Genomic DNA, 57,671 nt, shown 5'->3' with positions numbered 1-57,671 from the left:
CATGCCGATGATCAGCGGGACCGGCAACGTGCCAGAACGCAGGCTGCGCTCCTGCCCGCCGCCTGAAAACAAAGGTAGCAGCCGCACACGGGGCCGCCGCCGGACATACAGCGCTCCCACGCCTTTGGGACCATATATCTTGTGTGCCGAAAATGAAGCGAGATCGACACCCTCCAGCGTGCAGGGCAGCTTGCCGAACATCTGGGCCATGTCCACATGCAGCAGGGCGCCGGCCTGCTTCACCAGCGGCATGAGGCGCCCAAGGTCCTGCACCACACCTGTCTCGTTGTTCGCTGCCATGATGCTGACCAGCAGCGCGGGTGTCTTCAGGGCCTCTGCCAGACGATCCGGTGACAGGCGGCCATCCGGCTCCACCGGCAGGATGACAGGCTCAAACCCCTCACCCTCCAGTGACCGTACAGCTTCCAGCACACATTTATGCTCCGTTGCCACGGTGACAAGGCGCCGTCGCCCATCACCCTGTTCCTTCAGGAAACGGGCGGCTCCCTTGATGGCCAGATTATTGGCCTCCGTTGCCCCGGAGGTCCAGATCAGCTCCTGCGGGCTGACGGCGAGAGCCCCGGCAAGCTCCTCCCGGGCCTGCTCCACGGCCGCATTGGCCTTCTGCCCCGGCAGATGCAGGCTCCCTGCGTTGGCGGGATACTGTGTGAACCATGGCAGCATGGTCTCCAGCACGGCTGGATCACACGGAGTCGTAGCAAGGTAATCCAGATAGATCACATCAGCTTCAGGGTGCACGGCCACCTCCCTGGAGAGAGCTGCGTTTCAGAAGGCCACGTCCGGCAAAACGCTGGGCCATGAGAGCATAAACCTGCCCAAATGCCCTGACAGCTCCAGCTTCGGCATTCCACGGCAGCGAGACACGGATGGCCTGCCCGGCTGCCTCCCCCTGCCCCATGGCCTCCAGCACATGGGATCGGGCCACCTTGCCGGATGAACAGGCCGAACCGGCTGAAACGCAATATCCCTCGATATCCAGCGCCATGAGCTGCATCTGGGCCGCCACACCGGGCAGGACCGCACTGATGGTATTGGACAGCCGGGCCACACCATGCCCCATGATGAGGGCTCCAGCCTGCACCATGACACCCTCCAGCTCATCCCGCAGCGCCTCCAGGAGGGTCCAGTCCTGCTTCCGGCTCTCCTCAAGAGCGGCGGCCATACCCATGTGGGATGCAAGGGCCGGTGTGCCACCCCGCCGTCCCCGTTCCTGCCCGCCACCGGGCAGCAGGGGAGCCAGGGGCCTGTCCTCCGGCAGCAGCAGGGCACCGGCCCCCTTGGGACCACCCATCTTGTGGGCGGACAGGGCCAGACTGGCCCCCGCCAGGGACCCGTCTTTCAGAGCCAGTGAGAACTCGTCCCGCTCCTGCATCCGGCCTGCAGCCTGTACGGCATCGACATGCAGAAAGGCACCATGCTGGCGACAGAGAGAGGCTACATCCCGCAGGGGAGCGTATACCCCCGTCTCATTATTCGCCGCCATGATGCAGACCAGCGGCCCCGGCCGATCACCTGTTCCGGGAGTATGGGCTGCCAGCATCTCCTCCAGCGCCATGCAGTCGATCACCCCCTGCCCGTCAACCGGAATGAGGGACGCCTCCGGGGCAGCTTTGCGGATGGCATCATGCTCGGTGGCACCAATGAGAATGGCACGGCCTTCCGCCCGACCAAAGCCATGCAGGGCAAGCGTATCCGCCTCCGTTCCCCCTGACGTGAACACACAGCAGTCAGCCTCCCTGCCAAAAGCGGAGGCCATCGTCTGGCGGGCTTCTTCCAGCATGATGCGGGCCCTGCGTCCTGCGGCATGGACAGAAGACGGATTCCCTGTCTGCTCCAGCCCGGCCAGCATGGCAGCCCGTGCAGCAGGCCGCAGGGGTTCGGTTGCATTGGCATCGAGATAGACAGGGCCCTGCTGCACAGCTGTATCCTGAACCATGAAAAAAACCTTCTGCTCCGCTCATGCACATCCGGGACAGTGCCTTTCCCGCAAGCCCCATGACAAACCCTGCCCAAACAGGATGATAGATACAATCTTCTTTACCATTTTGAAAAAACCAGCGCAGAAGAGTCGATTTTGGTAGAAATCACGAGGATGGAACCGATATACAACGCCGGTATGTTCTTCCCGGACTGGGGCCGTGCCTTCTGCCCGGGGCGTAAAATCATGCCCGGGCCCGGACAGGGACCCGGGCATTATCGGTTCGCATAACCGCTCTGGGCCTTCAGCAGGCAACGGGGTGGACAAAGAGATGAGAGACACATGCCTGAAGTCATGTTTGCCGGCCCGGATGGGCGGCTCGAAGGCCATTACCATCATTCTGAAGACCCTAACGCCCCTCTCGCCCTGATCATCCATCCACATCCGCTGCATGGCGGGACGATGAACAACCGCATCGCCTACACCATGTACCGCCGTTTCCAGACCATGGGCTTTTCTGTCCTGCGCTACAACTCCCGTGGGGTTGGCCGCTCCCAGGGGCGGTATGATGGTGGAATCGGGGAAATCTCCGATGCCGCCGCTGCGCTGGACTGGATGCAGATGATCAACCCCAACTCCTCGGAGCTGTGGATCGCCGGTTATTCCTTCGGTGCCTTCGTGGGGATGCAGCTGCTCATGCGTCGGCCAGAAATCCGTGGCTGGATCAGCGTCGCTCCTCCGGCTGACGATTACGATTTCAACTTCCTCGCTCCCTGCCCGTGCAGCGGCCTGATGATCGCCGGTGGAAAGGACAGCATGGCCCCCGAGCCCGTCATCCGCAAGCTGGTGGACAAGCTGAACACGCAGAAGAATGTCACGGTGGATTACCGTGTTTTCCCCGAGGCCGATCATATCTTCTCCCAGCAGGCAGAACTGATTGCCGATGCGCTGGAGGACCATGTGACGACCCGCCAGCGGAATCTCTTCGCCCCTGAAGACGCCATGATCCAGCCTGCGGCAGAGGCCGTGGGCTAAGCCCGCTCCGCCCCGACAGGACAGCCATCAGGAAAGATGCCCTTCATGACCGATACATCACTTAAAAGCCCATTCCTGCGGGAAGCCCAGGCCCGTGGGATGATCTTCCAGTGCACCGATTTCGAGGCGCTGGACGAGCTGATGCTGGCAGGTCCCGTTACGGCCTATATCGGTTTTGACCCCACGGCAGACTCCCTGCATGTGGGCAATGCCATGTCGATCATGATGCTGCGGCTGCTCCAGAAGCACGGGCACAACCCCATCGCCCTGATTGGCGGCGGCACGGCAAAGATCGGTGATCCATCCTTCCGTGATGAGGCCCGCTCCCTGATGACGGACGAGACCATCACCCACAATCTTGCCGGGCTGCGGGCCTCTCTGGGACAGTTTCTGGATTTTGAGGATGGGGCGTGCCGTCTCGTCAACAATGCGGACTGGCTGGACAGGCTCTCCTACATCAGCCTGCTTCAGGATGTCGGGGTGCAGTTCTCCGTCAGCCGGATGCTTTCCTTCGAAAGCGTGAAGCAGCGGCTGGACCGGGAACAGGGACTGACTTTCCTTGAATTCAACTATTCCATCCTTCAGGCGTTCGACTTCCGGGAGCTGTACCGCCGCCACGGGGCCATTCTCCAGATGGGCGGGTCCGACCAGTGGGGCAACATCGTCTCCGGCATCGACCTGGCCCGCCGCACGGATGGGGCACGCCTGTTCGGGCTGACAACGCCGCTTGTCACCACCTCCTCCGGGGCCAAGATGGGCAAGTCCGCCAACGGAGCCGTGTGGGTCCGCAAAGAGCGGCGGCCTGTCTTCGATTACTGGCAGTTCTGGCGCAACACCGAGGATGCCGACGTGGGCCGCTTCCTGAAGATGTTCACGGACCTGTCCGTGGAGGAATGTGAACGCCTCGGTACGCTGGAAGGGGCAGAGATCAACGAGGCCAAGAAGATTCTGGCCACCGAGGCCACGGCCATCTGCCACGGCCGTGAAGCCGCCGAGGAAGCTGCCGAAACCGCCCGCAAGGTGTTCGAGCAGGGCAGCGTCCAAGCCGCCCTGCCGGAAGTTGCCGTGCCCGCCAGCCTGTTTGCCGAGGGTGTGCCTGCCTTCAGGCTCTTTGCAGAGGCAGGCCTGGCCGCCAGCGGGGGCGAGGCACGCCGTCTTATCCGTGGCGGTGGTGCCCGGCTGAATGACGTCGTCATCAAGGATGAGAACCAGACCGTCACCCCCGCCGACCTGACGGACGGCACGCTGAAACTGTCCTCCGGCAAGAAGAAGCACATCCTCATCCGGGTGGGGTAACCGCACACCACGCCGTCAGGGAGGGAAAGCAGCGCCCTCTCTGGCAGCGTGACATGCCGCAACACCTCTGGACAAAACTGACGGTATGTGATCCGCTTATCCCTCATTATTAATATAGGGTTAATGCTGTGAATCCGACTGAAATTTACGATGCTCTCTCGGACCTCACCTCTCAGCCCTACGATGCCAGCGCCTTTCCCTACGAGTTTGCCCTTGCTACGGATGCCGCAAAAGCAACCGTGGACAGGCTTCGCAAGGGGGCAACGAACCGTTCCGACCTCTCCGGCGGGGTTCTGCTGAGCCGCCGGTTCCATTTTGCCCCAGCCGGAGAGACGGAACAGGCGACGGTTGATGCCGTTCTGGACCAGCTGAAAGCCTCCACCCGCAACAAACAGGCGAAACCGGCCATCCTCCTCACGACGGACGGTACCATGCTGGCCGCTTTCCATCCTGCCAGCGGGGAGAGCCTCCATTGTCCGCTGAATGAAATGGCCAAACATTTCGGCTTCTTCCTCCCTGCTGCCGGCAAAGAACGTTACCGTGCCGTGGAGGAAAACCCCGTTGACGTGCAGGCAACGGGCAAGCTGGCCAGACTGTATGATGCCCTCATCCGGCATAACCCGGAATGGAAGGACCCCAGCCACACGCACATCATGAACCAGTTCATGATGCGGCTGATCTTCTGCCTGTTCTCCGAGGATGTCGGCATCTTCCCCAAAGACCAGTTCAGCCGCCTCGTACTGGATTATGGCGGGAAAAAAGGTGAGGCCCTGCATACGGTCCTTCAGGCAGGGTTTGAGGCCATGAACCTGCCAAAGGACGAACGCAGCCACCTGCCAGACTGGACGGCCCCGCTGGAATACGTCAATGGCGGGCTGTTTGCTGGGGACATCGCCATACCGACCTTTGATGTCACGGCCTTCCGCTACCTGAAGGATGCCTGTGCGCTGGACTGGAAGGACATCAACCCCGACATTTTCGGTTCCATGATCCAGTCCGTGGCGGATACGGGCATCCGGGCCGAACTGGGGATGCATTACACATCCGTCCCCAATATCCGCAAAGTCATCGACCCCCTTTTTCTGGATGGTCTACGCAGCGATATCCAGAAGGACTGGGACAAACCCGCTGCCCTACAGAAGCTCCTGCACAAGCTCGGTCATATCCATGTTTTTGACCCTGCCTGCGGTTCCGGGAACTTTCTTGTCGTTGCCTATCGCCAGCTGCGGGAACTGGAAATGACCCTCCTGCAACGGCTGGCGGCGCTGAACGGCAATGACACGATGGAGCTGTTTTCTGCCATCCCGATTGCCAATTTTCACGGCATAGAATGTGCCGATTTTGCTGCAGAAACGGCCAAGCTGGCACTGTTCATTGCGGAATATCAGGCCAATGCTCTCTTTGCCGAGCGTTTTGGCCGTGCCATTGCCCCCCTGCCGCTGCGGGAGGCCGCCCATATTGTCTGCGGTAATGCGCTGCGGCTCGACTGGGAGGCCGTCTGCCCGCCACCGGGGGATGGTGAGCTGGTGTACATCATCGGCAATCCGCCTTTTCTGGGAAAACAATACCAGAATGCAGAACAGAAAGAGGATATGGCCATCACCTTCTCCGGCTCCGTGAAAAACTATAAGGGGCTGGATTATGTGGCGGCGTGGTTCTTCAAAACCGCCCGCTATATTCAGGGACGTCAGGCGGAAGCGGCTCTGGTCTCCACCAACTCGCTTTGCCAGGGGCAGGCCGTCAATGCCCTCTGGCCCGACCTGTTGGGGGAAGCTTTGGAGATCAGCTTTGCCCATACCTCCTTCAAATGGCGCAACAATGCCAGCCATAATGCCGCTGTCATCTGCATCATTGTCGGGCTGCGCAACCGCCCGGAACCCAAAACCATCGCAACACCAAAACGGCTCTTCATCGGGGAGACAGAGCATCAGGCGCAGAACATCAATGCCTATCTGCTAGATGCCCCGAACGTATATATTGAAAAGGCCAGCAAAAGCCTCTTTGGCCTACCTGAAATGCTTTTCGGCAACATGCCTATTGATAACGGCCACCTCATCCTCTCATTAGAAGAAAAAGACCAACTTCTGCAACAGGCCCCACATGCTGAACCCTTCATCCGGCGGTTCATGGGCTCAAGAGAGGCCATCAATGATCTTGAGCGATACTGCCTCTGGATTGAGGAAGCCACACTAAAACAGGCAAAGCAGATTCCACCCATTGCCAAACACATAGAAGCCGTCAGCCTATTCCGTCAAAAGAGCAAACGAGCTGAAACGGTTTCCTTATCTAGCCACCCATGGCGTTTTGGATACTTAAACGTTCCCCCTTCCTTCAGCCACGCCTACCTCGTCCCCAGTGTCAGCTCGGAACGCCGTCCCTATCTTCCGGCCATCCGGGTCAAATCTGACACAATTTCCTCCAACCTCAACTTCGTCCTCTATGACGCCCCGGAATGGTGTTTTGCCCTGCTGGTTTCCCGCCTCCATCTGGCGTGGATCGCCGCAGTCTGTGGCAAGCTGAAAACAGACTTCCGCTACTCAAACACACTTGGCTGGCACACCTTCCCCGTGCCTGCCCTCACGGAGGCAGACAAAGAGGCCCTGAAGCAGTCCGGGCGGGCGATCATGCGGGTACGGGCGTACTACTTCGACAAAAATCTGGCCGAACTGTACGACCCGGACAAAATGCCTGCCGATCTCCGGGAGGCCCATCGGGCCAATGATGCCCTGCTGGAGGGGCTGTACAACAAGGGCCAGCCCTTCACCAACGATACGCAACGGCTGGAGCATCTCTTCCGCCGTTATGCTGCCCGTGTGGCACAAAGCCGGAAGAAACAGACCGTCCGCAAAAAACGCTCCACAACAAAAAAGCAGGAGGGCTGACCCGATGGCAAACATGCTCACCATGACCTATGGCCACAGCAAGGCAGGCACCAACGCACAGGGGATGCGCCCCATGCAGGAGCGTGTCTACAATGTCCGGCAGGCCCAGCATATCCTCCTCAAGGCCCCGCCTGCCGCCGGGAAAAGCCGTGCCCTCATGTTCGTTGCGCTGGACAAGATGCACCATCAGCACGTGGAAAAAACCATCATCTGCGTGCCGGAGACCTCCATCGGCGGCTCCTTCCGCAGTACATCCCTCCCCGGTTTTGAATGTGACTGGGTGGTGGAAGACCGCTGGAATCTCTGCCTCGACAGTGACGAAAGCTCCCCCCGCAAGGTGCGGGCTTTTCAGGATTTTCTACAGGATGACAAGGCGCAGGTGCTGGTCTGCACCCATGCTACCTTCCGCTTTGGGTATGATGCCGTCATCGCACAAGATGGTGTGGAGCGTTTCGATTCCTGCTTCATCGCTGTGGATGAGTTTCATCATGTTTCAGCGGGGGATAATAACCGCCTCGGCTTCATCCTGCGGGAATTGCTGAGCCGGGACCGCTGCCACCTCATGGCGATGACGGGCAGTTACTTCCGGGGGGATTCCATCCCCGTTCTCCGCCCGGAAGATGAAAGCCGCTTCACCCCCATTACCTACAGCTATTACGAACAGCTGGAGGGTTATGAGTTCCTCAAGACGCTGGGCATCTCCTACGAGTTCTATAAAGGCACCTACATCAACGGGCTGAAGGATGTTCTGGACCCCACACGCAAGACCATCATCCATATTCCGCATCGTGGATCATCCGAGGCCTTTGGTGACAAATATGATGAGGTCGGGCAGATCATCGACCTCATCGGCACGGTTGAAAGGCGGGACCCGGAAACCGGCTTCGACATCATCCGCCGGCCTGATGGCCAACTCATCAAACTGGCTGACCTTGTGGATGATGGCCCCAACCGGGACCTCATCAAGGCCAGCCTTGCCAGAACCATCACCGGGCCAGATGGCAAACGGGATGACGAAGCCGACCGGGCCAAGGTGGACATCATCATCGCCCTTGGCATGGCCAAGGAAGGGTTCGACTGGGTCTGGTGCGAACATGCCCTGACCATCGGCTACCGTTCCTCCCTCACGGAGATCGTCCAGATCATCGGCCGGGCCACACGGGACGCCCCCGCCAAAACACGGGCTGTCTTCACCAATCTGGTCGCCGAGCCGGGGGTGGAGACGCAAATCGTGCAGGATGCCGTGAATGACATGCTCAAAGCCATTTCCGGCTCCCTGCTGATGGAACAGGTGCTTGCACCGAACTTCAAGTTCTACAGGCGGGAAGACGGCGATATCCGTGCTCCTGTCAGCACGGATGCACAGGGGCATGTCACCATTGGCATCCACAACCTTGATGAACCGCCGACCCAGCGTGCCCGTGACATCTGCGAAAGGGACATGAACGACCTTGTCGCCACCACCCATCAACATATGTCCAGCCGTGCCCTGAACCCCGGCACGGCCCCCGAGGTCCTCAACCAGCCCATGCTGACCGGCATCATCGAGAAACGCTACCCTGATCTGACAGAGGATGAAACGGAATCTGTCCGGCAGCAGCTTTCCGCCCGCATCAATCTTTCCACACTGGCCCGGCAGACCCTTCAGGAAACGGACACACCCCCAGCACCACCCCACGGGAGCGGGTCTTCATCCGGGGCGGGCACCCCTCCCACCACAGAGACCACAGAGGAAGACAAGACGGCCAGCGCCCCCAACACGTTGCTCAGCCTCGTCCAACGACTCATCAACGTAAAAGAACTCGATATTGAGCTGATCGACAGCGTCAACTGCTTCCGGGAACGGTTTGAAATCATCTCCCGCGACATGGACGCCCCCCTGCTGGCACAGATCAAGACCGCCTTCACCGCCCAGCGTTACCCCATGGCGACTGAGGAGGCCATTGCCCTCTGGCCCCGCATCAAGGCTTTTCGTGACCAGGAAGGCCGTATGCCAGACAGCCATTCACCCGATGAGCTGGAGCAGCGTCTGGCCATGGCTCTGGTTCATCTTGCCAGAGAAAAAGCCAGGACTCTCCGCCAGCAGCAACAGGGCTGACCTGATGAAACGTCTCACGCTGAACGATATTTTTACAGAAGATGATGAACTCGGCCTGCTTCCGGTTGATACCTCCTCAGCCCGCACAGGGCAGACCAACCGCAGGACAGGACTGGACCTTCTGAAGGAAGCAGAACGTTTTGTCGAAAACAATGGCAGACTTCCCAGGCACACGGCTGAAAATCACGAAGAAATGTGCCTCTCTGCCGCACTTGATCGTCTGGCCCAGAACCCTTCCCCGGCCATAAAGAAAGCTGACAGGCTGGGGCTGCTTGCCAGACCAAACCTGCCATCATCCCCCCCTCTGCCCGACTGGCGGGATGAGCAGGCCTTCACAGACATCCCCCACACACTGAAAGATATTCTCGATGATGATGATCTGGAGATGGATACCAGCATCTTCAGCCTCCGCCACTCCAGCCCCGCCGCAGAACGGGCCGTGCCGGAGCATCAGGCCACCATCACGCCCTGCGCCAATTTTCAGGATTATGAGGCCCTGTTCGAGACCGTACAGCAGGAGATAACCAACGGCCTCCGTACGGCAAGGCGTGTGAGAAAGAATCAGATTCTTGAACCTGCAGAAGGCGATTTCTTCATTCGCAACGGTTTGATCGCCTATGTCGCCGAGAAGTACGAAAAGACCTATCGCCATGGCGACAGAGAGCATCGCCTGCGCATCATCTTCTCCAATGGGACGGAAAGCGACCCGCTCATGTCGTCCTTCCGTAAATCCCTGACAGAGGACAAAACGGCCCGGTTCATCTCCCGCATCGGCCTTGGGCCCCTCGCCGGGAGCGAGACCGTGGCCAACGCCACCGGTACCATTTACGTTGCCCGCTCCCTCTCCGAAGTTCCATCAATCCGTAAATTGCGGGGAAAACTTTACAAGATCGGCGTCACAAGTGGTGACGTTCGCCGCCGGGTCGCTGATGCCCGCAATGACCCCACCTTTCTCATGGCCCCTGTGGAGATTGTAGCCACCTATACGCTGGTCAATCTTTCCCATCGCAAGGTGGAAGACTGCCTGCACCGCTTTTTTGCCCCCTCACGGGCAATACTTCACGTCCGGGACCGACTGGGAAAACAGATCTACCCGAAGGAATGGTTCCTGCTCCCCGCCGAACTGGTCGGCCAGGCAGCCCACCTCCTCCAGAAGGGCACCCTCCACCTCCATACGTATGATCCCCATCAACAGGCCATCATCCGCAAGGAGGCGTCTTCCTGACACCCTTATAGTGGGACATGCTCCAGCACCCAGTCCACCTTCTGCTGGCGTCTGGACGCTTTGGCGGCCCTGCCCCCGGCTTCAGTTGCCTCTTCCTCAGCAGGCGGCAGGGGACGGCCAGGGCAGGACTGGACGACAATCTGGGCTGTCTGTTCCGGCACGCCCCGTCCCATGTAAAGATCATCCTCCAGCATGATCACCCCACCTGTCTGACGGAAACGCCACAGCTCTGAGGGCGCATGAAGCAGGATATCATCATCCTCCCGCTCCACACGGACATCGGGATGGATGTGGAACCGCAGCATGAAAGACACATCCCGCTCCCCCTCCACCGTTTCACTGCCACGCAGCTCCTCCCCGGATGGTTCCAGAAACAGGGAACGGGACCAGAGGACACCGTAGGACGGGTAGTACCCATTATGCGACAGATGGAGTTCCTGAACACGACCCTGCCGTTTCTGTTCGCAGCGTACCTGTGAGGGACGGCGGGTCACGTGGCCATCATTCCCGAAATCGGACGAGGATTCACCATCCACGACCAGAATCGTATGCGCTGCCGAACTGCGCAGGGCCCGCCGCCAGGGGCCGCCCTCCGCTGCCCCACAATTGACGAACAGACGCTGCCGGTCGTGGGAGAACTCAAAAGACAATGTACCGGCATGGGCCATACCATCCATCCCCTGCGGCGGTGGTGCGGCGGCATCCACCAGCAGCAGGGCCCTTCCGGCTGTCAGGCGGGCAAAACCGCCCCGGCTCAGGCTGGAGGCCACTACCTTGTATCGCTCTGCCTGCTCCAGCAGAGCCTGCACGGCTTTCGCACCACGCTCCTGCGACCCATTGAACAGGGCCAGCCCCCCATCCCCATGGCAGAAGGCCCGCAACACGGCACAGGCCCGCCCCAGCATCACCGGGACACAGTCCGGTGGCATCCACTGCAACGTGGTGAACATGCCCTGAATGGCTGTCAGCTCCTGCACGCAACGATACTGGGCCTCCGGGCTGCGCTCGGCCACAATGCCCTCATCACCCAGCAGGCGCTTCAGCTCCAGCGGCAGCTGCTGCTCAAACCGTTTGAAGAACCCATCATAATACGGCACGGCCATATAGACGGCCAGCAAGCCCCGCAGAACAGCCAGCCCTTCCCACCCCATGGGAGGCAGAGGCAGCATGGCCGAAAGACGACGGGCCTCCTTCACGGCGGCATCCAGCACCAGCTGCTGCGTCCCTTCCGTAGCCGTGGAAAGGCAGAACTCATAATGCCCCAGCCAATTGGCCAGCCGCCGCCCCATCACGCTGCTTTCCCGGGCGACAGGATCAGCCGGGGGGCGGTCTGCCCATGATGCCACCATGGAGCGCGCCAGAAGCCGGGCTCCATTCGTACCAAAGGTCCGCAGGTCCTTCAGCCAGTCAAACCCATAGAACCAGCGCCGGACATCCTCCGGCCAGCTATTGCTCTGCCAGACCCCCCGCAGGGGCAAGCTGTAGGTTTTCTGGGCAAAACGGAACACACCCCCCGTCAGCAGGGCGCCCTGGTCCACATCGCCCTCTTCCCTGTCCTGATAGAGACAGACAGGGCTTGTCCCCTCATGCTGCCGCTGGGGCAGGGAGACGAGCAGCAACCGGAAATACCGCCTGAAGGACCTAAACAACCATCATTCCCCTGATGGGGCCAGTGTGGCAGGCTTGGCCGCCGCACGCAGGCCCCGGATCGCTGCCGCCCGGTCATCCCTGCCGAAAATGGCTGAACCAGCCACCAGCATGGTTGCTCCGGCTTCTGTCACCAGTGGGGTGGTGGTCTCATCAATACCACCATCCACACCCAACACGATGTCACGGCCGCTCTGCCGGATCATCCCGGCAAGGGTCCGTATCTTGGCCAACTGGCCATGCAGGAATTTCTGCCCTCCGAAACCAGGATTGACCGTCATGACCAGAATGATGTCCACCATGTCCATGACCTCGGAGAGAGCCTCCGGCGGCGTGGCAGGGCAGATGGCCACACCTGCCTTGCAACCCAGCGCATGGATGCTCTGGAGAGTACGGTGAAGATGGGCATTCCCCTCCACATGCACGGTGATGTGGTCCACTCCCGCTTCTGCCATGGCAGCCAGATAGGGATCTGCCGGCTCGATCATCAGGTGGGCATCAAAGCGCGCCCTGCTGTGAGGGCGCAGCGCCTTGATGACGGGCATACCAAAGGAAATGTTCGGAACAAAATGCCCATCCATGACATCAAGATGCAGCCATGGTGCCTCCGCCACACTGCCCATTTCATGACGCAGATTGGAGAAATCGGCGGCAAGCAGGCTTGGTGCGATGATGGGCATGTAACCTCTCTCTGAAAACTGAAGATGCATATTTTCATCCGATATTGGCAGAATAAGGCTTTTTTACAAGAGAAGCCCATTTTGCGCCGGTACATGGCCATTCATCTGTACAAAGATGACAGAAAATGGACACGATCTGCCTTCTCTGCTAACAGGGGGCAATGTTCCGAGGGGTGCCTTCACCATACAAGGCTGAGAGGATGGGTCCGGCCCATCCAACCCTTTGAACCTGATCCGGTTCGTACCGGCGAAGGGACAGGAAAACAGCACGGAACGGGATGTCCCCGTCATCTCCCCTGAACTGACGCCTGCACAGCGAACCTTCACCATCGTGCTCCGAAGGCGAAGATTCCATGCGCTTGTTTTTTTCCAGCCACAAAAAGGCCCCTCTCTTTCTGCTCCTGTGCAGCCCCGGCTTGGCACTGGCAGACTCAGGAAAACCGACTCATCCGTCGGCGGCACACCACCACCCGGCCCAACAGCCTTCCCATGCCAGACCGGCCAAAGCCGTACAGGCCAAAAAGGTGGAATACATCACTACCCGGGCGGCCCCGGAAACCGTGCAGCGGGGCGGCGGGCTGATCCAGCCCCAGCATGGCACGCAATCCATCAGCGAGGTGGGCCGGAGCTACATGGACATACAGGCGCCTACGGCCTCGGCCTTCCAGCTCGTGTCCGTCCTGCCGGGTGCCAATGTCATGACATCCGACCCCTTCGGCATCTCGCCCAACACCAACATCAGCGTCCGCGGCCTGAACGGTGATGCCCTGGGCTACGTGCTGGAGGGCATGCCGCTCAACGATGTTGCCTCCTATGGCGGGTACCCCAACCAGTTCGCCGATACGGAGAATTACAGCAAGGTCGGTCTCCAGCAGGGGTCAGCCGATCTGGATAGCCCGGTTCTCAACGCCGCCGGTGGGCTGATGAAGCTCTCTTTCCTCGACCCGTCCCTGAAGCCCGGTGGGCTGGCCTCCTTCTCCTACGGGTCCTTCAATACAAGGCGGGGTTTCATCCGGCTGGAAACGGGTGAGATAGGCCATAGCGGCGTGAGAGGCTTTGTCTCCTACTCCAACACACATGCGGATAACTGGCGCAGTGGCGGCTATGATACCCGCCAGCATATTGATTTCCGGCTGCTCAAAGAATGGGGGCAAGGCAATCAGGCGGGCATTCTGGGGTCATGGAACAGGGCCAATACCAGCTATTATCCCTTCACCTCCCTTGAGGACTGGAAAACCTACGGCACCCATAGCGGCAAACTGACCCAGCATTTCGAGCCCGGCGAGAACAGCACGAACTACTGGCGGCTTTCCCGTGATCCGGAAGAAACGCTCTATGTCGGGGCACCGGTGCACCTGCATTTCAGCCAGCGTCTGTCCTTCGACATCACGCCCTATGCCCAGCGTGCCTATGGCAACTTCCCCTCCGGCTCCACACTCTCCAGCACGGGGAACTATTACGGCACCCAGCCCGTCACCTCCCTGCCCGTGACGGACGGCCAGACCGTACGGGCCGACTACACCCAGCGCAGCTACCGCTCTGGCGTGAACATGGCCCTCCATGCCCGTTATAAGTGGAACGACTTCGTCATGGGCTACTGGTACGACTATTCGGACGACAACGAACCGCAGCCCTTCACGGCTGTCGGAAATGACGGCTCTGCCGCCAGCATCTGGGCCGACAGGAAACGCAGCCGCATCCTCATGCCAGATGGCAACCCCTATCTGGCCGGGGGCTTCCACACCATGTCCCAGACCAACGCCCTCTATGTGGGGGATCACATCTCCCTGATGCAGGACAGGCTGGTCATGGACATCGGCTTCAAGGAGGTCATGATGCACCGCTGGGGAACCAACGACGTACCCGGCCCGCAGCGCAACATCTCCAGCAACAGGCAGGAACCCCTGCCCCGTTTCGGAATGCGCTGGAACGTCACGAGGAAGGACCAGCTCTTCCTCAACGTGAACACCAACTTCCGGGCACCGGCCATCTCCACCTATTACAACAGCTATGCCGGTGTGGATGCCAATGGCGTGCCCAACGGCACCATCAGCCGCACCGGGACCAACCGCCTGAAGAATGAATATTCCGTCTCCGAGGAATTCGGCTACCGCCGCACGGGAGACTGGCTGACGGCCAGCCTGACCTTCTTCAACTACAATTTCCGCAACCGGCAGATAGAGACGGGGGAAGCCACCAACCCCAACATCACCACGACCATCAATGCCGGGAAGCAGACCTCCCGTGGTGTGGATGTGGAACTCGGCACACGCCCCTGGCACCATATCAGCCCCTATGCGTCCTTCGAGTATCTCCATGCCACCATCGACAACAACATCTCCGCCGGGGCCGACACCCTGCCCACAGCAGGCAAGACAGCCGTCCGCAGTCCGCATTTCCAGGCGGGGGCGGGCCTGCGCTATGATGACGGACATTTCTTCAGCATGATCTCCATGCATTACATGAGCCATCAATATTCCACCTTCATGAATGACGAGCGCATCCCTGCCATCATGACAGCCGACCTGACCCTTGGTTACCGCTTCAACAATGTGGGCTTCCTGCATCAACCCACATTGCGGCTGAACCTGAGCAACATCAGCAACCAGCGTTATCTCTCGGGCATCAACTCCACCACCCTGAATGCCCATGACACGACCGGCCTTCATGGCGGACGGGTCAGCGGCTCGGCCCCGGGCTATTATATCGGGGCCCCCTTCGCCGCCCTTGCCAGCCTGACGGCTGGATTCTGAGCATGTCGGCACGCCCTCTTGGTCTGGAAAGCGGTTACAATGGCTGCGTCTGGCCTCCCCTGACAGACGGTGACGTCACGGCCCTTCTGCCGCACTGGGGCGTCCGGCCCGCCCGGAATCCCCTCCTCTGGCACAGCCGCCGCCCCTTCTCCGCCTCGGCCATCGTGGCGCTGGAAGATGGGGGGCGGCTGTTCCTCAAACGCCACGGACGTGCCCTGCGCTCTGTGGAAACACTGACGGAAGAACACCGCTTCGCCAGCCATCTGGCAAAGCGGGGCCTGCCAGCCGCCGCCCCACTGCCCATGCTGGATGGCCGGACCGCCCTGGCCACGCCTGAGCATACCTACGAAGCCTTCCCCCTTTACACGGAGCAGGACGCCTATCGGGGGCTGGACTCATGGCGGCCCTATCACGACACGGCACAGGCGGCTTCCAGCGGAACACTTCTGGCACGGCTGCATCAGGCCAGCGAGGGCCATAAGGCCCCACCACGCCATGACCCACCCCTCATTTCCGCCCGGCATCCCCTGCTGGGCGACAGACTGGCGGACAGCCTGATCCCGTGGATCACCCGACAGGAAGGGCTGACAGACACATATCCCCTCTCATCGCTGCAACGGGATGTCCTGCCCCTTCTGGCCCCGTTCCATGAAGCCCTGCTCCCCCTGCTGCCAGAAGACCGCCCCCTCTGGGGGCATGGGGACTGGCACGGGGCCAACCTCCTCTGGCACAGGGAGAGTAATGGGCTCGTGGCTGCCCGTGCCTTCGATTTCGGCATGTGTGACCTGACCAGTGCCAGCTTCGACCTCGCCGTGGCCATGGAACGCAGCTTCATCAGCTGGCTGGCCCCGGATGGCTGCCCGACCGTGCATGAGGAGCAGCTGAGGGCCTTCCTGCACGCCTATGATGTCCAGCGGCCCCGCAGCCCTGCCGAGAAACGCCTCACCGCCTGCTGGCTACCCCTCTGCCACGTCACCTTTGCCCTTTCAGAGGTTGCCTATTACGGCCATGTCCTCGGCAACAGGAACGCCGCCGACATATCCCGGCGGGATTACCTCATCGGCCATGCACGCTGGTTCCAGACGGAGCGTGGCCGGGCCCTGCTGGCCATGCTGGAAAGAGACTGACCCATGACGGAACTGATCGCCGCACTGCTCAGTGCCTCCGGCGTCTGGCTGACAGCACAACGCCTCATGATGGGCTGGCCCATCTCCCTGCTGGCAACGCTCTTCTATGGCACGGTGTTCTTCCAGGCCCATCTCTATGCAGACACGGTGCTGCAAGGTGTCTTCAGCATCGCCATCCTCTATGGCTGGGCCTTGTGGGCACGAGAAAAGCAGGCCGGAGAGAGCCTCCGCCACGATAGGCCATCCAGCCCGGCAGATGACCTGCCTGCCCGCCCTCTCGCCTTCAACCGGGCCATGTTGGAGACGGGCTTCTTCCTGATTCTCTCCATTCTCTGGATTCTGGCCCTGCAACGCTGGAGTGACGACCCAACTCCTCTTCTGGATGGAGGGCTGAGCGGAGCCAGCCTGCTTGCCCAGCTCTGGACAGCCCGGCGCCACCGTGTGAGCTGGCTGCTCTGGTCCGGCATTGACGTGATCTATACGGGCCTGTTCATCAACCGCTCTCTCACCATCACGGCCCTGCTCTATGCCGGCTATACCGGCCTCGGCCTCTACGGCTACTGGAAGTGGAAACGCTGACCCCCCGAAACAGGCAAGACCGTTCCTACTGGTTCATCCGATCCAGCTCTTCCGGCGTGAGACGCTGGATGCGGACGGGTTTCCCGCTGGAATCATAATAGACGATGGCTGCCCCACGGCGTTCGCCATAGCCATCTGGCTGACCACTTTTCTTGCGGAACAGCAGGCGGTTCCGCTCGGGCTGCACGGTCACCTCATCACCCCGGGGAACAAAATGAAACATGCTATAATCGGCATGTACCCTGGGCAGGGACGAGCCGGGCATCGGCTTTCTGACAACCGAATCAGCCTCATCAGCCTGCGCAGGAGCCAGTCCGGCCACGCCCATCAGCATCATGCCAGTTCCTGCCAGCAGGCCAGCCTGTTTCATAAAACGCATATGCCGTCTCCCCTCGGCCCGACCCCTTACAGATGGCCGGGTGGTGTGTTTGATGTCCCCTGGCTTTTGCGGCTCCAGCCGCCACCCAGGGCACGATACAGCGTTACCATGTTCTGAAACCGTGCCGCCTCGACCATGATGCGGGTCTGCTGGGCCTGATAGAGCTGGCGCTCCTGCACCAGCGTGGTCAGGTAACTGTCGATGCCAGCATGATAGCGCATCCGGGCGAGATCGTAAGCCCGCTGGGCCTGTGTTTCCAGCACGATCATATGACTGTCCTGCCGACGGTATGTCTCCCGTGCTGTCAGCGCATCGGACACTTCCCGGAAGGCCGACTGGATGGCCTTCTGATATTCGGCAATGCCCTGCTTCAGCTTGGCCTTGGCCGTCCGCAGGTTCCCTTCATTGACACCCCATGTCAGCAGCGGGATGCTGATGTTGGGGGAGACGCCCCATGTCTCGGCCAGATGGCTGAACAGGCGGCGGAACTGGAGAGAACTGGTCCCCTCGCTCGCCGTCAGCGTCACACGGGGATAGAAAGCGGCCCGGGCCGCCCCGACAGAGGCATGGGCTCCCAGCAGGCTGTGCTCGGCCGCCATGATGTCGGGCCGCTGCTGCAACAGGTCGGACGGCAGACCGGCTGGCAGGTCGGAAATCATCGTCTGCCGGCCCATCGGGAGGGGCGGCGGCAGGTCTGCAGGCAGGGGCGTGCCGACGAGCAGCTGCAACGCATGTTCATCATCCGCCACAGCCCTTGTTTCCTTCTCCTCGTCAGAACGGGCCTGCTCCAGCTCGGTCGCACTCTGGGCCAAGGTCAGGGCATCCAGCTCGCCATGATCATATTCCAGCTTGTTGAGACGCCATGTATCCGCCCTCGTGCGGGCTGTACGGTGGGCGAGGTCCAGCAGACGCCGATCCGCCAGCCACTGGATGTAGGTGCTTGCCACCTGTGAGACGGTGGTGATCCACAGGTTCCGCAGATTCTCGACCGTGCCCAGCGTCTGTTCCTTCTGGGCCTGGCTCAGATTGCGGATGCGTCCCCAGAGGTCGATCTCATAGGACGAAAATCCGATGGACGTCTGATAGAAACGCAGTGTGGACACCGATGTGCCAGACCCCGGTGCGAAGGCGAACCCGGCCGTATCGGACGGCCCCATATACTGTGCACCACCCCCGACTGAAATGGTCGGGAACAGGGCGGCATTCTGCACCTGATACTGCCCCTGTTCGGCCGCCACGGCGGCCATCTGGGCAGCAAGGTCCCGGTTGTTGGCAAGGGACAGACCAATAAGGGCCTTCAGCCGTGGATCGGTGAAGAAATCTTCCCAACCAAGATCGGACACCTGCTGATGGGCAGACTGGCCCGGCCTGATCTCTGCATCGGCCGGGTAGGTCTGCGAGACGGCCGCATCCGGCCGATGATATTTCGGAGACAGGTTGCAGGAAGTCAGCAGCAGGCTGCCCAGCCCCATCATCCCTGCAAGAACGGCCCTGTTCCTGCCGTGCTGCTTCATGGTCATGCGTGATCTCCTTCCTGCCCTGCATGAGGCTGTTCCGAAAGCCGCCTGACCCTGAAGAGACGCAGCACAACCACAAAGAACAGCGGCACGAAATAGATGGCCAGAATGGTAGCGGTAAGCATACCGCCTACCACACAGGTCCCGATCGCCACACGGGAGGCTGCACCGGCACCCGTGGCAATAGCCAGTGGGAACACACCGCAGACGAAAGCTATGGAGGTCATCAGAATGGGACGCAGACGCTCCTGCCCGGCCTTCATGACAGCATCTTCCAGCGTGTCGCCCTGCTCATAAAAGACCTTGGCGAATTCCACGATCAGGATCGCATTCTTCACGGCCAGCCCCACGGTTGTCAGAAGCCCGACCTGGAAATAGACGTCATTGCTCAGCCCACGCCAGAGTGTCGAACCGATGGCCCCCAGCACGCCCAGCGGCAGCACGAGCAGCACGGCAAACGGGATGGCCCAGCTCTCATACAGGGCAGCCAGACAGAGCAGGATCACAATGGCCGCCAGCGCATAAAGCGGCCCCGTAGCGTTGCCGGACGCCAGCTGCTCAAAGGTCAGGCCCGTCCATTCATGCCCCACTCCCGGCGGCAGGGTCTTGATGATCTTCTCGATTTCCTCCACCGCACGGCCGGAACTGACCCCAACGGCAGGCACACCCTGAATCTCATAGGAATTCAGGCCATTATAGTTTTCCACCTTCTGCGCACCGAGAATCCAGTGGCCCGTGGCAAACGCATTGAAGGGTACCATGTCCCCCAGATTGTTGCGGACATACCAGCGGTTCAGATCCTCTGGCGTCATGCGGGAGAAAGGTTCACCCTGGATATAGACCTGCTTTACACGGTCATTGCGGGTGAACTGGTTGACGTAAATCGAGCCGAAGGCCCCCTGGATCGTCGTGTTGAGCTCCGCATTGCTGATGCCCTGTGCATTGGCCTTCTCACGGTTGAGGTCCAATACAAACTGGGGGGCATCTTCCAGCCCCATCGGGCGCACAGCGGACAGAAGCGGATTTTTGGACGCCGCTGCCAGAAGCTTGTTCCGGGCGGCAAGGAAAGCCTGATGACCGATATGGCCGTTATCTTCCAGCTCCAGATCGAACCCGGTGGCATTACCGAGTTCCATCACCGCAGGGGGGTTCAGGGCGTAAATCTGCGCTGCCGGATCCCCCCAGAAATGCCCCATGATTCTGTTGGCAATGGCCATGCTGGAATGTGCATAACCCGGCCGCTTGTCCCACGGTTTCAGCCTGATGAAGAACGCACCGGCATTCTGCCCCTGCCCGGCGAAGCTGAAGCCATTCATGGTGAAGACGGATTCCACATCCCGGCCATAGGTCTTCAGCACATATTCGGTGATGCGGTGATTGACGGCCCCCATCTGCGCATCGGTTGCCCCGGCAGGCATGCTGACCTGCCCGAAAATGAGGGCCTGATCCTCGTCTGGCAGGAAGCCCGTTGGCACCTTCATGAACAGGAAGCCCACCAGCCCTGTCAGGGCCAGGAAAACGATCATGGCAGGGGTGCGGAAATGCAACATGCGGCGCACGCCACTGACATACCGTTTCGTCAGCCAGTCGAACCGCTCATTGAACCAGACTGCCGGACGGAAATGGACCTCATGTTTCATGGGTTTGAGCATGGTGGCACAAAGAGCCGGCGTCATGACCATGGCCACCAGAACGGACAGCCACATGGCCGCCACCACCGTGATGGAGAACTGACGGTAAATCACCCCGGTGGACCCGCCAAAGGCGGCCATGGGCAGAAACACCGCACTGAGGACCAGAACGATACCCACCAGCGCTCCAGAAATCTCATCCATGGATTCACGGGCGGCGTCCCGTGGGGAAAGGCCCTTTTCGCTCATCACACGTTCGACATTTTCCACCACCACGATGGCATCATCCACCAGCAGCCCCACAGCCAGCACCATGGCCAGCATGGTCAACGTGTTGATGCTATAACCCAGCACCGACAGGATGCCGAACGTTCCCAGCAGCACCACCGGAACAGCGATGGTAGGGATCAGGGTCGCCCGGAAATTCTGGAGGAAGACAAGCATCACGATGAAGACCAGCGCAATGGCCTCCAGCAGTGTCTCGATCACCTCCTCGATGGAGTGGGTAATGAACGGTGCCGTATCCAGCGGGTAGACGACCTTCAACCCCTTGGGAAAGAACTGCGACAGCTGGGCAATCTTCGCCCGGACGGCATCTTCCGTCACAAGCTGGTTGGCACCGGGGGCCAGCTTCAGGGCCATGGCCGTGGCCGGCTTGTTGTTGTAACGGGACGTGAAATTGTAGCTCTGTGCCCCCAGCTCAACGTGCCCGATATCTCTCATGCGGACCTGGCTGCCATCCTGCTGGACCTTCAGCAGCATGTTGCTGAACTGTTCCGGCTCCGTCAGGCGGACAGGGCCGATGATGTTGGCATCAAGCCCGATCCCCTTGCGGGCAGGCAGGCCGCCCAGCTCACCGGATGCCACCTGGATGTTCTGGCTCTGGATGGCACTCTGCACGTCACTCACGGTCAGGCCATATTTGTACAGCTTGTCCGGGTCCATCCAGATGCGCATGGCATATTCGGACCCGAAAAGCGTATGATCCCCCACACCGGAAATGCGGGACAGCGGGTCCATCACGTTGGACGCCACGTAATCCGAAATGTCCTTCCCGTTCATGCTCCCGTCAGTGGAGATGAAGCCGATGACGAGCATGAAGTTCTTGGCTGCCTTGGTGACACTCAGCCCCTGGCTGACCACCTCGGGCGGCAGACGGGGCTGGGCAAGCTGGAGCTTGTTCTGCACCTGCACCTGGGCGATGTCGGGATTCGTCCCCTGCTCGAAGGTCAGGTCGATCTCCATATGGCCGCTGCCATAGGACTGGGCAGACAGATACTCCAGATGGTCCAGACCAGACATCTGCTGGAGGATGGGCCGTACCACCGTGTTGTTGACTGTATCGGCCGAGGCACCGGGATCATCCACACTGACAGCAATCTGCGGCGGAGCAATGGTGGGATATTGGGCGATTGGCATCTGTGTGATGGACACACCACCCACAAGCATGATGATCAGCCCGACCACCCAGGCAAAGATGGGGCGGTCGATAAAGAAACGTGACAGTGACATGGGCCGTTACTCCATCCCCAGATCAGCCAGACTGACCTCATGGGGTCTGACCTCCCCTTCAGGATGAACTTTCTGCAAGCCCTCAACGATCACCCTTTCCCCATCCTTCAAACCTCTGGTAACCATCCAGCGGGCCCCAACTGTCTGCCCCAGCCCGACCATGCGCAGATGGACGTGATTCTGCCCATCCACCACCATGACATAAGGCTCACCCTTGGGCGTCCGCTGCACGCCAACCTGCGGCAGGAGCAGGGCATTCGGGTCGCTGCCCTCCTTGATGTGGGCATGGACGAACATGCCCGGCAGAAGCAGCTTGTCCGGGTTGGGCATGACAGCACGCATCACCAGCGTCCCCGTACCGGGATCGACCGTCACTTCAGAAAGTTTCAGCTGACCTGTCTGACCATAGGTGGAGCCATCTGGCAGTTCCAGCGTCACGGCGGCCTCGCTGCCGTTCCGCTCCAGCTGGCCAGATGCCAGCTCACGCCGCAGGCGGATCATGTCTTCTGCCGCCAGATTGACATCCACATAGATCGGGTCCAGCCGTGTAACCACGGCAATGGGGTTACTCTGATTGGCCGTGACCAGTGTACCTGCCGTGTAAAGCGTCCGGCCGATGCGTCCATCAATTGGTGACTGCACATGAGTGTAGTTGAGATTGACCTGGGCCGTTTCGACGGCGGCCTGTGCCTGCACCACCTCGGCATCCGCCTGACGGGCCGTAGCCAGCGCATTGTCATATTCCTGACGGCTGATGGCCCTGGGCCCGACAAGAGCCTTGTAACGCTTCAGCTGGGCATGGGCACGGATGGCGCTGGCCTGGGCCTCCATCAACCGCCCGCGGGCCTGGTCATACGCCGCCTGAAACGGTGCAATATAAATCTGATAGAGAGGCTGCCCGGCCTGTACGTCCTTGCCCTCCTCAAAGGTGCGGGAAACGAGCACGCCGCTGACCTGCGGGCGAATCTGTGCCTGTTCGTAGGCATCCGTCCGACCCGGGAGTGATGTTTCCAGCGGAACGCTCTGCCTGTGCAGTGTCATGACGGCAACGGACTGGGGCGGCGGTGCTGGGGGCGTTTTCTTCTGACATCCGGCCAGAACCCCAAAACCCAGCAGGGCCGTACTGCCATAAATGACCGTCTGGGACAGACGCACAGCCAGTTTCGGGCGGAACATGAGCATAAACGTGACGGCCTCTCTGAGGAATGGACATGGGGCAACAAAGCTACAGGCAAAAAAGACCGCCTGCACCATATCACGCCATGAAAAAAACGTAGTGAAAGCGGAAACTATCCAGTTTCCTACCCGCCGGTCAATCCCATCCCTGCTCTCTTCTCACAAAAAGATCATGAAAACGGTCTCTTTTCATGCAGGGCTTGACAGACCCATGCCGGAATCGGGCACAAGGCAAAACTTCTTCTTCCATCTCGCAAGGAGCGTGGTGCCATGCAGCCTCATGATGACACGGACCGCCGCAGCACCATTCTCCGGGTCGCCTGCACGCTGCTGCAACAGCAGGGCTACCATCACACCACGATGGACCATATCGCCCACCATGCAGGAATGTCGAAAAAGACGCTCTACCTCTTTTTCCCCTCCAAACGGAACCTGCTGGAACAGCTCCTGCTCTCCGAGCTTTTTGTCCCGCTTACCCCCTCCCCCATCCCGGAAACCGGGATGGAAGACCAGCTCCGTGCCATGGTGTTCCAGATGGCGGAAATTCTCCTCTGCGAAAAACGCCTCGGCCTGATGCGCACCATCATCGGTGAAACAAACCGTTCCCCCTCCATCCAGCAGCTCATGACAGAGCTCTTCCATAACGCCGGCAGCAAGACAAACATCCAGAACTGGCTTGAGGTACAGAAAAAGGCCGGACTGCTGCATTTTGGCAATGCTGCCGATGCCGCAGACCACCTTTTCGGCCTGACCATCGGCGGCCCCATCCTGTCCCGGCTTGCCCATTGCGGGCCGGCACGTGACAGGGAAAACCTGCACCATTATCTGGAAGAAGGACTCCGCATATTCCTGCATGGATGCCGCACCAGAGCCAGCATGACAGGCATGGCAGACCAGTAACCGCAAAATAATAGGTTGTTAAAAGTTTCTTTCCTTCCGCTGCGCATTGGCAAAGCCTTTAGTGTTAGTTATAGAATCTATTCGTAAAACACATGGCAGACCAGACGGAAGCGAAAAGGTATCACCCTGCCGGGCCATGGGCCTTCTAGACCGACCATTGCAGGATCATCGCATGACTACATCTCCCTCCGACCAGACCAGACCCAGACAGGCCAGCGCCACGGATGAAGGTTACCAGAAAGATCTGAGCCGGCGGCATGTGCAGATGATCGCCATCGGTGGAGCCATCGGCACCGGTCTGTTCCTGGGGGCGGGGTCCCGCCTCCAGATTGCTGGGCCGTCGCTGGCCATCACCTATGCCATCTGCGGTATCTGTGCCTTCATGATCCTGCGGGCCATGGGGGAACTGGTGATGTACCGGCCCAGCAGCGGCAGCTTCGTCACCTATGCCCGTGAGTTTCTTGGAGAAGGCGCCGCCTATGCGGCTGGCTGGTTTTTCTTCCTCAACTGGGCCATGACCGGCATCGTCGACATCACGGCCATTGCGCTTTACATCCATTACTGGCCGATGTTCGGCCATATTCCCCAGTGGCTGATTGCCTTGGGAGCTCTGGTTGTGGTCGGAGCGGTGAACCTCACAGGCGTGCGGTACTTTGGTGAGATTGAATTCTGGTTCTCACTGGTAAAGGTCCTCACGCTGGTCATCTTTCTGAGCGTGGGCGGTTATGTCCTGCTGAGCGGCACGCACGTCGGCTCATACACGCCGGGTCTCCATCTCATTACCGAGTCCGGCGGCATCTTCCCGCACGGAGTCGTTGCCTCGCTGATGCTGATCCAGGGTGTCGTCTTTGCCTATGCTGCAACAGAGCTGATCGGCATTGCCGCCGGTGAGTGTGAAAACCCCCGCAAGGTCGTCCCCAATGCCGTCAACAGCGTGATCTGGCGCATTGTGGTTTTCTATGTCGGGTCTGTCGCCCTGCTGGTCTGCCTCATGCCATGGTCGGCCTACCATGCCGGAGAAAGCCCGTTCGTCACCTTCTTCCACAAGCTGGGCCTGCCTGCTGCTGACAGCATCATGAATTTCGTGGTGCTGACGGCCGCCCTCTCCAGCCTCAACTCCGGCCTGTATTCCACAGGGCGTATCCTGCGTGCCCTGGCCCTTGGTGGCTCTGCCCCACAGGCCATGAGCAAGCTGAACCGCAATGCCGTCCCTTATGTGGGGATCGGGGCAACACTCTTCATCTATCTCATTGGCGTACTGATGAATTATCTGTACCCCACGCAGATTTTCGAGATCGTGCTGAGCATCTCCTCTCTGGGGATTCTGGGGACATGGGCCACCATCCTGCTCTGCCAGCTGCGCCTGCACAGAGCCATAAAACAGGGGCGCATCGCCAGGACGGGCTTCGCCATGCCGGGAGCCCCCTATACAGGCTGGCTGACACTGGCCTTCCTGGTGATGGTCCTGATCATGATGGCTTTTGATTATCCATCCGGCACCATCACGGTTGGTTCCATCCCTGTTCTGGCCCTGATCTTCTATGGCGGCTGGCTGCTCCTGAAACGCAATGATGACGAGGCCGAGTCCTGAGGGACCCGGCATCCCGCCATCACACAAAACCCCCGGCAGAGCCTGAGCCTGCCGGGGGTTTTTCATGTCTGCTGGCTGGCCCTCCCGGGAGCCGGTAGGAGGAGCAGATCAGTCCGTGTCTTCACCCTGCCCGAGTGAGCGGGTTGGGCTTCCTCCGCGAGGGCGGGTCGTGGGCAGGTTCTCACCCGTCACGGCGTAGTAGACCCGCTCGGCCACATTGGTGGCATGATCGCCAATACGCTCCAGATTCTTGGCAATGAAGAGAAGCTCCGTACAGGCACGGATGTTCCGGGCATCCTCGATCATGTAAGTGACCAGCTCACGAAACACGGTCACGTAATGTTCGTCCACGCCCCGGTCGGCGTGCCAGACCTCCATCGCCTGGTTGGCATCGTGCGCAATGACGGCATCCACCGTCCGGCCCAGATTCTCCTTCACCAGACGCCCCATACTCCGCAGGCCGGACAGGGAAATCTGCCCGTCACCGGACGCCGCCTTGATGGCCTTGCGGGCAATGGAGGCAGCATAATCGCCGATACGCTCCAGGTCCCCCGTAATCTTCAAGGCCGCAACGATCTCCCGCAGGTCCGCCCCCATCGGGCTGCGCAGGGCCAGCAGACGGATGACCAGACTCTCGACCTCCCGCTCCAGCTCGTCCACCTCCGGGTCCAGCCTCGTGGCCTCTTCAGCGGCGGACTCGTCATGGTCGGAAATGGCACGAAGGGCAAGCCCCACCTGCTCCTCCACGATACGGCCAATCTTCACCATCATGGCCCGGAGCTGTTCCAGCTCCTGCTCAAAACTCGAGACGATATGAGAACGCTCGTGTGGCATGATCTCTCTCCCCTTCCCGCTTATCCGAACCGGCCGGTAATGTAGTCCTGTGTCTGCTTCTCACGAGGGTTGGTGAAGATACGGTCTGCCGTATCCACCTCCACCAGCCTGCCGAGATAAAAGAAAGCGACACGGTCGGCACAACGTGCAGCCTGCTGCATGTTATGCGTCACGATCGCAATGGTGAACTCTTCTTTCAGCTCATCCAGCAACTCTTCAATCCGGGCTGTGGAGATCGGGTCCAGAGCGGAGGTCGGCTCATCCAGCAGAAGAACCTCCGGCCTGGTCGCAATACTGCGGGCAATGCAGAGACGCTGCTGCTGCCCGCCGGAAAGCCCGGTCGCCGGGGCATTCAGCCGGTCCCGGACCTCGTTCCAGAGGGCGACACGGGTCAGCACGTCCTGCACCCGCTCGTCCATCTCCGTACGGTTCAGCTTCTCATGCAGGCGCACGCCAAAAGCGATGTTGTCATAAATGGACATGGGAAACGGCGTCGGCTTCTGGAACACCATCCCGATGCGGGAGCGCAGCATGTCCAGATTGATGGAATCATCAAGGATGTTGCGTCCATCGAACATCACCTCACCCGTGGCCCGCTGGCCGGGGTAAAGGGCGTAAATCTTGTTGAAGACACGCAGCAGGGTGGACTTGCCGCACCCGCTGGGGCCGATCATGGCCGTCACGCAGCGGGCCGGGAAATCCAGCGAAATGCCATGCAGGGCATGGTGCGTCCCGTAATGGAAGTTCAGGTCCCGTACTGAAAGGGCGACATCCTGTACAGGTTCCCTGCCCGACAGGCTGGCAGATGACATCGAGGCAGAAGGCATGAAATTCTCTTCCCTTGATTTCAGTGACGGGATGAAAGCCGCACGGTGATGTTGATGAGCAGTACGCCGAACGTCACCAGCAGGGCACCCGTCCAGGCCAGCTGCACCCAGTCCTCATAAGAGGCACCGGCATACTGGTAGATGGCGATGGGCAGGCTGGCCATGGGCCGGGTCATGTCGGTGGACATGGTCTGATTGCCCAGCGATGTGAACAGCAGCGGAGCCGTCTCCCCCCCCATGCGGGCCAGGGCCAGCAGAATGCCGGTCGTCACGCCCTTGCGGGCCGAACGCAGGCAAAGGGACAGGATGACCCGCCAGCGGGCCGCTCCCAGGGCCGCTCCCGCCTCCCGCATGGCCGTTGGTACCAGGCGGAGCATGTCCTCCGTTGTCCGCACGATGAGAGGCAGGGCCAGCACGGCCAGCGCCACAGCACCGGAGAACCCGGAAAAGTGACCGAATGGCACGACAAGCAGCTGATAGATGAACAGGCCGATCAGAATGGACGGGGCCGACATCAGCATGTCCGCCACAAACCGCACGGCGCTGGCGAAATGATTGCCCTTGCGCCCATATTCGGAGAGATAGATGCCGCACATCAGCCCGACCGGGGCCGCCATCAACAGGGCAAGACCCGTCTGCAAAAGGCTGCCCACGATGGCATTGGCCAACCCGCCACCAGAACCGGGAGGCCCCATCCTGTGCGTCAGTGTTGCCCATGAGAGACCTACCAGCCCACGGCTCAGCAGCGTCCAGAGGATGGAGACCAGAACCAGAAGCAGGACACTCCCCGCCACAATACTGACGCCTGTCGCCACATAATCCAGCATCTGCCGCCGCAGGGCCTTGCGCCCCGGACGCCATCGCCCCGACTCAGAACCGGCCCTGTCGGCCTCGCTGGAAGATGCCGGAGAGATCACAGGTTCCGTCATTGACGTTTCCCTCTGAGACAACGTGCCAGCGCCAGGCTGACACAGGAAAGGAGCATGAGGATGAAGCCCAGCGCCATGAGAGACGAGAGACGCAGGGAGCCTTCCGGGCTTTCCGGGAACTGGAGAGCAATCAGCGAGGCCACGGTGCTGCGTGGCGCAAACAGGGACCAGCCCACGGTCGTCACGTTACCGATGATGAAAGTCACGGCCATGGTCTCACCCAGTGCACGCCCCATGCCCAGCACGATCGCCCCGATCATGCCATTGCGGGACCAGGGCACGACAATCTTGCGCATCATCTCCCAGCGTGTTGCCCCCAGCCCGTAGGCACTTTCCCGCAGCATGGGGGGAACCGCCCCGAACACATCCACCATCACCGCCGTGATGAATGGAGCGATCATCACCGCCAATATGATACCGGCCGTCACAAGCCCCGTACCAACCGGAGGACCGGAAAGCACGGACCCCAGAACAGGCACATGCCGGAAATGATGGTTCAGGAAAGGCTGTACATCACGGGCAATGAACGGGACGATGGTCTGGAACCCCCACATGCCGAAAATGATGGAGGGCACGGCCGCCAGAAGCTGGATGGTCGTCCCGACGATGGAGGCAAACCGCCCCGAGGCGATGTAGGTCAGCCAGAAGGCCGTACCAAACGCCATGGGGACGGCAATCAGCATGGCAATGAGCGTGCTGACGAGTGTCCCCAGCAGAGGGGCCAGAACCCCATATGTATCCTTGACGGGATTCCACGAGACTGTCGTGAAAAAGGAAAGGCCAAACCTTGTGAAAGCCTGCCAGCCGCCTGTGGCCATCAGCAGGATCAGCCCGCCAAGCATGGCCAGCACCAGCAGTGAGCAGAGCAGGAGCAACCCATGGAAAACGGCGTCGAACCCCGCTCTACGGTGTGATGAACGCAATACGGGCGTCATGCGCATGTATCCGAAGCCTTGACCGTTTCACCTTCAGAGGCCTGCCCTCATGATGAAGGATGCCTCGCCTTCGTGCATTACCGTCCCTGCCCGCAAAGAACAACCGTCAGAAAAAGCGATTGTCCCACTTTGATGGTGGAAGAACCCGCTTTTTTCTGTATTCCTCATTTCGGAATGAAAAATGCCATGTGTCTGGCACGGAAATATTTCACAATTATGAAACAGACATCTTTCACCAGACCTTGATTTCAGGAGAGGACAATGCCTGCACATCAGTTCCAGGGTTTTGTTGATACGGTGGACAGCCAGAACGGCATCATTGCAGGCTGGGCTGTCAACCTGCACGAGCCGTCCCGTGTTGTCCTGCTGCATGTCCTGGTGGATGGCCAGGAAGTCATGCAGGTTCTCTGCGACCTCAAACGGGAGGATGTCCGCCAGATCCTGCGTATTCCCAGCAACAAGCTGGGCTTCCGCTTCAGGCTCCCCCCGGAAGCCTGTGATGGCGCACAGCACGGCATCTCCATCCGCTTTGATGACCGCACCGCCCTTCTCTTCCCCGATGAGGACCAGCCCGACAGGGCGCATGAGACCCTCACCTTCTCACGCCCGCCCCAGACCGAATATCAGAGCTGCGTTGATGGCATGTTCGAAGGGCTGCTGCGGGGCTGGGTCGTTTCCCGCAATCATCCGGGGGCTGACTGGTCCGGCCATGTTGTCGTGTCTGTCAGGGTGGATGGTGTGCCGGTCGGGACTGTCCGGGCCGACTGCTACCGGGGCGATGTTGTCGAGTTCCTGAAAAGCGCCCCCAACTGCGGATTCGAGCTGCCCATCCCCCAGCGCTATCATGATGGCCTTCCCCACGAGATCACCATTACCAGCCTGCCTGACGAAATCCCGCTTGTCGGCAGCCCGCTGGTCACGGCCCTGGCCGATGACCAGCTGACGGCAAAACTCGTACAGATTGAAAACAGCATCGCCGCCCTGCACCAGCAGCTGACAGCCCTGCGCAACACCACACGCTCGCTGATTCCCCGCAAGCCGCTCAGCCTCCAGCATTATGACCGCTGGGCAAAAAGCTATTACCCCCTCCTGCGGGAACAGACAGCCCTGCTGCGCAAGGCCCGTCCGCTGAAGGAAACACCTCTCGTCTCCGTCCTCTGCCCGACATGGCGGCCAGATGAGGCGGAGTTCCGCGCTGCTGTCGAATCCGTTCTGGACCAGACCTATGAAAACTGGGAGCTCATCCTTGTCGATGATGGCAGCCAGTGTGAACGGACCAGAGCGCTCCTCAGGGAATATGCCCGGAAAGACAGAAGAATCCGCACATTCTCACTGAAAGTGAACCGGGGCATTGCCGGGGCAACCAACAAGGCCATCAGCCACGCAAAGGGCGCCTACATTGCCTTCTTCGACCATGATGACCTGCTGGTGGATGTCGCCCTGGAGAACATGGTCCGGGCTGCGCTGGAGACCGGCGCCAGGCTGCTCTACTGCGACGAGGACAAGGTGGATGCTGGAGGGCACTTCCTCGAACCAAACCTGAAACCCGACTATGACTACCGCTACCTTCTGGGTTGCAACTATATCTGCCATCTCACCTTCATGGAGGCAGACACTGTCCGCCAGACCGGCCCACTGGACAGCCGCCATGACGGGGCACAGGACCATGATTTCCTCCTCCGTGCCGTGGAGATCATCCCGCGCGAGGCCATCCACCACGTACCGGAAATTCTGTACCACTGGCGCAAGAGCCCCAACTCCACGTCCAGCAGTGTCAGCAACAAGGGCAATGCCATCCGGGCCGGTGAAGCCTGTATCACCGAGCATCTGAAACGCCGTGGCATCAAGGCGACCGTTTCTTCCGTGGAGCATCTCAGCCTCTATTCCATTCGCTGGCCGTTCCGGAAGCAGCCTGCCGTCAGCATCATCATCCCCTTCCGGGACCAGCTGGACATGACACGGCGCTGTGTTGAATCCCTCCTGGACACCCAGACCTACAGTGCCTTCGACATCATCCTTGTGAACAATTTCTCTACACACAGGGAAACGCTGGCATGGCTGGACGGAATACGGAACCATGACAGGATCAGCATCCTGCATGTAGAAGAAGCGTTCAACTACGCCCGGCTCAACAATCTGGCAGCCAGACACAGCAACAGCGACCTGCTGCTTTTCCTCAATAATGACGTCATCGTCACCCAGCCGGATTTCCTCAAATGGATGGTGCAGGAAACACAGGCCGCACCGGATGTTGGCGCCGTCGGGGCCCGGCTCCTCTACCCCAATGGCACCATCCAGCATGCTGGTGTGGCTGTCGGGCCAGACATCATCGGGGTCCATGTCCATCGTCTCCAGCCGGCGAAAGCTTTCGGCTACATCGGGCGCCTGTGTATCAGCCACGAGGTGACGGCCATCACCGGGGCTGCCATGCTGGTCTCCCACCCGCTCTTTGATGCCATGGGGGGATTTGATGAAGTCGGCCTGACCGTTGCCTACAATGATGTCGATCTCTGCCTGAAAATCCGCGACAACGGGTACCGCATCCTCTTCTGCGCCGAGGCGGAAGCCGTCCATCATGAGAGCTTCTCCCGGGGGAGTGACGACCGCCCGGAACATGAGGCCCGTTTTTTCAACGAAAAACAGATCATGCTGGAACGATGGAAAGACAATCCGCTCTTTAAAAATGATCCGGCATACCCACATTATTTCCGGCAGGACCTGAGGACCTTCTTTGACCTCCGCAACCCAGAGGATTTATGGTCCTGAGGGTAACGAGGCCCGGAGGAGTCCCTCCCGGTTTCTGAAAAAGTTTTCTCCCCTCCAGTGAAGGACGGGAGAACACGAAGGAGCACTATGATGAGCAAGATCAATCATTATCACACCAGCAACAACACACCGGACAACACGAAGGCTGTTTCCATCGAGACACTGAATGCTCGTCTGGCTGACCTGATCGACCTGGCACTGGTGACCAAGCAGGCCCACTGGAACCTCAAGGGTGTCAACTTCATCGGCGTACACGAGATGCTGGACGGCTTCCGCAGCGGGCTGGATGGCTTTGTCGATACCGCCGCAGAGCGTGCCGTCCAGCTGGGTGGCGTGGCTCTCGGTACCGTGCAGACAGTGCAGAAGAACACCAACTGCGCTCCGTACCCCACGGACATCTACACCGTGCATGACCACGTAAAGGCTCTGGCAGAGCGTTATGGCGTCGTGGCCAACAAGGTCCGTGAAGCCATCAAGGTGACGGCCGAAGCTGGCGATGAAGATACATCCGACATCTTCACCGAGATCTCCCGCGGGCTGGACAAGAACCTCTGGTTCCTCGAGGCTCACCTCCAGGCTGAAGCAGGCCCCCGCTAAGGGTTTGGGCCACACCGGGGCCTTCGGGCTTCGTGCTGACCGGGAAAAGGCATGTCTCCCACAGGGGCATGCCTTTTTCTTTGCCCGACACCCGCATCCCTTTCAGGCATGAAAAAAGGGTGGCCACAGCCACCCTTTCCCAATCTCCGCACCGTATCTGCCCTCAGAGGGACAGAGCCAGATGAAGCCGTGCGAAATAGAAAGGATCTTCCTTCAAAACATCCTTGACAGCACGACCATCCGGCAGGACGTCGTTTCCGGCCCCCAGATCATCCGGCATGTAATCGGCACGCCAGTCCTTGATGTTGGCATCTGCAGGCAAGGGCTGCAGGACAGGCTGGTCCGGTTCGGACACGGCCTCCGGCTCGGCCTCCACAACAGGTTCAGGCACGGCAGGCGGAACTCTCTCGGGCTTCAGGCTATTCATGATCGCCCTGAAATCCTCTTCCCCCAGAGGCCCCGGTATGCCCCCCCGCTCCCGCTGCACGATCCAGCCCTCGGTCACGCTCTTCAGCATGGCTTTCTCTGCCGGATTCTCCTCAGCCCCAGCCTGCCCGGCCCACCAGCTCCGCCAGGCAGCATCTTCCAGCTGGGCAAAGTCCTCTTCCGTCAGCCGCTGCGGCGCAGAAGACGGGGATTTCTTGACAATCCAGCCAGCCACCAATGCCTGAAAGGCAGCCCTGTCCATCTCCGGCATGTTCATATTCCCTCACGACCTGTCATTCTGCCTATCAAGGCCTCATACTGGGCAAGGTACTGCCTTACATCCAGCACATTTTCTGCATGGCGCCGTACATTATGAGCCAGCGTCTCGGCAAGTGTCCTGTTTTCCAGAAGGTGCAGGACAGCATCACCGATGGCATCCGGTTGCAGGAAAGGAACCAGAAGAGCCGTCTCCCCGTGCGTCAGATATTCCCGCACCGGGGCCGTATCACTGGCCACAAGCGGACAGCCCACGGCCATGGCCTCCCTGAGCGACCATGACAGGACAAAAGGGTAGGTCAGATAGATGTGGGCATCCGAACGCTGCAGAACCCGGACCATCTGCTCCCTCTCCAGCCAGCCGACAAAATGGATGCGGGAAAGATCAAGTTTGCCCTCAAGCTCCCTCAGCATGGTCTGCCGCCAGGTGCCGCCACCCGCCGGGGGAAGACCATAGCTGACATCCTCCTGCCCCATCAGAATGACCCGGCAGTCCGGCCGAGCCTTCATCAGGGCGGGAAGAGAGCGCATGAAACTGTGGAACCCCCGGTATGGTTCCAGATTCCTGGCAGCATAGGTCACCAGCGTCTCATAAGGGGCAACGCTGATGCTTCCCAGCCGGAATGGCTTCTGCCGCAACGAAGGGTCAGGCCGATACTGGGTGAGGTCAACCCCCTCATCCAGCAGGGTGATCTTCTCCTGCGCCCAGGCCGGATACGTTCCCAGCTGGAAACGGGTCGGTGTCTGCCCCTCCCCCGGCCCGGCCAGTGCCTGAAGATTGATGGCATTCTTGCAGCGGATCAGAAGGCCCGCTTCCTGCGGCATGGGGAACTCCGGGTCAAACCCTATGTCCCGGTCTTCCAGCCCATAATAGAACTCGAAATAACCCAGCACGGGCACACCGGGAAAGACTGAATCGATATTCAGCAGCTCCCCCCAGCCATGATGCCCAATGATAATATCTGGCCGGAACCCAAGATCCCGCAACGACCGGGCCACTGTCGCAATGGCCTCAGACCGATGGATGGCGTGGTCCATCTCCCGGACGAACGGATGCGCCCCATCCTGCCTCACCTCCGGCGGACGATAGAGCACCCGGCGGACACCGGGAATATCCGGCCCCTTGCCCGCCGTGATGAACACAACGTCATGCTCCGGCCTGCGGGCCAGATGAGCCACCATATGGGCATATTGCGCTGGGAAGCTCTGATGAACAAAAAGAAAACGCACCACTTCCCCCGGCCTGATCATGCCCCTGACGCCCTGTCAGGGCCGTTGCCTGCAACCCCCTTCTACGGCCTTATTTGCGCTTGCCAGAAGCCGCCGCAGCCTGGTTTTTCCCCTGCCCCTTCACCGGGACAAACTCAAGCTGGAACCCTTCCAGCGGGGCCAGACTCTCAGCCTGAAGAGCCTCCTCTCCCCCCTCGATGGGTCCCACCTTCGTGCCATCCGTAAAGCTGGCCGCCAGCCTGACCGTCCATTTATGGGCAGCCTCACCCTTCAGGCGGACCCGCAGCCCCAGAATCGGCAGGGACATCCCCCGTGAACCACAGAACTGCCCTCCCTCGGACCAGGGAGACAGCCAACCACGCCCCAGAACGGCCTGATATTCAATATCCTTGGCCCGGACAGGCCCCTCGGGACGAACGGCGAAACCCTCGATCCAGCGTTTGCTGTCGACCTGTCCGATCCATTCACCAAGAGCACCGCCCACATCACCACGACGCTGGATATGGGCCACAACATCCCGGGTTGCCCCACCAACAGCACCAGAGACGGAAGCCTTGCTGCCACCAACCCGGTTCCCTTCCGCCATGGCGCCCGCAGCCGGGTCCGCCGGTACCCCACTGATAAGGCTGATCACCTGAAGGCGGGGCGTTTCACTTCCTGCCTGACCATCCTGATAGGTCGTCACCATCACACCGGCAGGACCACGCCTCACCCTTACCAGCGCAGCGCTGTTGGCAGCTCCCATCCAGCCATCGGCAGCAAACGTGACAACCTCGACAGCATCCTCCGGCACACCCGGTGCCCGGGATATCCGCACACCCGGCAGTCCGCTCGGCCCAGCTTCCACCTGGCCCGGGGCGTGAAACACACAAAAAACGCCGGCGTCCAGCGTCATCACGTGGGCTCCCGCCTTCAGGTCCACAACACGATGACGAGGCTGTTCTGTGTCCGTCTCTGGCATGCTATCTCCGATGATCATCTTCCATGCGTCAAGCGCAAGGCGCCCACATTGCACAGAACATCTTAAAATGTCCCTGTAATCATAACTGATTTGATAATATTCTGCAAAATGTCATCGTCATATATGGGCACGGTTCACTCCTGGCGACATTTTTCCCGCAGGAAAACACCAGCCAGCCGTTCCACCGGAAGCCCCAGCGGCAGAACCTGTCCCCAGGCTGGCCCCGCCTGCCTGAGACGTTCCGCAGAAGCACCGATATCAAAGCCCACGACCGGCAGCCGGGCCTTCCACAACCAGCCCAGCGCATAGCACCATGTCTCGGGGGCAATGGATGTCACGAAACCAACATCCGCCTTCACATCCTCTATCAGGGGCAGAACATCCCTGTCCTCATAAGAGCCAGTCACCCTGATGCCCGCCGCAAGGCTGGCCGTGTCATCATGCGTACTTCCAACAACTATGAGTTGCAGAGGAAGCCCTTCCCTCTGGATGTGCTGCCCCAGCGCCAGAAGCACATCATGACCTTTCCAGCGGCTGATTCCCCCCAGAACCAGTATTTTCAGAGGCCGCTCCGGCGTTGGGAGGCGCTCACTGCGCAACAGGGGGCCTGATGCCCTGATCTGCCAGTCATCTTCCAGCGGCTCGATGCTGATATCCCCAAGGCCGGGCATGTGCCGCCTCAACCGAGAGGCCGCATCCATGGACGGGGCCACGATCCTGCGGGCCTGACGCAGCTCCCTGTCCGAGCGGGCCAGAAAAGCAGGCAGTGTCAGCCCATCATCCGCCAACACGCTGCCCCGCCCCAGACATTCCATGCAGCCCGCCATGGAGGGTTCCCCGCAATAGCGGCCATGCCTGTCCAGCAGTGCGATGCGGGGACAGAACCAGACATGGTCATGCACATGGACATCATACGGCACGCCCAACTGCTGCGGCAGGTCACGCAGACCCGGCTCATGGCCCAGCATATGGTGCCACACAACAAGACGGACGCCGAGCTGGCGCAGAAAAGCCAGCAGCACGGGCTGTTCTGCTGGCAGGGTGAACACCAGATTGGGGGCCTCCAGCCCTTCCACGGGGCTGACCACCCGGCAGCCTGTTTCCGTAGGCTCCAGAATGATGGGCAGAAGCCCCGCCTGCCCCAGCAGGGCCGCCTGCTCTCTCACAGCACGGGCCACCCCTCCGCCCCCACGATGCTGGAACAGGGCCACCGCTCCGACAAAACGCTCCCTGTGCTGGCGCAGCCGCCGCCCGTCCAGCAGCCGGCGGTAATCCCGCAACGGATTCACCTTCTTCCACCGCTGTATGGCCGCATCATAGCCGGGATACAGGCGATTCAGTATGTCCAGATTGCGACGCAGGAGAGGCACTGCCTCCTGCCCGAAAGACCCATGCCCATGGTGCAGGACATAGACATCCACAGCGGCCAGATGGCGGAAGCCAGCCTCGCTAGCCCGAAGGCAGAAATCATTCTCCTCAGCATAACCCTGGGCAAAATAAGCCCCTCTCAGTTGCCCCACCTCGGCCAGACAGGCTGCTGCAATCCCCATGCAGAACCCGTTGGCCGTCGGCAGCTCCACCACCGGCCGGACACTTTCCGCCTGTTCCTGCAAAAGCCTGTCCATGGCGGCCAAGGCTGCGGGATCAGGCGCCGGGTTGTCACGCTCATGCGACGGATAGGATGTCAGCCCCCCCGCATTGGAGAAAGGCGTGACCGTCCCTGCCCGCTCAAGACGCAACCAATGGCACAGGCGCTCCACCCAATTGCCAGAAACGAGCGTATCACTGTTGAGCAGAATGACATCCCACCCGGCTGGCACAAGGGCCATTCCAGCATTGATGCTGCTGACAAACCCCTGGTTCGTCATCTGCCGGTGCAGGATGATACGGCCCGCCGCCGCCAGCCTGTCCAGATGATCCCGAATCCCGGCATCCGGGGACGCATCATCCACGATGATGAGGCGACAGGAGTCCGGCATGGTGGCCAGAACGGAGGCCAGACAGGCCCGCACCTCGGCCTCCCCCCGATAGACCGGCACAATGATGGCACAGCCTGTCCCCACAGCGTCTTTCCGCCTGTCGGCCCCGCCGTGCTTCCGGACCATGCGGCACCCCGATTTCGTCCAGCCCTTCCTCCTGTTTCCCCCCTCTTCTGGCGTACGCATCAGCTGTACCAGAGCGGGATCAAGCGGAGCGCCCTTCAGCAGACGGTCATACTGATCCTGAAAACCGGTCGGGCGGTGCAGCAGGCGGGGCCAGTCCGCATAAGGCAGGTAAAAACCCCGGGGCCGTTGCAGCAGGGCCGTACTGCTGAAGGCTTCCGCAGGACGGTCCACCCGTAGCGGATCCTCATGCCCCTCCACCCACAACCATGGCAGAAAGTCCGGCTCACCAGGATACCACAACCAGCCCCGGACACCCTCCGCCTCCGCCATGACCAGCGACTGGCAACGTATCAGGGCCTGTATGTCGATCGGGCTCCCCAATACCGGCCGGTCATGACACAACACGACAAGCTGCTGACCCCGCCACCATGGTCCGGCCTCCTCCGGCACCAGCCGGGCCAGATCATGCACACCGGCTGTCACTGTTCCCAAACGTCGGCCATCCAGCACAAGGTCCACCGGGCCAACTGCACGCAGCCGCAGAGCCCCCGCATTGGACAGCACGGCCCAGCCCGGCACCCCGAGAGGAAAAGACAGGCTGTCCGCCAGGGCATGATGCTCCACCGTCAGACTGTTCCGGGACAGGACCTGCCCCATGATGCGGGCCGCTGGCCCGGTGGCCCCGCATCGCAGATACCCTCCTGCCAGAGCCAGCCCGGCTTCCCGCAGCCCATACCGGGCCCACAGACGTTCCAGCCGCGGCAGGGCCTGCGGAATGGCACCACTCTCCAGCAGAGCCATGGCACAGGTAAAGCTGATATTGTCATCCCGCCCGGACAGCGCTTCGGCCCGCTTCAGCCAGAAGAGACCATCCTCCCGCCTGCCCTGGGTCAGGCAGGCCCGGCCTTCATCAAACGCAGTCTGGATGGCCTGCATATGCCGGGCTGTCCAACGGGCCTCATCCTGTACCCGGAGAAGACGACCATAACCCGGGATGAAGCTGGCCTGCATCTTCACCGGCTGATCCCGGTCTCCACTGCCGCCATGTCCATCAAGGCGGGGTCCTGCGAGGCCTCAGCAGAAGGGTCTGCCAGACTGTCCAGCAGGGTCTGTGCCTGTTCAATTCCCTGCCGTGCAGCCTGCCCCAGCCAATACCGGGCCTGCTCGCCATTCTCAGGCCCACCCAGCCCCCGGAGCAGGTAACGCCCCAGCATCATCTGGGCCAGACCATGCCCCCGTTGTGCGGCCTCCTCGAAACATTCACGGGCCCGCTCCAGATCGACCGGCACATCGTGACCACCCCCATGCATGGCACCAAGGGAGAAATAGGCCTCTGGCAACCCGGCCTCAGCGGCTTTCTGGTACAGCTCCAGCGCCCTTGCATGGTCCCGGCCTCCGCCCACCTGCCCTGTCACGAGCAGCTGCGCCACACTGACACAGGCTTCCGGCATACCCTGGCGGGCGGCCTTGTCCATCCAGAGAAAACCATCTTCCCTGTTCTGCGCCACGCCACGCCCTTCAAACAGCATACGGCCATACCAGTACTGTGCGTTGACGACACCTTCCCGTGCCAGACCCAGCCAGTAGAAGGCCTCCGTCTCATCTGCCGTGCCCCCTACACCCTGCGCAAGACAGACGCCCAGATTGAAGGCACCAAGCAGATTTCCACCTTCCGCCTGCTGCCTGAGACGCTGCTGGAGGCTGCGCTGTTCATCTTCCGGGCGGGTCACACCGGCCAGCACCAGATTGCCAAGGTCTGCATCGGCCATATGGTCCCCCAGCATGGCAGCATGGTTGAACCACTGGGCCGCTTTTCTCTCATCCCGTGGGACGCCGGTTCCTGTCAGATACAGCACGGCCAGCACACGGGCCGCAGGGGTATGATGCTGTTCAGCAGCAAGCTGATACCAGCGGGCGGCCTCCATCGGGCGCCGGAGCAGTTCTTCCCCCCGGATGTACAGGTCTCCCAGCAGGGCCGCTGCCTCGGCATCCCCGCCATAGGCTGCCCGGCGCAGCCAGCTTTCCCCCTGGATGACATTGACCTCTACCCCAACGCCTTTCAGGAGCATCAGCCCGTACCGGGCCTGGGCAGACGGAATGTTCTGCTCGGCGGCTTTCAGATAATGACTGGCAGACTTCCCGGCATCACGGGCCTGACCACTGGCACCATGCTCGTAAATCCACCCCATGGCAGCATTGGCCAGACCGATGCCACCCTCTGCGGCCCGCTGGAGAAGCTCCACAGCCTGCGCCCGCTGACTGTCATCCTCGGCCTCATCCAACAGGATGAGTCCCAACCCGAGCGCCCCCTGCAATGACCCGCCCCGCACAGCTTCGCCATACCAGTGACGTGCAGCCTGCCTGTCCTGCAGGTCATCAGGACCATGATTGAAAATATGCCCCAAAAGGGCCTGGGCCTCGACATGCCCGGCGGCGGCACTTTTTTCCGCCCATATGCGGGCCCGGGCAAAATCCGGCTTGTGGGCATCCATGGCATCCGTATCAAAACGCTCATAGAGGCCACTGCCTGCGGGAACGGTCCTGGCCGGGTCAAATCCGTCCGGCACACCCATGGCGAACAGCGTGGCCAGCGTAAAACTGGCCTCGCCAAGACCAGCCTCCGCCGCAACAAACGTCCAGCGGGCACCTTCCTCCAACGAAGAAGGCGTCCCCTGACCGGACAGATAACACTGCCCAACCCTGTATGCCGCCTCTGGAACGCCCGCATTTGCAAGTTTTGCGAAGAGGGAAAAAGCCTGTGGCGTTTTCCCCTCTTCCAGCAACCGGGTTGCCCGGGCAAGCCTGCGAGCTTTGGTGTCAAAAATGGCAAGCCTGCGTGCCATGGCCATGAGCCAACCTCCGCCTTTAAGAGGGCTCTCTCATACCCTCTGTTGCTGCGGGTACAACGCGACTGAACAGATATTTCAGGATCGTCCGCTTGCCGACATCAATATCGGCCGTCACTGGCATACCCGCACTGGGATGGAAGAAAGAAGGCTGACCATGAAGGGTATATTTGTCAATTCTTAGCCGGACACGATAGAAAATGACAGAATCACCCTGTTTCATCATGGCAGAAGGATCAATCCCGGCCCTGATGTTCCCCTCGACCATTTCAGGTGGCAGGAACGTATCGGCACTGATGATGCTGACCGTTCCCTTCGCCCCGCCATACTGGACATAAGGGAAGCTGGCAAACTTGATGATGGCATGATGGCCCTGCCGTACGTAGGCGCTGTCCTGCGGGCTCATGAGAGCCTCCACCTCCAGCCCGCTGTCGGTCGGCTCCAGCGTCATCACCCGCAGGGTGGGTTCCACCGTCGCTCCGACAGAAATGGGGGCTATGGTCAGCACGACACCATCCTGTGGGGCCCGCAGATCGATTTCCTTCTGCTGGACACGCCCTTTGCGGTAGTCACTCCTCAGCTGGTCCAGCCGCCGCTCGCCAACCACAAGCATTTCATAGATCTTCGTCTTCCATGACTGGATATAGCTTTCCCGCAAGGCCCTGAGGGCGCTCAGACGGTTTTCCGTAGCACCAGCCGTTTGCTGGGCAGAGATCAGCGCCCGCTCCGTATCCATCACGGCGTCCTGTGCCCCGAGGGTGGAAAGACGGGACCCCACGGCTTCTTTCTGCTCCCGTTCCCGCATGTCCAGCACGGCCTGCGTGACCTTCAGCTTGCTGGCATACATGGCCGCACTGGCCCTGGCCGCCTGAAGGTCGTTCTGCATTCCGGCGATGCGACGGTCAAAATCCGCAACGTGGGACTGATAATCCACCTTCATCTGCATGAAGACCTGCGCCTGCTGGATGGAGGCTGGCACGTTCATGTCTGCCTGATAGTCCCCATCGGAGGCCTGCGCCTTGAGCCGGGACACTTCCGCCTGAAGGGACTGCATCTGGGCGGAGAGATTCTCCATGTCCACATTGCTCAGTGTCGGATCCAGACGGGCCAGAACCTGCCCTTTATGGACATATTCGCCAACCCGGGCATTGATCGATCTGACACGCCCCTGGGCCACAGGCTGTACCACCACGATGGGAGCGGTCGAGATGATCCGCCCCGTGACAGTCACGACCTTGTTGAGCGGGAACAGCGCCATGGCCGCCACGCTGGCCAGCACCAGCGACCCCACAAGCCACGTGATGTAGCGTGCCGAGGCCGTCATGGGCAGATTGACCATCCCCAGCGTAGGAGAATGGAACTCCAGCAGGGCTATGGGCATGTCCTCCGGGGCAAACGGATCATCCGCCTTACGTGGCCCCTTGTGGTTGTCCTCATCCATGTTGGGGGCAGCCTGCTGCTCTGTCTCCTGTGCGGGGCCAGACCCGGTATGCCTGCTCTCGCTCATCATTCCTGCCCTCCTGAAGACGGACCATCACCTGCCTGTGCATCCTGCGAAAGATGCCGGTTCTGCTGGAGCCACAAGGTACGGTACACGTCGCAGCGTTCCAGCAGGACCTCATGCGGAGCAATATCAATGGCCCGCCCCTGATCCATCACGGCAATCTGGTCACAATCCACCAGCGAGGACAGACGGTGCGACACGATCACCATGGTCCGCCCCTTGGCCAGATTCTTCAGGTTGGCATTGACGAGGGCCTCGGATTCCGGGTCCAGCGCAGATGTTGCCTCATCAAGAATCATGAGTTTGGGGTCGGAGATCACGGCACGGGCAATGGCCAGACGCTGCCGCTGGCCACCGGAAATGTTGGTCGATCCTTCCTCGATCCACGTCTCATACCCAGCGGGCATACGCTCGATGAATTCCTCCGCACCAGCCAGACGGGCCGCCCGGATCACATCATCCAGTGTCAGACCCGGGCGCCCGGCGGTGATGTTGTCATGAATGGTGCCCCGGAAGAGGAAGTTGTCCTGAAGGACCACACCAAAAGACCGCCGCAGGTAATGGAGGTTGATCTCACGCAGGTCGACACCATCAAGACGCAGGTAACCCTGATATTCCCGGCTGACCCCCTGAAGAAGACGGGTGATGGTTGATTTACCAGACCCGGAACGCCCGACAAGGCCGAGCATGGTCCCGGCAGGAACCTCGAACGTCACGTTCGACAAGGCCCTGGTCGAAGCTCCGGGATAGGTGAAATTGATGTTGCTGAAGCTCAGCGCTCCCTTGATGGGCGGACGCATGCCGTGGGTCAGGGCGTAGGTTTCCGTTGGCTGATTGAGCACCTCGCCAGCTTCCCCCAGAGACACGGTCACTTCATTGAGGGACTCCATGATCTTGGCCAGACCGACCAGCGGCGAAGCCACACGGCCGCCCAGCATCATGAAGGCCATGAGCGCACCGCCCTGCATGGTGTTGGCGTCCGTCAGCACCAGATAGGCACCAACCAGGATGATCCCCCGGTTGATGAACATGTTGAGCGGCTGCACCATCGTGCTGACCCAGTTGGCCAGACGCTGGGACGCCAGACGCCAGTGGATGACAACGGCCGTGCGATTGTCCCACGCTGCCCGCCGGGTATTTTCCAGCGCCAGGGTCTTGACGGTACGGATACCGGCCACGGTCTCATACAGTGTGGCTCCCCGCTGCATCTCCGCCCGGACCATCTTGCCCGCCACACGGCTGACCACAGGCAGCATGATGACCACGATCAGACCGATGGCCCCGGCAGCAACGAGTGTCAGCCAGGCCAGGGTGGAGCTCATGTAGAACAGCACCGGCATGACAACCATCAGCATGAACATGTCGAGCATGGTGTTCAGCACCTGCCCGGTCATGAAGTCACGTACCTTGAAGATGGAATTGAAGCGCCCCAGCACCTCACCAGCCTGCTGGCGCTCATAGAACTCCAGCGGCAGGGCAAGAAGGCGGTTGAAGGCATGGAGGGAGATACGGGCATCCAGCCGGGTACTGACCACCAGTGTCAATTCCTGCCGGGCGTAAGTCAGCAGCACTTCGTACAGGCTTAGAATGACGACAAAACCCGTCAGGGAGACCAGGGTCGCCATGGAGTGATAGTTGATGACCCGGTCCACCACCTGCATGACGATCATGGCCGGGAACAGTCCCAGAACGCTCAGCACCATGGAGGAGAAGACGATGTCCCGCAGGCCCTTCTTCTCCCGCATGACCATTTTGGCGAACCAGTAGAAGTCGAAATTGGCGTCCGCCTCGGATTCATCGCTGCGTTTCTTGATGAGGACGACATCACCCGTCCAGAGCTGCATCAGCCTCAGCTCATCAATCGGAACAGGTGGCTCTCCCTCGCCCTTGAGGGGGTCCCGCAGCCAGACAATACCCTTCTCAGGGTCCGTACGGACCAGCAGGCCAGCAGACCCATCCCTGAACAGAAGCACGACAGGCGGCGTGAAGCCCAGCTTTACGAGATACCGCCACCGCAGGCGCATCCCCTTGGCCACGGCCCCAAAATCCCTGAGCCAACGGACAAGGGTTGCAGGCGACGGAGACGACTCCCCAGGCTCTGCGGCAAAGTCGTGTATATCCAGCTCGATACCATGATACCGCGCCGCTGCCATGACGGCCCGCAGACGAATATAGACCGGGCTCACACGCTGTGGCCTAGCATTGCCATGGTCTGGCCCATGGGTATTGGACTTGTGGCCTCCAGCTTCCTGCCCGGAAGACTGTTCGCCAGTTGGAGGCTGGTTCTCCACAGAATATCCTTACCTTGTCTCTTCACCCGCATCAGGCGTTCTGCTGCCTGATACCCCACTCACATCATGCCAGACGGAAATCTATAGGCAGTTACAGGCCACAAGCAAGGGCACAATATGATTTGCTGTTACTTTTTGCTCATCTTGTGGTGCCTCCCTCTCTCCCCTTCCATTCTCCCAGCCAGCTCCCCATCTGGAAGGCACTGAACGGGGCCACCATGGCCTCCCTCTTGCCCAACAGCAGAAGGCCCCTCCATGCTGACACCTCCGCACCAGGCGGCATCCCTGCCGGATTTCTTTTACCGCCCCCTCACCCTGCCTGTTGCCACAGCCCCCCGCCTCGTTGCCCTGAATACGGACCTGGCACAACAGCTCGGCCTTGATGTGGACTGGCTGCACTCTGCCGAAGGGCTGGCCTTTCTCTCCCGCGGGCTGCTGCCAGGCCGGGATGACACGTCACCAGGGCCTGTGGCGATGGCCTATGCCGGACACCAGTTCGGCCAGTTCGTTCCCTCTCTGGGTGATGGCCGGGCCGCCCTCATTGCCGACTGCCAGATGGAAGATGGCTGTCTGGTGGAGCTCCAGATAAAAGGAACAGGCCCGACGCCCTTCTCCCGCAGCGGTGATGGCCAGAACACGCTGGGGCCCGCCTTGCGGGAATATCTGGTGAGTGAAGCCATGCATGCTCTCGGGATTCCTACCACAAGAGCACTGGCCGTATTGACGACCGGTGACATGGTAGACCGGAGCGAGGGCCCCGTACCCGGTGCCCAGATCGTACGGGTGGCCCGCAGCCATGTCCGGGTCGGCAGTTTTCAATATGCTGCGGCGCATGGCGGGCTGGAGCATGTCCGCCAGCTGGCGGATTTCACCATCCAGCGCCTGTTCCCCGACCTCGCTGCGGAAGGGCCGGGCCGTTATCTGGCGCTGCTGAAAACCACCATAAAACAGCAGGCCCAGCTTGTGGCACGATGGATGGAGGTCGGCTTCATCCACGGTGTCATGAACACTGACAACTGCGCCCTCTCCGGGGAAACGCTGGATTATGGCCCCTGCGCCTTCATGGACCGGTTCGACCCCATGAAACGCTTCAGCTTCATCGACAGGGATGGCCGCTATGCCTATGGCCGGCAGCCCGCCCTGGCCCTGTGGAATCTCAGCCGTCTGGCAGAATGTCTGTTTCCACTCTTTGATGACGATGAGGACAGGGCCATCGACCAGGCGCAGGAAGCCCTGCATGATTATGATGGGCTGTTCCACCATCACTGGCTGGCAGGTTTCCGGCGCAAGCTGGGACTGGAAACACGGGATGACCATGACATCCGCCTGCTGGAGCATGTTCTGGAAACCATGCATACCGGGCAGGCCGATTTTACGAACACCTTCCGCATGATGGGCTCCCCGGAAGTCGCCATCGACGGGGATTATTCAGCCCTGCGGGACCTGTTCCCCGGCAACAGGGGCCATTTCGACCTGTGCCGGACAGAAATCCTTCATCGCCTGACGCTGGAAACGCGCCCGCCAGAACTCCGCCAGAAAACCATGCAGGGCACGAACCCCCGCATCATCCCCCGCAACCATCAGGTTGAAGCGGCACTGTCACAGGCCATGACGGGCGATTACCGGCTGTTCCACAAACTTCATGAAGCCCTGAAGACCCCTTTTGCCGAGGCCGATGACGGGCTGGATGCTGCCCCCCGGCCAGAGGAGGAAGTCCACCACACATTCTGCGGGACATGACACTCCCCGCCACTGTCAGGCGGGGAAAGCTCTTTTCACTGCGTCAGGCTGCGGACACGCTGAAGGGCCTGATCCAGCCCTTTCGTCGAGAAAAAGAGCTTCATCGGCTTGCCGGAAAACGTCATGGCCGTGAAAACGGCCTTCGGCTCTTTCAGCAGGCTGGCCCATTGCTGGTCATCAAAGCTCAGGGGAACAAGGCACCCTGTCGGCAGGCAGGTGGAAAAGGAATAGACATCCCCTACAGGCTGGGAGGCGTTGGTCAGTGTCAGGCCACGAACCAGGTCCAGCCCGAAGGGCACCGTAGCCACACCACGCACCTGCGTTCCGTCAGTCTCAAGACGGATGCTCATGACCCGCCTGTGGGACCGGGGCTCCAGCGCCTGCTGCTGCATGGCGCACTGAACATGACCATCCCCCCCTGCCCCATCATCAGGTGCCAGGCAGGCCACATCCCAGTCCTGATAACGCTCCCGCAGGGAGCTGGCCCCGTTGGGCAGGCTGGACGCCGCATAGGCGGACACCCCCGACAGAAGCACACAGCCCCAGAGCCCCCCCAACAGTCGCACCGCCACACCACCTTTTGCCATGGTCTTTTTCCGTCCCGAGCCATTTCAGTCGTCCGGCCTTATAGACCATAGGACCCTGCTGGTCACCAGCCTGTCAGTTGCTTTCCCACCAATGCCGCTGCGCCATCCGGGCGGCCGTGCCCACATCCGCCTTCAGTTTGGCATCGCCCTGCGAGGTCTGGATCACACGGTCCGTCTCGGCCTGTTTCCGGGCGAGATCGGCCTTGATGACGTCATCCTCCCGGCTGGCCCTGGTCTCCAGCATCTTCAACTTGAGCTGCTCTTCCTTCAGCTCAAGCTCACGGCTGGCCTCCTTGTAACGCCGGTCATCCTGCCATTCCGCATCACTGCGGGAATTGCGGGCAGCCGCAATGCGGGCGGCACTGTCCGCTGCCTGCCGCCGCAACCTTTCCTGCCTCTGCTGCGTCGCCCGGGCAGCCTGCTGCTGGGCGGCCTCCAACGCCAGACGGCGCTGGTCCTGACTGTCCTGGATGCGCCCAAGTGTCTCGAGCTGGGCAGGGTCTGTCGCCTGTGCAAGGGCGGCACCCCCCATCTCCCAGGGAGCTGCCAGAACCAGAGCCAGCAACATACGATTCCATCCACCTGAACGCATCATTCCATCCTCCTCCGGGAAAGACTCTGCCTCAACGCTTCGGGCAGGCCGCATTGGGCTGGACACGGGTCCCATTCTCACCCGTTGACACCAGCAGTGCCGTACCGGGCCGGTATTCGCAAGTCCGGCCCACCTGTGTGGAGAGCAGGACATCCCCGCCAGCCCGGTCCTGGTAAGCAATCGTCACACCATCAACAAGCGTATGACCACCCACAGCCTGCCCACCCACAAGGGATCCCCCCAGGGCACCACCGGCACCAGCAGCCAGACCACCGCCCCAGCCAGCATGACCAGCACCAACGGCCAGACCACTGCCAAGAGCTGCCCCCAGAATGCCACCGACAATCTTCGCCGTATCGCGGTTACGGGAATTGTCCACGTTCACACGGGCAGCAGACACGGAAATGATCTGCACGGCACGGCCCCGCTGCACGGTATTGACCTGGGACTGGTCATAGACATCCGGCCGTGACTCCTGTCCCGGCGTCACACAGGCACCCAGAGCCAGAAAAGGTACGATCATGACAGCCATCAGGCCACGGGTTTTCAACATGGTCTCTCCACTCTCCAGAACAGCCCACCACAGAATACAGACAGGGCCATGAAAAAAGCCTTCCATTACAGGAACATCCCTCCAGGCAGCACCACCCGGGAAGGCCAACCATCCCTTTTTCCAGAAACAGGAACCCCATCGTCAAGCCGGATTCGTGCAAAATTCTTCCACCTTTACGGGACATCACCGGTCCGATAGTGAACCAGTTCATGTTTCCCTGACTGTCAGACGGACCCAGCCCCATGACCACTGCCAGCACCCTCCCCCATCTCTGGCTGCCCTACAGCCAGATGCAGACCGCCCCCATGCCGGTGGAGGCTGCCGCCACCTCCGGCAGCACCATCACCCTTGCGGATGGACGGACGCTTGTTGATGGCATCGCCTCATGGTGGACGGCCTGCCACGGCTACAACCATCCCCATATCCGGCAGGCCCTCGTCCGGCAGGCAGAAACGATGCCGCATGTCATGTTCGGCGGGATGGTCCACCAGCCCGCCATGACACTGGCCCGGCGTCTGTCAGACCGGCTGCCCGGCGATCTGGAGCGGGTCTTCTTCACCGATTCAGGGTCCGTGGCGATGGAGGTGGCAGCCAAGATGGCCATCCAGTACCAGCTCAACCAGGGGCGGGAAGGGCGGCACAGGCTCCTCTCCTTCCGGGGCGGGTATCATGGGGACACGCTGGCCATGATGGCCGTCTGCGACCCGGAAGAAGGGATGCACCGCCTGTTCGGAGAGGCCCTGACACCGCAGATCATTGCCGACCTCCCCACCACGCCCGGGACGCTGGCGGCACTGGAAACCCTTCTCTCCGAGCGGAGCCACGAGATCGCCGCCATCATCACCGAACCCCTCGTGCAGGGGGCAGGCGGGATGCTCTTCCACGGGCCGGAAACCCTCCGTCATCTCCGCCGTCTCTGCGATGACCACGGCATCCTGCTCATCATTGATGAAATCTTCACCGGGTTCGGCCGGACGGGGACATTTTTCGCCTGCGAACAGGCCGGGATCACGCCGGACATCATCACCCTGTCCAAGGCCCTGACAGGCGGCACCATGCCCCTCGCCGCCACCATTGCCCGGAAACACGTGTTCGAGGCCTTCCTCTCGGATGATCCGCTCCATGCCCTCATGCATGGCCCGACCTTCATGGCCAATCCACTGGCCTGTGCCGTGGCCAATGCCTCGCTGGACCTGTTCGATCAGGAGCCACGGCTGGAACAGGTCCAGTCCATCAGTGCCCAGATGGCAGCAGAGCTGGAACCCTGCCGCTCCCTGCCCGGCGTCAGGGATGTCCGTGTTCTGGGTGCCATCGGTGTCGTGGAGCTGGAAACGCTGGATGACCCGGAGGCCCTCAAGCGGGCCTTCATCGAAAAGGGCGTCTGGGTCCGTCCCTTCCGGCGCATCGTCTATCTCACGCCCGCCTTCACCATCACGCCCGATGAGCTGAGCAGACTGACCGGCAGCATCCATCATGTCCTGAAGGACCATCTGGGATGAACACCCTCCAGTCCGCCCTTCAGGCAGCCCTGCATGAGCGGGACCGCCAGCATACCCGCCGCCATCTTGTCCCCGTGGAACGGCAGGGCGGCTCTCTGCTCCGTCAGGGCCGGAAGCTGGTTGATGTCACCTCCAACGACTATCTCGGCCTTGCGGACCATCCCCTGCTGCGCCAGAGGGCGGCAGACTGGGCGGAACGGTACGGCACGGGCGCACGGGCCTCCCGCCTTGTCAGCGGTACCCTGCCCCTGCACACGCAGCTGGAAGAAAAACTGGCCCGCTTCAAGAAAAGCGAGGCGGCCCTGCTGTTCGCCAGCGGATGGCAGGCCAATGCGTCCCTGCTCCCCGCCCTCAACCACCTGTCCCGCCAGCAGACGGGCCATCCGGCCATCCTCTTCATGGACCGCCTGAACCATGCCAGCCTGCATCATGGCTGTCTGGCGGCCGGGCTGCGGCAGGTGCGCTTCCATCATAACGATCTTGCCCATCTGGAAACCCTGCTGGACCGCCATGCCGACCAGAAGGGCCTGAAATTCGTCATCACCGAGACTGTCTTCTCCATGGATGGAGACCGGGCCGACATCCCCGCCCTGCGGGCACTGGCAGACCGTCACGGGGCCTTCCTTTACGTTGATGAAGCCCATGCCACCGCCGTTCTGGGGCCGGGTGGGTGCGGCCTGTCCAGCGGGCTGGCGGACATCACCATGAGCACGGCCAGCAAGGCCCTGGGTGGAATGGGAGCCTTCGTGACGGGAAGTCGGGCCCTCTGCGACTATCTGGTCAATCAGGCCTCCGGCTTCATTTACAGCACGGCCCTGCCCCCTGCCTGCATCGGGGCACTGGATGCCGCCCTTGAGATCGTCCCTTCACTGGAGGCTGAACGCCTGCATCTCCAGCATCAGGCCAGCCGTCTGCGCCAGCGACTGAATGATGCAGGGTGGAAGACAGGCCCCTCCAGCACACAGATCATTCCGGTCATGATCGGAGACAGTGAAACGGCCCTGCATGTCGCCCGCTCTCTGGAGGAAAAAGGATTCCTCAGCATTGCCATTCGTCCGCCCACCGTCCCGCCCGGCACGGCCCGCCTGCGGATCGCTCTGGAAAGCCGCCTTTCCGCCACCACCATAGACCAGCTCGGCAACGCCCTGCTGGACAGCCTGCGGAGTGTGACGCCCCGATGATGACGCTCCATTTCCTGCATGGCTGGGGCTATGATGCCAGCTTCTGGACACCACTGCGGCAGCATCTGCCGGAATTCCGGCATGTCTGTGCTGATGCGGGCTATTTCGGAGCGGCGACACGGCCAGACCTGCCGGAAACTCCCTTCTGGGCCGTGGGCCATTCCGCCGGGGCCTGTTCCCTGCTGCCCCTGGAAGCACCGCACTGCCTTGGCCTCATCAGCATCAACGGCTTTGCCCGCTTCACCAGAGACGGGGATTTCCCGGACGGTGTGCCGGAACGCATCCTTCACCGCATGATCCGGCAGCTGGACCGTCAGCCACGGGATGTCCTGCACCAGTTCCGCCAGATGTGTGGAGAGACCGATCCCGTTCTCCCCACCACGCTGGACCATGAAGCCCTGGAAACCGGTCTTGCCGCACTGGCCGGGATGGACCACCGCCCCCTCCTGCCCCGCTGGGAAGGGCGTCTCCACAGCCTGCACAGCCCGGATGACCCGCTCTCTCCTGCCAGAAACGGGCTGGGCCCCGCAGCCAATGGCATCAGCCTGCCCGGCGGGCATCTTCTGCCCCTCACGCACCCGCAGGACTGCGCCATCCTTCTCAGGCGCATCATCAGGGACACTCCTCTGGCATGACATCCCACCGCAAGACCGACATTGCCGCCCGCTTTGATGCCGCCCACGATTATGAACAGGCGGCCTTCATCCAGAAACAATGCGCCCGGATGCTGGCCGGGCGCATCCGCCAGAGCCATCTCCTGCACCCGCCCCGCCGGATTCTGGAATTCGGCTGCGGAACCGGCCTGCTGAGCCGTGAGCTGGTGACCGCTTTCCCGCAGGCGGACCTTCACCTGACCGACCTGGCCCCTGCCATGCTGGACAGGGTCCGCCGGACTCTGGCTCCTCTGCCCGCAACCGTGCATCTTTATGTCATGGATGGGGAACACCCCCAGCCACAGGATGAAACAGGTGGAGGGTTCGACCTCATCACCTCCAGCCTCTGCCTGCAATGGTTCGAGAACCGGGCCGGGGCCTTCCGTAACCTTGTGGCTCTCCTGCGGCCCGGCGGCCGACTGATGGTCAGCACCCTGCTGGCGGGCAGCCTGCATGAATGGCAGGAAAGCTGTGAGGCCGCCGCCATTCCCTGTGGCGTGCCGGACTATCCCACCCTCACGCAGCTTCAGCAGGACTGGCCACCGGGAGGGCATGGCCAATGGGACGCCTGCCCGCTCCACGACCCCAGCCCCTCGGCCCGGCACTTCCTGAAGGGGCTGCGCATGATCGGGGCGTCCCTGCCGAAAAACGGGCATCAGCCGACCCTGGGCCTGCGCAGGGCCATGCGCCATTTTGACAGCCATTTCGACCATGTGACCTATCAGGCCGCCTTCGGCGCCTTCCAGAAAGGACACTGACCACCATGCTCCTCTCCCCCCCCTCTCCTCTGCCACAGGCGGCTCCGCAAGGCGTTTTCGTCACCGGGACGGATACCGGCGTTGGCAAGACGCTCACCAGTGCCATCCTGACGAAAGCGTGGCAGGGCACATACTGGAAGCCGTTCCAGACCGGTCTGGCTGAAGAAGAAGGGGATACACCCACCGTCCAGCGTCTGACCGGCCTGCCGGACAGGCATTTCCTGCCCCCGGCCCATGCCTTTCAGGCCCCCCTGGCACCGGCTGCGGCCGGCCTGCTGGAAGGTGTGACGCTGGACCCTGACCAGCTCACCCTGCCCGCTGTCCCGCAGGCTCCGCTGATCGTGGAAGGAGCTGGTGGCCTCATGGTCCCCCTGACAGATACCATGCTGATGATCGACCTCATTGCCCGACTGGGCCTGCCCGTCATTCTGGTCACACGCAGCGGGCTGGGGACGCTCAACCACACGCTGCTCAGCCTGGAAGCCCTGTATCGACGTGATATTCCTGTCCTCGGCTTCATCACCAACGGGCCAGCCTCTCCCCAGAACAGCCAGATGCTGGAACGGCTGGGACGGACCCGGTCTCTCCATCACCTTCCCGCAATTCCCGGCACACCAGAGCCCCATGATATCAACAGGATAACGGGCCAGTTTCCGTCCTGGGAGGAAATATGGAACCTGAACAGTCCCCTTTAATCAGCATTGAGACTACATTTTTTTAATGTAATCTGCCCTGAAATTACCATTCCCTCACCCTTTGATCCCGGGTTAGACAGGGAACAAGACTGTATGGACAGGCGGGGTTTTGAAAGTACATCATGAAACTGCATCGTCGTGAACTTGTAAAAGCAGGTATGAGCCTCGGAGCAGGACTGGCTCTTGCAGGGGGACGCAGCCTGCGGGCACAGACAGTCGACGTCGCTCCGACCCATTTTGATGACGGTACCGTGCGCTCCCTGGCCCAGGCTCTGGCCGGCAGAAGCTACCATGCACCACCGAAGGACCTGCCTGACTCTCTGGCCCACATGACGTTCGACCAGTTTTCGTCCATCCAGTTCAATCCTGAAAAAACCCTCTGGGGACAGGACCATCTGGCCTTCGATGTCCAGTTCTTTCCCCGTGGCTATCTGTACAAACAACAGGTTGATGTTTTTGAGGTCGAAAATGGCGCCGCCCACCCCATCACCTGCACAGCTGACACATTCAGCAGCCGGGATTCCTCTCTGAACATCAGCGCCGGGGAGGGGTTCTCCGGCCTGCGCATCCGCTATGCCCTCAACCGGCCTGATGTCATGGAGGAATGTGCGGTTTTCCTCGGGGCTTCCTATTTCCGTGCCGTGGCAAAAGGGCAGAATTACGGCCTGTCTGCCCGGGGCTTTGCCAAGGATACCGGCACACCGACCGGTGAGGAATTCCCCGTTTTCCGGGCCTTCTGGCTTGAGAAGCCGGCTACGGGCAGCCAGTCCCTCGTCCTGCATGCCCTGATGGACAGCCCCTCCCTGACCGGTGCGTTCCGCTTTACCATCCGTCCCGGGGAGACGACCCTTTTTGATGTCCAGTCCACCTTCTTCCCCCGTGTGGACATCTCGGCAGGCGGCATCGCCCCACTGACAGGCATGTATTATTTCGATGCCAATGACCGGGTGCATGTGAATGACTGGCGACCTGCCGCCCATGACAGTGAAGCCCTCCAGATATGGACGGGCGCTGGCCAGAACATCTACCGCCCGCTGACCAACCCGACCGACCTCCAGCTCTCATCCTTCAGTGATGCCGGGCCCTATGGCTATGGGCTGATGCAGCGCAAACGGTCCTTCCATGATTATGAAGACCTCGCCCTGCATTACGAAAGGCGCCCCTCCTTATGGGTGGAGCCTGTCGGCAACTGGGGCAGGGGCAGTGTCAATCTGGTGGAGATTCCTACTCCCAGTGAAGTCAACGACAACATCGTATCCTTCTGGCGCCCCCAGTCCCCCATGAAGGCCGGGCAGAGCTACAACTTCACGTATCGCATGTACTGGGGCTGGGACACGCCATGGCCGACCCATCTGGCCCGCATCCATGATACCCGTGTCGGTGCCGTGACGGATCACCCCGACAGGGTCCAGTTCGTGCTGGATTTTGATGGTGAGCCGTTCCGTACACTTTCCGATCCGGCTTCCTATCACCTTGTCGCCCAGACATCGACAGGCAGCATCGGAGCCATCACACTCATGCCAAATCCGGACATCAATGGCATCCGGGCCTTCTTCCAGCTGACCCCTGGGGAGGCGAAACTCTGCGAGCTTCAGGTCCAGCTGGCCAACATGCAGGGGCCTGTTTCCGAGACATGGCTGTACCGCTGGACCCCATGAGAGAGATGCAACACACGCAGCAGACTGCTTTTCTTCCTCCCGAATCTCCCCTGCCCATGCCCGTGCAGGACCTCCACAAGGCACCGGACCGCCATGGCCGGGCCTTCTGGCGGCTCCCTACGACCCCGACGCTGCTCTGGCTGCGGCGCCTGGCCGTGTTTGGGGCCGCTTTCCTCCTGACCGGCTACAGCGTGGTCAAGATCAACGCCGTCTTCAACTCCCTGGGGACAAGCACGCTAGGGATCATCATGCTGGGGCTGTTCAGTATCCTCAGCTTCTGGATCTCCCTGTCCTGCGCCTCAGCACTCGGGGGCTTCTGGGCCATGCTGCGTCATGGCGGGCTGGGGCTTGGCATCCGCCGCACCGGCCCACTGCCGCAACTGTCCGGCAAGACCGCCATCCTGCTCCCCACCTACAATGAGCCGCCCCAGAGGGTGATGACCAATCTCCGGGCCATGCTCAAGAGCCTTCAGGAGACGGGACGGGGCGACCATTTCGACATCTTCATCCTTTCCGACACGACTGATCCAGACATCTGGGTGCAGGAAGAGCAGGCCATTCTGGACCTCCACAAACAGGATTACGCCCGCAAGCACCTGTTCTACCGCCGCCGTTTCAAGAACACGGACCGCAAGGCAGGGAATATCGGCGAATGGGTCACCCGTTTTGGCGGGGCCTACCCGGCCATGCTCACCCTGGATGCAGACAGCCTGATGGATGGTGGACTGATTGTCCGCATGGCAGCCGCCATGGAACAGCATGAGCAGGTTGGTCTCATTCAAAGCCTGCCTGTCATCGTGGGGGGACAGACACTCTTTGCCCGGATGCAGCAGTTTGCCGGACGTGTTTATGGGCCACTGATTGCACAGGGGATTGCCTGGTGGCATGGCTCGGAAGGTAATTACTGGGGCCATAATGCCATCATCCGCACGCAGGCCTTTGCCGAGCAGGCCGGTCTGCCACACCTTCCCGGCAAGCCACCTTTTGGCGGGCATATTCTGAGCCATGACTTCATCGAAGCAGCCCTGATGCGCCGTGGCGGCTGGGCCATCCACATGGTTCCGGGTCTGAGTGGTTCCTATGAGGAAAGCCCCCCTTCCCTGACGGACATTGCCGTACGGGATCGCCGCTGGTGCCAGGGGAACCTTCAGCACGCCCGTATCCTCTTCACTAGGGGGATGCACTGGGTCAGCCGGTCCCACATGCTGGTGGGCATCGGTTCTTACATCATGTCACCACTCTGGCTGCTGTTCCTGCTCTTTGGCATTCTCATTGCCTTGCAGGCACATTTCTATCATCCAGAATATTTCAGCACACAGCGCAGCCTTTACCCACATTGGCCGCACGTGGATCCCATTCTGGCCCGGCTGGTCTTCATCCAGACCATGATCGTCCTTCTGGCCCCCAAGGCTCTGGCTTTTCTTGCCATCTGTCTTGACCCCAAAGAGCGGGAACAGGCAGGTGGTGTGGTACGGCTTGGCTGGTCCATTCTTCTGGAAACGCTCATTGGGGCACTCATTGCCCCGATTGCCATGCTGATCCAGACCTCGGCCATCCTGTCCATCCTGCTGGGCCGTGATTCCGGCTGGAAGGCCCAGAACCGTGACGATGGCAGCCTGCCCTGGGCTGATACGGTGCGAAAATACTGGTTCTACAGCCTGTTCGGCCTCATCCTGAGCGCTGCGGCGTGGTCCGTGTCCCTTTCCCTGTTCCTCTGGATGCTGCCTGTCCTGATCGGCCTGCTACTGGCCATTCCTCTTGTCGGCTTCACCAGCAGCAGCCGGATTGGTCAGGCAATGCGTAAAGCTGGTCTTCTTCTCATTCCTGAAGAAACGGCGCCACCGCCGATCATCCAGAAAGCACATGAAGAACGGAATCACCCACATCCTGTAATTGTGGAGGCTTTTCACGCTCTTCGCAGCAGTTCGGCCCTGAGACATGCCCACCTGCGGACACTGCCTCCCCCTCGGAAGCCAGGAGACCCCATCTCCGTGCCGCTGCTGACTGGCTCCCTGAAGCTTCAGGAAAGTGCAACTCTGGAAGACGCTCTGGCACAGCTGACACCAGCGGAGAAGGCTGCTGTCCTGAGCTGTGGCCATGACATTGCCATTCTGGCTGACCTCCCTGTCAGCACACCCAACCTTACAGATGCGCCACAGCACCACTGACGGTTATACATCTTGAACAAGAGTTGGGGCTGCCCTGATTTTTTTATGGGGCAGCCCCATTGTCTATAACGACGCAGAGCCCATCTCTACAGGCAGAGGTTTCCAGTCGGTATCCCACGGGACCGGCTGGGACCAACCACCATAACAGGCCCTTCGCATGGGGGCGGGAGTAGGTTCATGTCCATCAACGTTGTTTACAAAACCACGGCACGCGCAACCGGTGGCCGGGATGGGTTTGCAGAGACCACAGACGGCAGCTTCCGTGTTGACCTTGGTGTTCCCAAAGAAATGGGTGGCAATGGCAAGGGCAATAACCCGGAGCAGCTTTTTGCTGCTGGTTATTCCGCCTGTTTCCTCGGTGCCATGAAATTTGTTGCTGGTGAAGAGAAGATCGAAATTCCTGCGGACACGCATGTTCAGGCTACAGTCGGCATCGGTCCCCGCTCTGACGGCGGTTTCGGGCTGGAAGTTGCCATTGAGGTGTCCCTGCCGGGTATGGACCGGACGAAAGCCGCTGAGCTGGTGAAGAAGACGGAGTTCGTCTGCCCCTACGCCAATGCTACGAAGGGAAATATCAAGACAGTCGTTACGCTGGTCTGATTAGTTGGAACAGGGCGCTGACCCAGCGCCCTGCCCTTCTGTCTTAAGAGATTGCTTCATTGTAGTGTAGCAATAGCCACGCTGACATCATGAAGGTCTCTTCTTGAATGTCGTAATGACAAGCGCCACTGCTGCCAGTAAGGTAACCCAGAACCCAAATCCAAACGTAATCTGGGATATCACCTTCCTGGCCAACATCCCGGGTCAGGCATTGAGAGCGCTTGCTGGGCAGAAAATTGCCCGAACAATCCACCCAAACCATTCATGAGCCCATTTGTAGAGCTCTGCAGGCACGCTTCCCCACAATATAGCTCTACTGTTAACAAGCAATATGCCGATGGTTCCGTATCAACTTGTTTGGGAGTGTTCGTGGGTATGGATGCGGGGGTAGGATTTGAACCTACGACCTTCAGGTTATGAGCCTGACGAGCTACCGGGCTGCTCCACCCCGCGTTGGTGGGTGGTTTTTATGGGGGTGGGTGAGCGAGGGGAC

General features: G+C 60.7%; 43 protein-coding genes, 1 tRNA gene and 1 riboswitch (1 of these 45 running past the window's edge). Of the genes, 21 read left to right on the top strand and 23 right to left on the bottom strand.

The annotated features are described in order from the left end of the window. On the bottom strand, positions 1-741 hold the 5' portion of the coding sequence (locus tag DTI93_RS09045; protein WP_043559699.1) for a cysteine desulfurase family protein. The gene continues 393 nt to the left of window position 1, outside the view; 741 of the gene's 1,134 nt are visible here — the first part of the coding sequence; the start codon lies at positions 739-741; its stop codon lies off the left edge, out of view. 7 nt (positions 742-748) lie between these two features. Continuing rightward, positions 749-1,957, bottom strand: coding sequence for a cysteine desulfurase family protein (locus tag DTI93_RS09040; protein ID WP_249080573.1), 1,209 nt, complete (start codon positions 1,955-1,957; stop codon positions 749-751). A gap of 324 nt (positions 1,958-2,281) precedes the next feature. Here DTI93_RS09040 and DTI93_RS09035 point away from each other — a divergent pair, with 324 nt between their 5' ends. From DTI93_RS09035 to DTI93_RS09015, 5 genes are all read left to right on the top strand, one after another. Beyond that, positions 2,282-2,974, top strand: coding sequence for an alpha/beta hydrolase (locus DTI93_RS09035; protein ID WP_043559620.1), 693 nt, complete (start codon positions 2,282-2,284; stop codon positions 2,972-2,974). A 45-nt stretch (positions 2,975-3,019) separates the two neighbouring features. Then, complete coding sequence (gene tyrS, locus DTI93_RS09030; RefSeq protein WP_192848785.1) at positions 3,020-4,270, top strand: tyrosine--tRNA ligase; 1,251 nt, start codon at positions 3,020-3,022, stop codon at positions 4,268-4,270. 128 nt (positions 4,271-4,398) lie between these two features. Continuing rightward, positions 4,399-7,152, top strand: coding sequence for a DNA methyltransferase (locus tag DTI93_RS09025; RefSeq protein WP_249080565.1), 2,754 nt, complete (start codon positions 4,399-4,401; stop codon positions 7,150-7,152). Between the two features lie 4 nt (positions 7,153-7,156). Beyond that, on the top strand, positions 7,157-9,250 hold the full coding sequence (locus DTI93_RS09020; RefSeq protein ID WP_249080563.1) for a DEAD/DEAH box helicase: 2,094 nt from the start codon (positions 7,157-7,159) through the stop codon (positions 9,248-9,250). 4 nt (positions 9,251-9,254) lie between these two features. Next, on the top strand, positions 9,255-10,475 hold the full coding sequence (locus DTI93_RS09015; protein ID WP_081562567.1) for a GIY-YIG nuclease family protein: 1,221 nt from the start codon (positions 9,255-9,257) through the stop codon (positions 10,473-10,475). 5 nt (positions 10,476-10,480) lie between these two features. Here the strand turns inward: DTI93_RS09015 and DTI93_RS09010 are convergent, their stop codons facing one another. Continuing rightward, a complete protein-coding gene (locus tag DTI93_RS09010; protein ID WP_052349005.1) occupies positions 10,481-12,124 on the bottom strand; it encodes a heparinase II/III family protein in 1,644 nt (547 codons plus the stop codon). Between the two features lie 3 nt (positions 12,125-12,127). Beyond that, the gene (gene rpe, locus DTI93_RS09005; protein WP_081847690.1) at positions 12,128-12,802 is read right to left on the bottom strand and encodes a ribulose-phosphate 3-epimerase; all 675 of its coding nucleotides are present in this window, start codon (positions 12,800-12,802) and stop codon (positions 12,128-12,130) included. Positions 12,803-12,961: 159 nt separating this feature from the next. Beyond that, a riboswitch (TPP riboswitch) is annotated at positions 12,962-13,076 on the top strand. Between the two features lie 79 nt (positions 13,077-13,155). On the opposite strand from rpe, the gene DTI93_RS09000 reads away from it, so the two are divergent. Genes DTI93_RS09000 through pnuC form a run of 3 tightly spaced genes read left to right on the top strand, consistent with a single transcriptional unit; the run spans position 13,156 to position 17,261 of the window. Further along, positions 13,156-15,555: a TonB-dependent receptor gene (locus DTI93_RS09000; RefSeq protein ID WP_249080561.1), complete on the top strand. Its 2,400-nt coding sequence runs from the start codon at positions 13,156-13,158 to the stop codon at positions 15,553-15,555. Positions 15,556-15,557: 2 nt separating this feature from the next. Continuing rightward, on the top strand, positions 15,558-16,682 hold the full coding sequence (locus DTI93_RS08995; RefSeq protein WP_249080558.1) for a phosphotransferase enzyme family protein: 1,125 nt from the start codon (positions 15,558-15,560) through the stop codon (positions 16,680-16,682). 3 nt (positions 16,683-16,685) lie between these two features. Continuing rightward, positions 16,686-17,261 (top strand): nicotinamide riboside transporter PnuC, encoded by a 576-nt coding sequence (gene pnuC / locus DTI93_RS08990; RefSeq protein WP_043559640.1) that lies wholly within the window; start codon positions 16,686-16,688, stop codon positions 17,259-17,261. Between the two features lie 25 nt (positions 17,262-17,286). On the opposite strand, the gene DTI93_RS08985 is transcribed toward pnuC, so the two are convergent. Genes DTI93_RS08985 through DTI93_RS08970 form a run of 4 tightly spaced genes read right to left on the bottom strand, consistent with a single transcriptional unit; the run spans position 17,287 to position 23,482 of the window. Continuing rightward, a complete protein-coding gene (locus DTI93_RS08985; protein ID WP_052349007.1) occupies positions 17,287-17,640 on the bottom strand; it encodes a hypothetical protein in 354 nt (117 codons plus the stop codon). 26 nt (positions 17,641-17,666) lie between these two features. Further along, positions 17,667-19,154: an efflux transporter outer membrane subunit gene (locus DTI93_RS08980; protein WP_408902112.1), complete on the bottom strand. Its 1,488-nt coding sequence runs from the start codon at positions 19,152-19,154 to the stop codon at positions 17,667-17,669. A 2-nt stretch (positions 19,155-19,156) separates the two neighbouring features. Next, positions 19,157-22,300, bottom strand: coding sequence for an efflux RND transporter permease subunit (locus DTI93_RS08975; RefSeq protein ID WP_283162748.1), 3,144 nt, complete (start codon positions 22,298-22,300; stop codon positions 19,157-19,159). A 6-nt stretch (positions 22,301-22,306) separates the two neighbouring features. Continuing rightward, on the bottom strand, positions 22,307-23,482 hold the full coding sequence (locus DTI93_RS08970) for an efflux RND transporter periplasmic adaptor subunit (protein WP_081847692.1): 1,176 nt from the start codon (positions 23,480-23,482) through the stop codon (positions 22,307-22,309). A 264-nt stretch (positions 23,483-23,746) separates the two neighbouring features. Here DTI93_RS08970 and DTI93_RS08965 point away from each other — a divergent pair, with 264 nt between their 5' ends. Both DTI93_RS08965 and DTI93_RS08960 read left to right on the top strand, forming a co-directional pair. Then, on the top strand, positions 23,747-24,376 hold the full coding sequence (locus DTI93_RS08965) for a TetR/AcrR family transcriptional regulator (RefSeq protein ID WP_052349008.1): 630 nt from the start codon (positions 23,747-23,749) through the stop codon (positions 24,374-24,376). 172 nt (positions 24,377-24,548) lie between these two features. Beyond that, positions 24,549-25,967, top strand: coding sequence for an amino acid permease (locus DTI93_RS08960; RefSeq protein WP_043559646.1), 1,419 nt, complete (start codon positions 24,549-24,551; stop codon positions 25,965-25,967). 108 nt (positions 25,968-26,075) lie between these two features. On the opposite strand, the gene phoU is transcribed toward DTI93_RS08960, so the two are convergent. From phoU to pstC, 4 genes are read right to left on the bottom strand one after another with little or no spacing between them, the layout of a single operon-like run. Further along, a complete protein-coding gene (phoU, locus tag DTI93_RS08955; RefSeq protein WP_103765328.1) occupies positions 26,076-26,801 on the bottom strand; it encodes a phosphate signaling complex protein PhoU in 726 nt (241 codons plus the stop codon). A 20-nt stretch (positions 26,802-26,821) separates the two neighbouring features. Next, complete coding sequence (gene pstB / locus DTI93_RS08950) at positions 26,822-27,628, bottom strand: phosphate ABC transporter ATP-binding protein PstB (RefSeq protein ID WP_198027217.1); 807 nt, start codon at positions 27,626-27,628, stop codon at positions 26,822-26,824. Positions 27,629-27,648: 20 nt separating this feature from the next. Further along, on the bottom strand, positions 27,649-28,557 hold the full coding sequence (gene pstA, locus DTI93_RS08945) for a phosphate ABC transporter permease PstA (protein WP_043559651.1): 909 nt from the start codon (positions 28,555-28,557) through the stop codon (positions 27,649-27,651). Then, complete coding sequence (gene pstC / locus DTI93_RS08940) at positions 28,554-29,498, bottom strand: phosphate ABC transporter permease subunit PstC (protein WP_081562574.1); 945 nt, start codon at positions 29,496-29,498, stop codon at positions 28,554-28,556. The genes pstA and pstC overlap by 4 nt, the downstream gene beginning before the upstream one ends. 255 nt (positions 29,499-29,753) lie before the next feature. On the opposite strand from pstC, the gene DTI93_RS08935 reads away from it, so the two are divergent. After that, a complete protein-coding gene (locus tag DTI93_RS08935) occupies positions 29,754-32,258 on the top strand; it encodes a glycosyltransferase family 2 protein (RefSeq protein ID WP_249080547.1) in 2,505 nt (834 codons plus the stop codon). A gap of 90 nt (positions 32,259-32,348) precedes the next feature. Further along, positions 32,349-32,855 (top strand): DNA starvation/stationary phase protection protein Dps, encoded by a 507-nt coding sequence (dps, locus tag DTI93_RS08930; protein WP_043559660.1) that lies wholly within the window; start codon positions 32,349-32,351, stop codon positions 32,853-32,855. Positions 32,856-33,018: 163 nt separating this feature from the next. Here dps and DTI93_RS08925 read toward each other — a convergent pair whose 3' ends face one another. From DTI93_RS08925 to DTI93_RS08895, 7 genes are all read right to left on the bottom strand, one after another. Next, entirely contained in the window at positions 33,019-33,558 is a 540-nt protein-coding gene (locus tag DTI93_RS08925) for a hypothetical protein (RefSeq protein WP_043559663.1), read from the bottom strand. Then, positions 33,555-34,808 carry a glycosyltransferase gene (locus tag DTI93_RS08920; protein WP_197981651.1) on the bottom strand — a complete coding sequence of 418 codons (1,254 nt, stop codon included), beginning with the start codon at positions 34,806-34,808 and terminating at the stop codon, positions 33,555-33,557. The genes DTI93_RS08925 and DTI93_RS08920 overlap by 4 nt, the downstream gene beginning before the upstream one ends. A 49-nt stretch (positions 34,809-34,857) precedes the next feature. After that, complete coding sequence (locus tag DTI93_RS08915) at positions 34,858-35,748, bottom strand: hypothetical protein (protein WP_081563372.1); 891 nt, start codon at positions 35,746-35,748, stop codon at positions 34,858-34,860. Between the two features lie 134 nt (positions 35,749-35,882). Continuing rightward, complete coding sequence (locus tag DTI93_RS08910; protein WP_249080592.1) at positions 35,883-38,864, bottom strand: glycosyltransferase; 2,982 nt, start codon at positions 38,862-38,864, stop codon at positions 35,883-35,885. A 2-nt stretch (positions 38,865-38,866) separates the two neighbouring features. After that, on the bottom strand, positions 38,867-40,696 hold the full coding sequence (locus tag DTI93_RS08905) for a tetratricopeptide repeat protein (RefSeq protein WP_249080545.1): 1,830 nt from the start codon (positions 40,694-40,696) through the stop codon (positions 38,867-38,869). Between the two features lie 22 nt (positions 40,697-40,718). Then, positions 40,719-42,209, bottom strand: a complete 1,491-nt coding sequence (locus DTI93_RS08900; protein WP_086431839.1) for an HlyD family type I secretion periplasmic adaptor subunit — start codon at positions 42,207-42,209, stop codon at positions 40,719-40,721. After that, entirely contained in the window at positions 42,206-44,356 is a 2,151-nt protein-coding gene (locus tag DTI93_RS08895; protein WP_154981322.1) for a peptidase domain-containing ABC transporter, read from the bottom strand. The genes DTI93_RS08900 and DTI93_RS08895 overlap by 4 nt, the downstream gene beginning before the upstream one ends. Before the next feature lie 393 nt (positions 44,357-44,749). Here DTI93_RS08895 and DTI93_RS08890 point away from each other — a divergent pair, with 393 nt between their 5' ends. Continuing rightward, positions 44,750-46,234 carry a YdiU family protein gene (locus tag DTI93_RS08890; RefSeq protein WP_103765332.1) on the top strand — a complete coding sequence of 495 codons (1,485 nt, stop codon included), beginning with the start codon at positions 44,750-44,752 and terminating at the stop codon, positions 46,232-46,234. Between the two features lie 35 nt (positions 46,235-46,269). Here DTI93_RS08890 and DTI93_RS08885 read toward each other — a convergent pair whose 3' ends face one another. The 3 genes from DTI93_RS08885 to DTI93_RS08875 form a co-directional block, all read right to left on the bottom strand. Further along, positions 46,270-46,821, bottom strand: a complete 552-nt coding sequence (locus tag DTI93_RS08885; RefSeq protein ID WP_166651599.1) for an invasion associated locus B family protein — start codon at positions 46,819-46,821, stop codon at positions 46,270-46,272. A gap of 73 nt (positions 46,822-46,894) precedes the next feature. Then, positions 46,895-47,416 (bottom strand): DUF5384 family protein, encoded by a 522-nt coding sequence (locus DTI93_RS08880; protein WP_152332660.1) that lies wholly within the window; start codon positions 47,414-47,416, stop codon positions 46,895-46,897. Positions 47,417-47,444: 28 nt separating this feature from the next. Next, positions 47,445-47,966, bottom strand: a complete 522-nt coding sequence (locus tag DTI93_RS08875) for a hypothetical protein (protein ID WP_043559746.1) — start codon at positions 47,964-47,966, stop codon at positions 47,445-47,447. 242 nt (positions 47,967-48,208) lie between these two features. On the opposite strand from DTI93_RS08875, the gene DTI93_RS08870 reads away from it, so the two are divergent. From DTI93_RS08870 to DTI93_RS08835, 8 genes are all read left to right on the top strand, one after another. Further along, complete coding sequence (locus DTI93_RS08870) at positions 48,209-49,465, top strand: adenosylmethionine--8-amino-7-oxononanoate transaminase (protein ID WP_086442223.1); 1,257 nt, start codon at positions 48,209-48,211, stop codon at positions 49,463-49,465. After that, positions 49,462-50,646 carry an 8-amino-7-oxononanoate synthase gene (locus DTI93_RS08865; RefSeq protein ID WP_249080543.1) on the top strand — a complete coding sequence of 395 codons (1,185 nt, stop codon included), beginning with the start codon at positions 49,462-49,464 and terminating at the stop codon, positions 50,644-50,646. The genes DTI93_RS08870 and DTI93_RS08865 overlap by 4 nt, the downstream gene beginning before the upstream one ends. After that, positions 50,643-51,281, top strand: coding sequence for an alpha/beta fold hydrolase (locus tag DTI93_RS08860; protein ID WP_249080532.1), 639 nt, complete (start codon positions 50,643-50,645; stop codon positions 51,279-51,281). Before DTI93_RS08865 ends, DTI93_RS08860 begins: the two co-directional genes overlap by 4 nt. Further along, positions 51,278-52,057 carry a methyltransferase gene (locus DTI93_RS08855; protein ID WP_249080529.1) on the top strand — a complete coding sequence of 260 codons (780 nt, stop codon included), beginning with the start codon at positions 51,278-51,280 and terminating at the stop codon, positions 52,055-52,057. The genes DTI93_RS08860 and DTI93_RS08855 overlap by 4 nt, the downstream gene beginning before the upstream one ends. A gap of 5 nt (positions 52,058-52,062) precedes the next feature. After that, complete coding sequence (bioD, locus tag DTI93_RS08850; RefSeq protein WP_249080527.1) at positions 52,063-52,752, top strand: dethiobiotin synthase; 690 nt, start codon at positions 52,063-52,065, stop codon at positions 52,750-52,752. A gap of 122 nt (positions 52,753-52,874) precedes the next feature. Next, complete coding sequence (locus DTI93_RS08845; protein ID WP_081562586.1) at positions 52,875-54,410, top strand: glucan biosynthesis protein; 1,536 nt, start codon at positions 52,875-52,877, stop codon at positions 54,408-54,410. Next, complete coding sequence (gene mdoH, locus DTI93_RS08840) at positions 54,386-56,578, top strand: glucans biosynthesis glucosyltransferase MdoH (protein ID WP_052349015.1); 2,193 nt, start codon at positions 54,386-54,388, stop codon at positions 56,576-56,578. The genes DTI93_RS08845 and mdoH overlap by 25 nt, the downstream gene beginning before the upstream one ends. A gap of 177 nt (positions 56,579-56,755) precedes the next feature. After that, entirely contained in the window at positions 56,756-57,178 is a 423-nt protein-coding gene (locus DTI93_RS08835; RefSeq protein ID WP_043559686.1) for an organic hydroperoxide resistance protein, read from the top strand. A gap of 376 nt (positions 57,179-57,554) precedes the next feature. On the opposite strand, the gene DTI93_RS08830 is transcribed toward DTI93_RS08835, so the two are convergent. Continuing rightward, positions 57,555-57,631 (bottom strand) — tRNA-Met (locus DTI93_RS08830). Positions 57,632-57,671: the final 40 nt, after the last annotated feature.

It is taken from the genome of Parasaccharibacter sp. TMW 2.1884, assembly GCF_023337695.1.
In the GTDB taxonomy this organism is placed as follows: domain Bacteria; phylum Pseudomonadota; class Alphaproteobacteria; order Acetobacterales; family Acetobacteraceae; genus Bombella; species Bombella apis.
Note: the sequence above shows the minus strand (reverse complement) of the source record. Positions and strands in the feature narration are given on the sequence as shown.

Excerpts from the sequence above, each read along its gene's own strand:
- DTI93_RS08985 (WP_052349007.1), bottom strand. The coding sequence starts at position 17,640 with ATGCGTTTTATGAAACAGGCTGGCCTGCTGGCAGGAACTGGCATGATG.
- DTI93_RS08870 (WP_086442223.1), top strand. The coding sequence starts at position 48,209 with ATGACCACTGCCAGCACCCTCCCCCATCTCTGGCTGCCCTACAGCCAG.
- DTI93_RS08845 (WP_081562586.1), top strand. The coding sequence starts at position 52,875 with ATGAAACTGCATCGTCGTGAACTTGTAAAAGCAGGTATGAGCCTCGGA.
- DTI93_RS08900 (WP_086431839.1), bottom strand. The coding sequence starts at position 42,209 with ATGATGAGCGAGAGCAGGCATACCGGGTCTGGCCCCGCACAGGAGACA.
- DTI93_RS08905 (WP_249080545.1), bottom strand. The coding sequence starts at position 40,696 with ATGGCACGCAGGCTTGCCATTTTTGACACCAAAGCTCGCAGGCTTGCC.
- DTI93_RS08865 (WP_249080543.1), top strand. The coding sequence starts at position 49,462 with ATGAACACCCTCCAGTCCGCCCTTCAGGCAGCCCTGCATGAGCGGGAC.
- DTI93_RS09015 (WP_081562567.1), top strand. The coding sequence starts at position 9,255 with ATGAAACGTCTCACGCTGAACGATATTTTTACAGAAGATGATGAACTC.
- DTI93_RS09035 (WP_043559620.1), top strand. The coding sequence starts at position 2,282 with ATGCCTGAAGTCATGTTTGCCGGCCCGGATGGGCGGCTCGAAGGCCAT.
- DTI93_RS08860 (WP_249080532.1), top strand. The coding sequence starts at position 50,643 with ATGATGACGCTCCATTTCCTGCATGGCTGGGGCTATGATGCCAGCTTC.
- dps (WP_043559660.1), top strand. The coding sequence starts at position 32,349 with ATGAGCAAGATCAATCATTATCACACCAGCAACAACACACCGGACAAC.
- pstC (WP_081562574.1), bottom strand. The coding sequence starts at position 29,498 with ATGCGCATGACGCCCGTATTGCGTTCATCACACCGTAGAGCGGGGTTC.
- DTI93_RS08855 (WP_249080529.1), top strand. The coding sequence starts at position 51,278 with ATGACATCCCACCGCAAGACCGACATTGCCGCCCGCTTTGATGCCGCC.
- mdoH (WP_052349015.1), top strand. The coding sequence starts at position 54,386 with ATGGCTGTACCGCTGGACCCCATGAGAGAGATGCAACACACGCAGCAG.
- DTI93_RS09020 (WP_249080563.1), top strand. The coding sequence starts at position 7,157 with ATGGCAAACATGCTCACCATGACCTATGGCCACAGCAAGGCAGGCACC.
- pnuC (WP_043559640.1), top strand. The coding sequence starts at position 16,686 with ATGACGGAACTGATCGCCGCACTGCTCAGTGCCTCCGGCGTCTGGCTG.
- DTI93_RS08880 (WP_152332660.1), bottom strand. The coding sequence starts at position 47,416 with ATGATGCGTTCAGGTGGATGGAATCGTATGTTGCTGGCTCTGGTTCTG.
- DTI93_RS08980 (WP_408902112.1), bottom strand. The coding sequence starts at position 19,154 with ATGAAGCAGCACGGCAGGAACAGGGCCGTTCTTGCAGGGATGATGGGG.
- phoU (WP_103765328.1), bottom strand. The coding sequence starts at position 26,801 with ATGCCACACGAGCGTTCTCATATCGTCTCGAGTTTTGAGCAGGAGCTG.
- bioD (WP_249080527.1), top strand. The coding sequence starts at position 52,063 with ATGCTCCTCTCCCCCCCCTCTCCTCTGCCACAGGCGGCTCCGCAAGGC.
- DTI93_RS08890 (WP_103765332.1), top strand. The coding sequence starts at position 44,750 with ATGCTGACACCTCCGCACCAGGCGGCATCCCTGCCGGATTTCTTTTAC.
- rpe (WP_081847690.1), bottom strand. The coding sequence starts at position 12,802 with ATGCCCATCATCGCACCAAGCCTGCTTGCCGCCGATTTCTCCAATCTG.
- DTI93_RS08925 (WP_043559663.1), bottom strand. The coding sequence starts at position 33,558 with ATGAACATGCCGGAGATGGACAGGGCTGCCTTTCAGGCATTGGTGGCT.
- DTI93_RS08965 (WP_052349008.1), top strand. The coding sequence starts at position 23,747 with ATGCAGCCTCATGATGACACGGACCGCCGCAGCACCATTCTCCGGGTC.
- DTI93_RS08915 (WP_081563372.1), bottom strand. The coding sequence starts at position 35,748 with ATGCCAGAGACGGACACAGAACAGCCTCGTCATCGTGTTGTGGACCTG.
- DTI93_RS08960 (WP_043559646.1), top strand. The coding sequence starts at position 24,549 with ATGACTACATCTCCCTCCGACCAGACCAGACCCAGACAGGCCAGCGCC.
- tyrS (WP_192848785.1), top strand. The coding sequence starts at position 3,020 with ATGACCGATACATCACTTAAAAGCCCATTCCTGCGGGAAGCCCAGGCC.
- DTI93_RS08920 (WP_197981651.1), bottom strand. The coding sequence starts at position 34,808 with ATGATCAGGCCGGGGGAAGTGGTGCGTTTTCTTTTTGTTCATCAGAGC.
- pstB (WP_198027217.1), bottom strand. The coding sequence starts at position 27,628 with ATGCCTTCTGCCTCGATGTCATCTGCCAGCCTGTCGGGCAGGGAACCT.
- DTI93_RS08895 (WP_154981322.1), bottom strand. The coding sequence starts at position 44,356 with ATGGCAGCGGCGCGGTATCATGGTATCGAGCTGGATATACACGACTTT.
- DTI93_RS08885 (WP_166651599.1), bottom strand. The coding sequence starts at position 46,821 with ATGGCAAAAGGTGGTGTGGCGGTGCGACTGTTGGGGGGGCTCTGGGGC.
- DTI93_RS08970 (WP_081847692.1), bottom strand. The coding sequence starts at position 23,482 with ATGCTCATGTTCCGCCCGAAACTGGCTGTGCGTCTGTCCCAGACGGTC.
- DTI93_RS09000 (WP_249080561.1), top strand. The coding sequence starts at position 13,156 with ATGCGCTTGTTTTTTTCCAGCCACAAAAAGGCCCCTCTCTTTCTGCTC.
- DTI93_RS09040 (WP_249080573.1), bottom strand. The coding sequence starts at position 1,957 with ATGGTTCAGGATACAGCTGTGCAGCAGGGCCCTGTCTATCTCGATGCC.
- DTI93_RS08910 (WP_249080592.1), bottom strand. The coding sequence starts at position 38,864 with ATGCAGGCCAGCTTCATCCCGGGTTATGGTCGTCTTCTCCGGGTACAG.
- DTI93_RS08995 (WP_249080558.1), top strand. The coding sequence starts at position 15,558 with ATGTCGGCACGCCCTCTTGGTCTGGAAAGCGGTTACAATGGCTGCGTC.
- DTI93_RS08975 (WP_283162748.1), bottom strand. The coding sequence starts at position 22,300 with ATGTCACTGTCACGTTTCTTTATCGACCGCCCCATCTTTGCCTGGGTG.
- DTI93_RS08875 (WP_043559746.1), bottom strand. The coding sequence starts at position 47,966 with ATGTTGAAAACCCGTGGCCTGATGGCTGTCATGATCGTACCTTTTCTG.
- DTI93_RS08835 (WP_043559686.1), top strand. The coding sequence starts at position 56,756 with ATGTCCATCAACGTTGTTTACAAAACCACGGCACGCGCAACCGGTGGC.
- DTI93_RS08935 (WP_249080547.1), top strand. The coding sequence starts at position 29,754 with ATGCCTGCACATCAGTTCCAGGGTTTTGTTGATACGGTGGACAGCCAG.
- pstA (WP_043559651.1), bottom strand. The coding sequence starts at position 28,557 with ATGACGGAACCTGTGATCTCTCCGGCATCTTCCAGCGAGGCCGACAGG.